58 protein-coding genes and 1 pseudogene (1 of these 59 cut by a window edge) are annotated in these 54,907 nt (G+C 65.0%); 25 read left to right on the top strand and 34 right to left on the bottom strand.

Annotated features, from left to right (window positions below; all coding sequences use genetic code 11):
- On the bottom strand, positions 1-286 hold the beginning of the coding sequence (locus L0B83_RS16110; protein WP_234759566.1) for a Gfo/Idh/MocA family protein. The gene continues 881 nt to the left of window position 1, outside the view; only the first 286 of its 1,167 coding nucleotides appear in the window; it begins with the start codon at positions 284-286; its stop codon lies beyond the left edge, outside the window.
- 244 nt (positions 287-530) lie between these two features.
- On the opposite strand from L0B83_RS16110, the gene L0B83_RS16105 reads away from it, so the two are divergent.
- The 3 genes and pseudogenes from L0B83_RS16105 to L0B83_RS16095 all read left to right on the top strand — a co-directional run.
- Complete coding sequence (locus L0B83_RS16105) at positions 531-1,691, top strand: ROK family transcriptional regulator (RefSeq protein ID WP_234759565.1); 1,161 nt, start codon at positions 531-533, stop codon at positions 1,689-1,691.
- A gap of 289 nt (positions 1,692-1,980) precedes the next feature.
- Positions 1,981-2,880 (top strand): AraC family transcriptional regulator, encoded by a 900-nt coding sequence (locus L0B83_RS16100; RefSeq protein ID WP_234759564.1) that lies wholly within the window; start codon positions 1,981-1,983, stop codon positions 2,878-2,880.
- Positions 2,881-2,893: 13 nt separating this feature from the next.
- Positions 2,894-3,187, top strand: a pseudogene (locus L0B83_RS16095) (substrate-binding domain-containing protein); the annotation flags it as partial.
- 6 nt (positions 3,188-3,193) lie between these two features.
- Here the strand turns inward: L0B83_RS16095 and L0B83_RS16090 are convergent.
- From L0B83_RS16090 to phnD, 12 genes are all read right to left on the bottom strand, one after another.
- The gene (locus L0B83_RS16090) at positions 3,194-4,195 is read right to left on the bottom strand and encodes a hypothetical protein (protein ID WP_234759563.1); all 1,002 of its coding nucleotides are present in this window, start codon (positions 4,193-4,195) and stop codon (positions 3,194-3,196) included.
- Positions 4,196-4,343: 148 nt separating this feature from the next.
- Positions 4,344-4,928 carry a hypothetical protein gene (locus L0B83_RS16085; protein ID WP_234759562.1) on the bottom strand — a complete coding sequence of 195 codons (585 nt, stop codon included), beginning with the start codon at positions 4,926-4,928 and terminating at the stop codon, positions 4,344-4,346.
- A gap of 14 nt (positions 4,929-4,942) precedes the next feature.
- A complete protein-coding gene (locus L0B83_RS16080; RefSeq protein WP_234759561.1) occupies positions 4,943-6,091 on the bottom strand; it encodes a zinc-dependent alcohol dehydrogenase in 1,149 nt (382 codons plus the stop codon).
- Positions 6,092-6,118: 27 nt separating this feature from the next.
- Positions 6,119-7,267 carry a glutathione-independent formaldehyde dehydrogenase gene (locus L0B83_RS16075; protein ID WP_234759560.1) on the bottom strand — a complete coding sequence of 383 codons (1,149 nt, stop codon included), beginning with the start codon at positions 7,265-7,267 and terminating at the stop codon, positions 6,119-6,121.
- 267 nt (positions 7,268-7,534) lie between these two features.
- Entirely contained in the window at positions 7,535-8,287 is a 753-nt protein-coding gene (locus tag L0B83_RS16070) for an HAD family hydrolase (protein ID WP_234759559.1), read from the bottom strand.
- Between the two features lie 75 nt (positions 8,288-8,362).
- Positions 8,363-9,727, bottom strand: a complete 1,365-nt coding sequence (locus L0B83_RS16065; RefSeq protein WP_234759558.1) for an MBL fold metallo-hydrolase — start codon at positions 9,725-9,727, stop codon at positions 8,363-8,365.
- 40 nt (positions 9,728-9,767) lie between these two features.
- A complete protein-coding gene (locus tag L0B83_RS16060; RefSeq protein ID WP_234759557.1) occupies positions 9,768-10,700 on the bottom strand; it encodes a carbohydrate ABC transporter permease in 933 nt (310 codons plus the stop codon).
- Between the two features lie 29 nt (positions 10,701-10,729).
- Positions 10,730-12,052, bottom strand: a complete 1,323-nt coding sequence (locus tag L0B83_RS16055; RefSeq protein WP_234759556.1) for an ABC transporter substrate-binding protein — start codon at positions 12,050-12,052, stop codon at positions 10,730-10,732.
- Positions 12,053-12,097: 45 nt separating this feature from the next.
- Positions 12,098-13,024, bottom strand: a complete 927-nt coding sequence (locus L0B83_RS16050) for a carbohydrate ABC transporter permease (protein ID WP_234759555.1) — start codon at positions 13,022-13,024, stop codon at positions 12,098-12,100.
- 139 nt (positions 13,025-13,163) lie between these two features.
- A complete protein-coding gene (gene phnE / locus L0B83_RS16045; protein WP_234759554.1) occupies positions 13,164-14,789 on the bottom strand; it encodes a phosphonate ABC transporter, permease protein PhnE in 1,626 nt (541 codons plus the stop codon).
- Positions 14,786-15,604, bottom strand: coding sequence for a phosphonate ABC transporter ATP-binding protein (gene phnC, locus L0B83_RS16040; protein ID WP_234759553.1), 819 nt, complete (start codon positions 15,602-15,604; stop codon positions 14,786-14,788). Before phnC ends, phnE begins: the two co-directional genes overlap by 4 nt.
- Before the next feature lie 3 nt (positions 15,605-15,607).
- Positions 15,608-16,558, bottom strand: coding sequence for a phosphate/phosphite/phosphonate ABC transporter substrate-binding protein (gene phnD / locus L0B83_RS16035; protein WP_234759552.1), 951 nt, complete (start codon positions 16,556-16,558; stop codon positions 15,608-15,610).
- Between the two features lie 246 nt (positions 16,559-16,804).
- Between phnD and L0B83_RS16030 the strand changes: the two genes are divergently transcribed.
- The 8 genes from L0B83_RS16030 to L0B83_RS15995 all read left to right on the top strand — a co-directional run bounded on the left by L0B83_RS16030 (position 16,805) and on the right by L0B83_RS15995 (position 22,143).
- Positions 16,805-17,308, top strand: a complete 504-nt coding sequence (locus L0B83_RS16030; protein WP_234759551.1) for a hypothetical protein — start codon at positions 16,805-16,807, stop codon at positions 17,306-17,308.
- Positions 17,309-17,599, top strand: coding sequence for a monovalent cation/H+ antiporter complex subunit F (locus L0B83_RS16025; RefSeq protein WP_234759550.1), 291 nt, complete (start codon positions 17,309-17,311; stop codon positions 17,597-17,599).
- A complete protein-coding gene (locus L0B83_RS16020; protein ID WP_234759549.1) occupies positions 17,596-17,901 on the top strand; it encodes a monovalent cation/H(+) antiporter subunit G in 306 nt (101 codons plus the stop codon). The genes L0B83_RS16025 and L0B83_RS16020 overlap by 4 nt, the downstream gene beginning before the upstream one ends.
- Positions 17,898-18,188, top strand: a complete 291-nt coding sequence (locus L0B83_RS16015) for a Na(+)/H(+) antiporter subunit B (RefSeq protein ID WP_234759548.1) — start codon at positions 17,898-17,900, stop codon at positions 18,186-18,188. The genes L0B83_RS16020 and L0B83_RS16015 overlap by 4 nt, the downstream gene beginning before the upstream one ends.
- Positions 18,185-18,973 (top strand): MnhB domain-containing protein, encoded by a 789-nt coding sequence (locus L0B83_RS16010; protein ID WP_234759547.1) that lies wholly within the window; start codon positions 18,185-18,187, stop codon positions 18,971-18,973. The genes L0B83_RS16015 and L0B83_RS16010 overlap by 4 nt, the downstream gene beginning before the upstream one ends.
- Positions 18,970-19,317: a sodium:proton antiporter gene (locus tag L0B83_RS16005; RefSeq protein ID WP_234759546.1), complete on the top strand. Its 348-nt coding sequence runs from the start codon at positions 18,970-18,972 to the stop codon at positions 19,315-19,317. Before L0B83_RS16010 ends, L0B83_RS16005 begins: the two co-directional genes overlap by 4 nt.
- A gap of 4 nt (positions 19,318-19,321) precedes the next feature.
- Positions 19,322-21,148 (top strand): complex I subunit 5 family protein, encoded by a 1,827-nt coding sequence (locus L0B83_RS16000; protein ID WP_234759545.1) that lies wholly within the window; start codon positions 19,322-19,324, stop codon positions 21,146-21,148.
- 65 nt (positions 21,149-21,213) lie between these two features.
- Entirely contained in the window at positions 21,214-22,143 is a 930-nt protein-coding gene (locus L0B83_RS15995; protein WP_234759544.1) for a 5'-3' exonuclease, read from the top strand.
- On the opposite strand, the gene L0B83_RS15990 is transcribed toward L0B83_RS15995, so the two are convergent.
- The gene (locus L0B83_RS15990; protein WP_234759543.1) at positions 22,088-23,182 is read right to left on the bottom strand and encodes a hypothetical protein; all 1,095 of its coding nucleotides are present in this window, start codon (positions 23,180-23,182) and stop codon (positions 22,088-22,090) included. The genes L0B83_RS15995 and L0B83_RS15990 overlap by 56 nt on opposite strands.
- Positions 23,183-23,378: 196 nt before the next feature.
- On the opposite strand from L0B83_RS15990, the gene L0B83_RS15985 reads away from it, so the two are divergent.
- Positions 23,379-23,786, top strand: coding sequence for a hypothetical protein (locus L0B83_RS15985; RefSeq protein WP_234759542.1), 408 nt, complete (start codon positions 23,379-23,381; stop codon positions 23,784-23,786).
- Here L0B83_RS15985 and L0B83_RS15980 read toward each other — a convergent pair.
- The 3 genes from L0B83_RS15980 to L0B83_RS15970 form a co-directional block, all read right to left on the bottom strand.
- Positions 23,783-24,103, bottom strand: coding sequence for a hypothetical protein (locus tag L0B83_RS15980; protein ID WP_234759541.1), 321 nt, complete (start codon positions 24,101-24,103; stop codon positions 23,783-23,785). The two genes, L0B83_RS15985 and L0B83_RS15980, sit on opposite strands and share 4 nt — an antisense overlap.
- A 198-nt stretch (positions 24,104-24,301) precedes the next feature.
- Positions 24,302-25,330 carry a DUF6454 family protein gene (locus L0B83_RS15975; RefSeq protein ID WP_234759540.1) on the bottom strand — a complete coding sequence of 343 codons (1,029 nt, stop codon included), beginning with the start codon at positions 25,328-25,330 and terminating at the stop codon, positions 24,302-24,304.
- 159 nt (positions 25,331-25,489) lie between these two features.
- A complete protein-coding gene (locus L0B83_RS15970; RefSeq protein ID WP_234759539.1) occupies positions 25,490-26,608 on the bottom strand; it encodes an alanine racemase in 1,119 nt (372 codons plus the stop codon).
- Positions 26,609-26,757: 149 nt separating this feature from the next.
- Here L0B83_RS15970 and L0B83_RS15965 point away from each other — a divergent pair, with 149 nt between their 5' ends.
- Complete coding sequence (locus L0B83_RS15965) at positions 26,758-27,246, top strand: GyrI-like domain-containing protein (protein WP_234759538.1); 489 nt, start codon at positions 26,758-26,760, stop codon at positions 27,244-27,246.
- Here L0B83_RS15965 and L0B83_RS15960 read toward each other — a convergent pair.
- Positions 27,236-27,931 (bottom strand): maleylpyruvate isomerase family mycothiol-dependent enzyme, encoded by a 696-nt coding sequence (locus L0B83_RS15960; RefSeq protein ID WP_234759537.1) that lies wholly within the window; start codon positions 27,929-27,931, stop codon positions 27,236-27,238. The two genes, L0B83_RS15965 and L0B83_RS15960, sit on opposite strands and share 11 nt — an antisense overlap.
- 84 nt (positions 27,932-28,015) lie before the next feature.
- Between L0B83_RS15960 and L0B83_RS15955 the strand changes: the two genes are divergently transcribed.
- Positions 28,016-28,498 carry a MarR family winged helix-turn-helix transcriptional regulator gene (locus L0B83_RS15955; protein WP_234759536.1) on the top strand — a complete coding sequence of 161 codons (483 nt, stop codon included), beginning with the start codon at positions 28,016-28,018 and terminating at the stop codon, positions 28,496-28,498.
- Positions 28,499-28,531: 33 nt separating this feature from the next.
- On the opposite strand, the gene L0B83_RS15950 is transcribed toward L0B83_RS15955, so the two are convergent.
- Positions 28,532-29,914: a glycosyltransferase 87 family protein gene (locus L0B83_RS15950; protein ID WP_234759535.1), complete on the bottom strand. Its 1,383-nt coding sequence runs from the start codon at positions 29,912-29,914 to the stop codon at positions 28,532-28,534.
- A gap of 112 nt (positions 29,915-30,026) precedes the next feature.
- Between L0B83_RS15950 and L0B83_RS15945 the strand changes: the two genes are divergently transcribed.
- Positions 30,027-31,244 carry a molybdopterin-dependent oxidoreductase gene (locus tag L0B83_RS15945; protein WP_234759534.1) on the top strand — a complete coding sequence of 406 codons (1,218 nt, stop codon included), beginning with the start codon at positions 30,027-30,029 and terminating at the stop codon, positions 31,242-31,244.
- Positions 31,244-31,786, top strand: coding sequence for a hypothetical protein (locus L0B83_RS15940; protein WP_234759533.1), 543 nt, complete (start codon positions 31,244-31,246; stop codon positions 31,784-31,786). The genes L0B83_RS15945 and L0B83_RS15940 overlap by 1 nt, the downstream gene beginning before the upstream one ends.
- Here L0B83_RS15940 and L0B83_RS15935 read toward each other — a convergent pair.
- From L0B83_RS15935 to L0B83_RS15910, 6 genes are all read right to left on the bottom strand, one after another.
- Complete coding sequence (locus tag L0B83_RS15935) at positions 31,737-32,531, bottom strand: methyltransferase domain-containing protein (RefSeq protein WP_234759532.1); 795 nt, start codon at positions 32,529-32,531, stop codon at positions 31,737-31,739. The two genes, L0B83_RS15940 and L0B83_RS15935, sit on opposite strands and share 50 nt — an antisense overlap.
- Positions 32,528-33,238, bottom strand: coding sequence for a TIGR04282 family arsenosugar biosynthesis glycosyltransferase (locus L0B83_RS15930; RefSeq protein WP_234759531.1), 711 nt, complete (start codon positions 33,236-33,238; stop codon positions 32,528-32,530). The genes L0B83_RS15935 and L0B83_RS15930 overlap by 4 nt, the downstream gene beginning before the upstream one ends.
- Entirely contained in the window at positions 33,235-33,996 is a 762-nt protein-coding gene (locus L0B83_RS15925; protein ID WP_308194007.1) for a glycosyltransferase family 2 protein, read from the bottom strand. The genes L0B83_RS15930 and L0B83_RS15925 overlap by 4 nt, the downstream gene beginning before the upstream one ends.
- A gap of 78 nt (positions 33,997-34,074) precedes the next feature.
- A complete protein-coding gene (locus tag L0B83_RS15920) occupies positions 34,075-35,139 on the bottom strand; it encodes an NAD-dependent epimerase/dehydratase family protein (RefSeq protein WP_234759530.1) in 1,065 nt (354 codons plus the stop codon).
- A complete protein-coding gene (locus tag L0B83_RS15915; protein WP_234759529.1) occupies positions 35,136-36,089 on the bottom strand; it encodes an MTAP family purine nucleoside phosphorylase in 954 nt (317 codons plus the stop codon). Before L0B83_RS15915 ends, L0B83_RS15920 begins: the two co-directional genes overlap by 4 nt.
- A gap of 68 nt (positions 36,090-36,157) precedes the next feature.
- Positions 36,158-37,264 carry a DNA polymerase IV gene (locus L0B83_RS15910; RefSeq protein WP_443627144.1) on the bottom strand — a complete coding sequence of 369 codons (1,107 nt, stop codon included), beginning with the start codon at positions 37,262-37,264 and terminating at the stop codon, positions 36,158-36,160.
- Between the two features lie 180 nt (positions 37,265-37,444).
- On the opposite strand from L0B83_RS15910, the gene L0B83_RS15905 reads away from it, so the two are divergent.
- Positions 37,445-38,080, top strand: a complete 636-nt coding sequence (locus L0B83_RS15905) for a dihydrofolate reductase family protein (protein ID WP_234759528.1) — start codon at positions 37,445-37,447, stop codon at positions 38,078-38,080.
- 40 nt (positions 38,081-38,120) lie between these two features.
- Here the strand turns inward: L0B83_RS15905 and L0B83_RS15900 are convergent, their stop codons facing one another.
- Positions 38,121-38,393 (bottom strand): hypothetical protein, encoded by a 273-nt coding sequence (locus L0B83_RS15900; protein ID WP_234759527.1) that lies wholly within the window; start codon positions 38,391-38,393, stop codon positions 38,121-38,123.
- A gap of 608 nt (positions 38,394-39,001) precedes the next feature.
- Between L0B83_RS15900 and L0B83_RS15895 the strand changes: the two genes are divergently transcribed.
- Together L0B83_RS15895 and L0B83_RS15890 are read left to right on the top strand one after the other, a co-directional pair.
- The gene (locus tag L0B83_RS15895; protein ID WP_234759526.1) at positions 39,002-39,328 is read left to right on the top strand and encodes a thioredoxin family protein; all 327 of its coding nucleotides are present in this window, start codon (positions 39,002-39,004) and stop codon (positions 39,326-39,328) included.
- A 66-nt stretch (positions 39,329-39,394) separates the two neighbouring features.
- Positions 39,395-39,784 (top strand): heavy metal-responsive transcriptional regulator, encoded by a 390-nt coding sequence (locus tag L0B83_RS15890; protein ID WP_234759573.1) that lies wholly within the window; start codon positions 39,395-39,397, stop codon positions 39,782-39,784.
- Between the two features lie 22 nt (positions 39,785-39,806).
- Here the strand turns inward: L0B83_RS15890 and L0B83_RS15885 are convergent, their stop codons facing one another.
- On the bottom strand, positions 39,807-40,391 hold the full coding sequence (locus tag L0B83_RS15885) for an HhH-GPD-type base excision DNA repair protein (RefSeq protein ID WP_234759525.1): 585 nt from the start codon (positions 40,389-40,391) through the stop codon (positions 39,807-39,809).
- 187 nt (positions 40,392-40,578) lie between these two features.
- Between L0B83_RS15885 and L0B83_RS15880 the strand changes: the two genes are divergently transcribed.
- Positions 40,579-41,451 carry an NAD-dependent epimerase/dehydratase family protein gene (locus L0B83_RS15880; RefSeq protein ID WP_234759524.1) on the top strand — a complete coding sequence of 291 codons (873 nt, stop codon included), beginning with the start codon at positions 40,579-40,581 and terminating at the stop codon, positions 41,449-41,451.
- 8 nt (positions 41,452-41,459) lie between these two features.
- Positions 41,460-42,491 (top strand): aldo/keto reductase, encoded by a 1,032-nt coding sequence (locus L0B83_RS15875; RefSeq protein ID WP_234759572.1) that lies wholly within the window; start codon positions 41,460-41,462, stop codon positions 42,489-42,491.
- Between the two features lie 281 nt (positions 42,492-42,772).
- Here the strand turns inward: L0B83_RS15875 and L0B83_RS15870 are convergent, their stop codons facing one another.
- Complete coding sequence (locus tag L0B83_RS15870) at positions 42,773-43,654, bottom strand: transglycosylase domain-containing protein (protein ID WP_234759523.1); 882 nt, start codon at positions 43,652-43,654, stop codon at positions 42,773-42,775.
- A gap of 297 nt (positions 43,655-43,951) precedes the next feature.
- Between L0B83_RS15870 and L0B83_RS15865 the strand changes: the two genes are divergently transcribed.
- Together L0B83_RS15865 and L0B83_RS15860 are read left to right on the top strand one after the other, a co-directional pair.
- On the top strand, positions 43,952-44,851 hold the full coding sequence (locus tag L0B83_RS15865; protein WP_234759522.1) for a diacylglycerol/lipid kinase family protein: 900 nt from the start codon (positions 43,952-43,954) through the stop codon (positions 44,849-44,851).
- 124 nt (positions 44,852-44,975) lie between these two features.
- Positions 44,976-46,091, top strand: coding sequence for an AI-2E family transporter (locus L0B83_RS15860; RefSeq protein ID WP_234759521.1), 1,116 nt, complete (start codon positions 44,976-44,978; stop codon positions 46,089-46,091).
- Between the two features lie 46 nt (positions 46,092-46,137).
- On the opposite strand, the gene L0B83_RS15855 is transcribed toward L0B83_RS15860, so the two are convergent.
- Entirely contained in the window at positions 46,138-46,722 is a 585-nt protein-coding gene (locus L0B83_RS15855; RefSeq protein WP_234759520.1) for a histidine phosphatase family protein, read from the bottom strand.
- Between the two features lie 160 nt (positions 46,723-46,882).
- Between L0B83_RS15855 and L0B83_RS15850 the strand changes: the two genes are divergently transcribed.
- The gene (locus tag L0B83_RS15850) at positions 46,883-48,541 is read left to right on the top strand and encodes a phosphodiester glycosidase family protein (RefSeq protein ID WP_234759519.1); all 1,659 of its coding nucleotides are present in this window, start codon (positions 46,883-46,885) and stop codon (positions 48,539-48,541) included.
- A 26-nt stretch (positions 48,542-48,567) separates the two neighbouring features.
- Here L0B83_RS15850 and L0B83_RS15845 read toward each other — a convergent pair whose 3' ends face one another.
- The 5 genes from L0B83_RS15845 to L0B83_RS15825 all read right to left on the bottom strand — a co-directional run bounded on the left by L0B83_RS15845 (position 48,568) and on the right by L0B83_RS15825 (position 53,112).
- Complete coding sequence (locus L0B83_RS15845; RefSeq protein ID WP_234759518.1) at positions 48,568-49,539, bottom strand: magnesium transporter CorA family protein; 972 nt, start codon at positions 49,537-49,539, stop codon at positions 48,568-48,570.
- Between the two features lie 53 nt (positions 49,540-49,592).
- Positions 49,593-51,185, bottom strand: a complete 1,593-nt coding sequence (locus tag L0B83_RS15840) for an AMP-binding protein (protein ID WP_234759517.1) — start codon at positions 51,183-51,185, stop codon at positions 49,593-49,595.
- An 18-nt stretch (positions 51,186-51,203) separates the two neighbouring features.
- Complete coding sequence (locus tag L0B83_RS15835) at positions 51,204-51,560, bottom strand: YegP family protein (protein ID WP_234759516.1); 357 nt, start codon at positions 51,558-51,560, stop codon at positions 51,204-51,206.
- A 195-nt stretch (positions 51,561-51,755) separates the two neighbouring features.
- Positions 51,756-52,619 carry an HNH endonuclease gene (locus tag L0B83_RS15830; RefSeq protein ID WP_234759515.1) on the bottom strand — a complete coding sequence of 288 codons (864 nt, stop codon included), beginning with the start codon at positions 52,617-52,619 and terminating at the stop codon, positions 51,756-51,758.
- Between the two features lie 28 nt (positions 52,620-52,647).
- Positions 52,648-53,112, bottom strand: coding sequence for a GatB/YqeY domain-containing protein (locus tag L0B83_RS15825; RefSeq protein WP_234759514.1), 465 nt, complete (start codon positions 53,110-53,112; stop codon positions 52,648-52,650).
- A gap of 129 nt (positions 53,113-53,241) precedes the next feature.
- On the opposite strand from L0B83_RS15825, the gene L0B83_RS15820 reads away from it, so the two are divergent.
- Positions 53,242-54,907 (top strand): ATP-dependent Clp protease ATP-binding subunit (locus L0B83_RS15820; RefSeq protein WP_234759513.1); only part of this gene is annotated, 1,666 nt, incomplete at its 3' end.

Below are 54,907 nucleotides of genomic sequence, written 5' to 3'. Positions count from 1 at the left end.
CGTTCAGGGCTGCCTCCGCGAGCGCGGCGTGGGTGACGTTGGGAGTGCACACATGGATGACGTCGATCGTGTCGTCCTCGACGAGGTCCTGGACGGAGGCGTAAGCCTGCGTGACGCCCAGGCGATCCTTGGCGCGGGCGGCGCTGGCATGGCTCGAGGAAGCGATGCCAGCGAGGTCCGCCCCCGCGGCCCGGGCGGCTTTGCTGTGCACGTCAGCCATGAACCCGGCACCGACGAAGCCAGCCCGTATCCGGGAAGGTGCTGTCGTGGTTTTGTCGTTTTCCATGCCGCCACAGTGACACGCACCACGCGGCTTTTGTCAGTGAGCAAGCAAAAGTCTGCACCTTTTGACGCTCTTGGCGATGGAGCGCACGCCGAAGTTGCACCTTTTGATGCTTTGGGCGTGGACGGGTGGACGGGACCGAATATGCCCCTCAACACTGAGTGGAGGCAAGGTGCCCTCGGGCCTGTGAGCGCGGCGTATTGGTGCCCAGCTCCAGCCACCTTTTAGACCCTCGAAATGGAGAGATATGGACAACGGCGGCCCCGGCGAGCTTTTGCGCATTCTGCGGGACGGGCGTCCGCGAACCAGGGCCGAGCTGGGTGCGATAACGGGGTTGGGGAGGGCCGCTATCAGTTCCCGCCTCGAGGCGCTCCTGGAGCTCGGACTGGTCGTACCGGTGTCGGATGCGGCATCGACAGGAGGGCGCCCCTCGGCGCGGCTGGCCTTCAACCCGGGTTCGCGGCTGGCCGCTGCCGCCGACATCGGTGCAACCCACGCAACCGTGGCCCTCACCGACCTGTCGGGCAAGATTCTTTTCGAAACCACTGACCGGTTAGAGATTTCGTGCGGACCGGAAGCTGTTCTGGACTGGCTGGCGATGACGCTGCAGGGTCTTTTGAAAACGGCGAAGCGTCCGGCAGCGGACATCGTCGCGGCCGGCATCGGGCTTCCCGGTCCGGTCGAACACTCCACGGGAAAGCCGACCAGCCCGCCGATCATGCCGGGATGGGACGGATTCGATGTACCCGGATACGTTCAGCAGACCTTTGACGTTCCCGTACTGGTCGACAACGACGTCAACATCATGGCCCTCGGCGAGCGGGCTACTCGCTGGCCCAACGAGGACAACATGATGTTCCTTAAAGTTGCCACCGGCATAGGCTCCGGGATTATCAGTGGGGGAATATTGCAACGGGGCGCGGCAGGGGTCGCAGGAGATGTCGGCCATATTGCCATTTCCAAGGCGGCAGGGATCCAATGCCGCTGCGGCAAGGACGCCTGCCTCGAAGCCATCGCAGGCGCACCCGCCGTCGCCGCCCATCTCCGCGAAAACGGACTCGAAGCGGTCACCGCGAACGATGTCGTCTCACTCGTCCGTTCGGGCGATCGGGCTGCCATTCAAGCCGTACGGCAGGCCGGCCGCGACATCGGAGAGATGCTCAACATGTGTGTGAGCCTCATCAACCCCTCCTTGATTGTCGTCGGTGGATCCCTTGCACAATCCGGAGAAGATTTGATTGCCGGCATCCGTGAAACCGTCTATTCCCGCTCAACCCCCTTGGCGACCCAGCACTTGACTATCACCCGATCCGAAACCGGCCCGGAAGCCGGAGTGGTCGGGGCCGGCATCCTGGCCATCGAACATGTCCTCGCCCCGCAGCGGGTCAACGATCTCGCCGTGGCATGACAGAAGCCATCAACGTACCAATTAGAGATGCACACGACTAAAATAGGCCTACCAGCTGCGGCTTTTCTGGCCCGCCTTGCGTGCCACAGCGACCGCTGCCCCAAGACGCCGGGGCCCCGCCCTTGGACCGCCATGAAGGTCCACGCTGGCGAAAAAGGAGGATGTTATGCCTCAATCTGCCGGTGAGAACAGCGGCCAGCTGCGACGATACACTGTGCCGGAAGGCCTCACTCCCGAACAAAGGTTCGAACACTGGCGAACCTGGTACAGCAGTGCTGTCGAAGCTCCGATGCGGTTGGAAAAGTCGAAAGATGCGGCGCCGGTGCTTTTCGCTCCTTCGGCCCTCAGCCTCGCCGGTCCAGGCTTCAGCCTCATAGAAATATACAACGCCCCCGCAGTGGGCTCGTGGGCGCCCAATCCCGACACCCACGACCTGCGGCTGGTCTATTTCCGCAAAGCGCCCGCCCTGACCCTCGCACTCAACGGCGTACCAGAGCCAATACCGCCGGGCTCAGTCAGGTTCATCGATACCTCGGTCGGCGGCAGTTTCGATGCGCCGGAGGGTTTTCATGCCGTACAGATCAACGTTGACCGCAGCAGTCTGGAGGTGAGCGAGGGCGCGTTGCGCTCCCTGCTTCGCCTGCCTGACCTCGCAAAGCACCCCATTGTCGGCACGTTCGTGATCCCTGCGCTGTTGAGTTGGAAGCGGCCAGGCATCGACCGGGAGGCGTCGGGAACTGCAGACATCCTCCGATCCGTGATGGCGAACCTTGTGGGTTCCCTGCTCGAAACGCCGGTCAGCGACGAGGCGCAGAAACCAGCTCTAAGCCGGGCCGTGAAGAAATACCTTGAAGCCAGCTTTAGCGATCCCGATCTGGACGTTGCAATGGTCGCCGAAAGGTTCAATCTCTCCCGTCGCTCCCTGTTCTACTTCTTCGAGAATGAGGAACTGCACCTCGGTGAGCGTATACGCGCGTTGAGGACTCGAAGAGCGCTGGAGCTCCTCCTTCAGGCCGACGCACAAAAAATGACCTACTCAGAAATCGCGACATCAAGCGGATTCAGCAACGTCCAGAACATGCGCCGTGCAGTGAAAGAGTTTACCGGGATGAACGTGAGGGAGATCCACCGATCCGAGACCGTAGTTCGTGTTGCAATGCAACAGCTGCGGGAGTCATTGAGCCCCTAGCATCCGACCGAACCGGGGGGAGGCCGCTCTCCGTGCTGCAGGGCTCACTCCTGGGCTTTGCCTCGAGGGGGACTGGAGCCCCCGCTGGGCCTACGAAACTGGCCTCCAACTCGTCCATGACGGCAAGGTTCCCCAAGCAATTTTCGCAGCCAGCGACCACACAGCCCTCGGGCTCATTCGGGCATTCGCTGAAAACGGCGTCCGCGTGCCGGACGACGTCAGCATCGTCGGCTTCGACGATAGAGAAGGTTCAGACTACTTCCTGCCGCCGCTGACCACGGTGCGCCAGGACTTCACCGCATTGGCAACCAGCCTAGGGTTTCTTGCCTGCGAGGCGATTGCGGCGCTCCTCCTCCCGTTTGGAGTACGCGGCCGCGCGGATTGCTTCCTCCGATTCCAGTCCCGTGCCAAGGGCGCCTCCGACGGTCGCGGCGGACGCGACGAACCAGGACAGGACGAACAAGTCGCCATAGCCGAGCTTCGAGTGGAGATAGTTGCCCATTACGGCCGGGTCGAGGATGAACAGCGCCCAGGCCAGGTTGACCACATAGAGCGCCAAGTAGCAGATGATGATGCCGATTGTCAGCGTGATCAGTGTTGAGGTGTTGTAGAGGCGGGATCTTTTCCTGGCGTCCACGGAACCGTCGTCGGGCCGGTCCCACAGTCCGCCGTCGACCACGAGCCACCCAACAACCAGGGCAATCGAGGCGATCGTTGCGACCACAAGGCGCCACGGCGACAGCGAACTGGCGAGCAACCAAACCGTTGAGTTAATGGTTGCCACCGCCCCTGTTGCCAACGCTGCCACCAGTGCTGACTTGAGCCCGGGCACCAGGAGCCACGGACGGTTGGCAAGCACCATGCCGACAAGCAACCGCCCGCGGCTGGTGAAGCGCGGCATCTGCTGGCTATGGTCCGCCTCCGTATCCGATGCCATGCCGCGGATCAGCGCGCGTACTGCACGCCGGGCCCGAGCACGCATGCCGAACCCGCCGAGCGCCGGCAGTGACAGCATGGCTGTGGACTGCCGCCGGTCGGCCTCGGCGAGCAAGTAGCGGCCCTCATCCCCGTCACGAAACGGAAGTTCGGTCAGCCCAATAACCATTTCCCATTCGTGCCGTCGAGCATGTTCGTGAAGCCGGGCCATGGCAGTGTCGACGTCCTCGCAATCCACCGTGAAGGGTTCGCTCACCACCTCGATGTCCCAGCCCCTGCTATCCCGGCCGTCCTGCGGACCAAGGTCAGTCAGGAGGCGCGCGATTTCCGTAGGCGAGGCGGGGTCCGCCAGTAACCCGACCCGGATCGGTTCAGTCACAGGGGGCTGCCGCAAAGGGCAGGCATGAATTTGTTTTGCACGTTTTCCTCCTTGGGCTTCGGCGCGCGGCGCGGGTCTAAAGCCGCGGGTGGGTGTCACCGGTACGCACATTGCCGGTGACACCCTGCGCCCCCGTGGCAGGTTGTTGTCAGGCGCTACGCTGCTTCCGCAGTGCCTTGAATGCAGCTCCAATCCCTATGGCGGCCAGAATCCAAGGGCCTCCGACGATAATCGGATCGATCCATTGGTGGTTCACGTCCGCGCGTTTTTGCCCGTACCGTGAGCTGAGGCCGTGCCGGCGGAACTCACTGGCCACCCCGGTCTCGGTGAACGGGTTGTCGGGGTGGAGAGTCGCAAAGGACTTCAGATGGTGCTCCCAGGCGTCCACCCTGTCGGCTGCGACCAGCAACAGCCAGTGCGCCGCCCGGCCCTCACTGTACTTGTAGGCATATCTCCGGATGGCACCCGAGACCCCGGCCGGAGGGGTGGAGGTCCCGAAAACCGGGGGCAGGACGGCGTGCTCGATGGATCGTTCCCGGGGCCATTTCTCCGGTTGGCGTTCCGGAAAGTCCCAATGCGCGCCTGTTTCGATCCCGGGTTGCTCCCGGGGGTAGGAGGGCCGGTCGGCCGGGTCGAGGTCAGCGCCCCATCCCGGGATCTGTGCCCGCAGGTCATCCGCGGACTTCTTTGGTGTGCGTTTGCCGGCGATATATGGCGTGGCTGTCTCAGTCATGATGCGCGTTCCCTTCAGGACTGGCCGGCAACAACCAGCGGCTTGATGATATTGTCCAGTTTTGCGGAGAAGATGTGGTATCCCTCCGCGATGTGTTCCAGCGGAATGCGGTGGGTGACGATGTCGCTGGGTTTCAGGTAGCCGTTACGGATGTGCTCGAACAGGCGCGGCCACTGCCGCTTGACCGGGCATTGGTTCATCCGCATGGTCAGGCCTTTGTTCATCGCGTCGCCAAACTTCACGGCGCTGAAGATGGGTCCGTACGCCCCGACGACGGATACCGTGCCGCCCTTGCGAACGGAATCGATGGCCCAGTTGAGGGCGATGGGGGAGCCGCCCTGCAATTTGAGCTTCGAAGCGGTGACGTGCTGGAGGAAGTTGCCGTCAGCCTCGGCGCCGACGGCGTCAATGACGACGTCGGCGCCCAGATAGTCGGTTTCCTTCTTCAGCTGCACAACGATGTCTTTGTAGTCCGTGAAGTTGAACGTCTCGGCGTGAGCGAAGGACCGCGCCTTCTCCAGCCGGTACTCCAGATGGTCGATCACGATCACCCGTCCGGCCCCCATCAGCCATGCGGACTTGGCTGCGAACAAACCCACCGGGCCGGCGCCGAACACCACCACGGTGTCGCCTTCAACGATATCCCCGAGCTGGGCGCCGAAGTACCCGGTGGGGCAGGCGTCGGTGAGCAGCACCGCGTCCTCCTCGTCCATCCAGTCCGGAATCTTTGACGGCCCCACGTCCGCAAAGGGAACCCGCACGAATTCCGCCTGCCCGCCGTCGTACCCTCCGCACGTGTGGGAGTAGCCGTAGATGCCGCCCACCGCCGTCGCATTGGGGTTGACGTTGTGGCAGTTGGAGTACAGGCCGCGGGCGCAGAAATAACAGGAGCCGCAGTAGACGTTGAACGGCACCATCACCCGGTCGCCGACCGCCAGATTCTGCACTGATGAGCCCACGTCGTGCACGGTCCCCACGAACTCGTGACCGAATGTCATTCCCACGCGGGTATCCGGCATCATGCCGTGGTAAAGGTGCAGGTCGGAGCCGCAAATGGCCCCTCTGCTCACCCTTACGATCGCGTCGTTCGGGTGCTCGATCTTCGGAATGTCTTTCTCTTCGACCCGTACCTTGTACGGGCCGCGGTAAACCATCGCTCGCATCAGCGCTACGTCCTCTCCGGAACTCTCTCAGACCCCGGCCGGGTGGAGGACGACTTTGGTCCAGCCGTCTTCGCGGCTGTCGAAGTTCCTGTAGCCCTCAGGGGCCTCGTCCAGCGGCAGCTCGTGGCTGACGATGAAAGAGGGACTGGCCTTTCCGCCGGCGATGAGGTCGCGCAGGGCCCGGTTGTACTTCTTGACGGGACACTGGCCGGAGCCCATGGTCTGCCCTTTGAACCAGTAGTTTCCGTAGTCGAAGGCCACTTGGCCCTCCTTGGCGAGCTTGTCGGGAGCGCCGGGGTCTTGAGGCAGGAACACGCCTACCACGCCCAGGCCGCCGACGAAGCGCACGGAGTCCACCAGCCGGTTCAGGGTGATGTTGGGTTGTTCGTTTCCGCCGGGATCGTGCGCCTGGTAGCCCACGCATTCGCAGCCCCGGTCCGCGCCGAAGCCCATGGTCTGGTCCTTGACGAATTCGACAGGATCCACTTCCGAATCGTTGACAGGAATGGCGCCGATTTGTTCGGCCAGCTTCAGCCGGTCATTTTGGCGATCGACGACCATGACTTTGCCGGCGCCTTTGATGATCGCCGAGTAGGCCGCCATGAGCCCCACGGGGCCTGCACCGTAAATCACGACAGAGTCGCCCGGGTACACCCCGGCCAGTTCAGTGGCATGCCACCCCGTGGGGAAAATGTCCGCGACCATGACGTAGTCGAGTTCTTTCTCCGCCGCATCCTCGCCAAGGCGCAGGCAGTTGAAGTCCCCGTACGGCACGCGCAGGTATTCGGCTTGTCCACCTTGGTATGGCCCCATGTCCGCGAAGCCGTAGGCGGCTCCGGCGAGCTTGGGTTCAGGCTGCATCGTCAAGCAGTAGTTGGTGAAGCCACGTTCGCAGTTTTTGCAGAATCCGCAGGCGACGTTGAACGGCAGTACCACTCGATCGCCCACTTTGACCTTGCTCACGGCAGGGCCTGTCTCCACCACCTCACCCAGGTTTTCATGTCCGAAGGAGCGGCCGGGTTCAAAGCTGGTGCGGCCTTCGTACATGTGGAGGTCGGAACCGCAAATGTTCGTTGAGGTGATGCGCACCAACACATCTGCGGGGTGCTCAATTTTGGCGTCGGGGATCTCCTCAACGCTGACGTCGTTCGGTCCTTTGTAAACTACTGCCTTCATTGTTCGCTCTCTTCCTATGTCCACCCTGTGGCCAGGCGCATGCATGGTCCAGGGCGCACGTCACCCAAGTAGGTGGGCGTGAGCCGCTAGGGCATGGGATACGTTTGGGACCTCTGAATTCCAACTAAGGCCCGAGAATTTGAAGTGGCCGGCCGGGAAGCCCGGCCGCACTCCTTTGCGAAATCGGTAGCTACCGTCCGTTAATGCTAAGCAAGCTTAGTAAGTATGTCGAGGGGTAGCGGACCGAAACAATTTCGGCGGGTTCTGCTAGGCCGGGCTAGTGCGACCGCTTTCCTGAAATCTGTCCGGGTTCTCCACCCAGGCCTGGATCGCTGGATAGAGGGACGGGAAGTCGGGGCCGCGAAGAGTGGACGGGCCGCTCGGGTGCTTGTGGCGATCGATGTACGCCGTGGCGCAGCCGGCTTCATGGGGGAGCCGCAGGTCGTTTTCCCAAATGTCGCCGACGCTGAGCACGCGACGGGGTGCGCGGTTTCGGAGCATTTGGGGGAGCAGCCCACTGAAACCGGAGGGTTTGCCGGCGTCCGCCCTGACCGCATCGATATGGCCGCCGAGCCCGAGGGCATGGAGGCTTTCGTTCACGCCGGACGCGGGAGCGTTGGTCACGACCACCCGGAGTGCACGGCCTGCGAGGCCGTGGAGGAATTCGGCGAGGCGGGGTGGGGCTGATATTGCCACCTCGCCCGCGTCCAGGCGCTGGCGGCTTTCGGTAAAGGCGGCATTCAGCTGATCGGCCTGGAGGTGGGGCCCGAAGAGGCCCGCGACGGCGGCGTAACCGTCAGGGTAACGCCGTTCGTCCGTGTCGTTGTTGAGGAAGCGGTCCAAGGCCTTGAGCAAGGTCCTGCTGGTCGGTGCCGGGAGCCTGCGGCCGGCGGCTTCGGCGTAGGCGTGTACGGGTCCGTCCCCGAGGCAAATGGTGCCATCGAAGTCCAGAACCAGCAGCGGCAACGGTGAGTCAAAGACGGTGGCATCGCTGGCCACAGCCGGCGGGAGGGTATTCATGGGAGACTTTCGATCATTGGAGTGACGCGCCGCCGGAGCTCCGGCCGCTTGGCCGGAGCTCCTTCGCTGAGGACTTTAAGGGAGCTTGCGGCCGTCAAGGGTGTAGGAGGCCCCGTATTCGGGCAGGAGCCTGGGAACGTCCACTTGGAGGGCTTCGGGCCTGAATCCGTGGATGGGAACGACGACGCCTGGGTGGATGTCCGCGACCATCTTGTGGAGCGCTTCACCGGTGGCATGGCCCGTGGAGCCGATGCTGACAAAGGTGATGTCAAGCAGGTCGAGCCATTCCAGGTAGGTGTGCCAGTTGGCCATGAACGGGCCCAAGGGCTCGCCTTGGGCGTGGATGAACGGTACGAACGTTCCTAGCCCCCGATGCGGCGAGGCGAGGGGGAGGTCCAAGAGGCTGGGTACGTCTGAGACGTCGGGCTGGACCAAGTACGACGACGGGTGGGCACGGACGGCGTCCAGGCTTACGGTCCGGATTGATCCCCGTCCGCTCGCTTCGGCACGCACCACCGCTTCCGTATGGCCGCTGGTCTGCGGGCGGGAATGGTCCCACGTGAAGACGCCCTCGACCCCGTAGTGGTGCAACAGTGCGGCGGACTGCCCGGGCCAGACCAGGACCCGGCCGTGTGCGCTTGCATGGGCGATGAGGCGCTTGGCGCGGTCCACATCACGGACGTACATGCTTACCAGGGCCAGCCCGGGCGCGCGCGTCATGGCTTCTGCGGCCAGATCGAGTATGTCTGCTTCGCTTCGGGGTTCCTGGACGATGGCGTCGGCCGGCATATCGAAGGAGAGCAAGGTTGTTTCGGTGACCAGCATGTCCACCCCCGCGACCCGGTCCACGAAGCCCCGGCTGCGCATCGCGCCGTCGCGGTGGAAGTTCAAATCCCCGGTGTACGCGAGCGTTCCATCAGGTGTCGTGACCAGGAATCCGCATGCCCCGGGGATGTCGTGGTCAACGGGAACCGCTTCGACGGTGATGTCCCCGATGGCGACCGTCCCTGTGATGGGCGTCAAGTCCGGCTGGTTGCCGGGCCCTGCGGTCCCGGAGACGGCAATGGCCGCCTCGAGCAGTACCGTGTCGGGGTGCGCGTACACGGGGATGTCGGGCCTGAGGAAGCCGAGGGCGCCGTCGTGGTCCAGATGGGCATGGGAGAGGAACACGGCGGTCTGTCGGTTGTCGGGTCGGCCCAGGTCTGCGCCAGGGTGCAGCTGGGCAGGGTCATAGACACCGGGAATGGCGGGGGCATACCCGACGGCGAGGCGATCGCGCAGTTCGAACCCGGGGCGTTCCCGCACCGGGGCCCGGAACAAGTCTTGCTCGGACGGGATGTCCAAGCCCATGTCCAGGAGCACGCGCGCGGTGGGCGTGGAGACCATGATCTTGGACGATCCGATCACTCCGATCCCGCCAAAGAATTCAATTGTTGTCATGCCTGGCCCCGTTCGTGGGTGTTGATCGTGTTGTGGTTCGTCAGCCACGGACACTGCCCTGTGTGCCGTAGACGCCGGTGACGAAATATTTTTGCAGGAACAGGAAGAGCGCGATGATGGGCAGCGTGGTAAAGGAGACCGCCGCGCAGAGTCCTGTCCAATCTGTTCCCTCGGTGCCGTAGAAGGCCTGAAGCCCTACTTCTATGGGCCGGACAGCGTCGGATTTGGTCATGATGTAGGGCCAGACGAATGCGTTCCAGGAACCCATGAAGGAGTTCAGCGCCACCAGGACGAGGCTGGGCGCGGCAAGCGGCGCGGCCACCGAGAACAGCATCCGGAACGGGCCGGCACCATCCATTTCGGCTGCTTCAAAAAGTTCCTTGGGCAGTGTGAGGAAAAACTGCCGGAGCAGGAAGATCCCGAAGACCGATGCGCCCCAGGGGACGATCTGAATCAGGTAGGTGTCGTACCATCCCAGCTTCTGGGCAATGATGAAATTGGGTATGAGCAACACGGTTTGGGGCACCATCATGGCGCTCATGACCAGCAGGAAGAGGACCCCCTTGCCGCGGAACCGCATGAGGGCGAACGCGAATCCCGCCAGGAGCGAGGTGATCAGGACCAACAAGACCACGCTGCCTGCGATCAGGACCGTGTTTCCGAAGTACGTCAGCCAGGGGCTCTTGCCCCAAGCCTTGGCGTAGTTGGAAAAGTCCCAGGCCGGCCAGAGCTTGGGCGGGAAGGTGAAGACGTCCGCGTCCGAGGCGACGCTCGTGATCAGCATCCACAGGATGGGGATCAGAAACAGGAGTCCGACGGCGACGGCGGCAGCTGGCTGCAGCAGCCGCCCCACCCGCCCGTGGGGGTTACCTGGGGTGCGCCATGTCCGCCCCCCGGCGATCCGCAGCGGCCGGGTGAGCCGGCCGCTGCGGATCGCCTGGGCATTCGTTTGAGTTCCCGTGGTGGGGCTCATGGTGGATGTTCTTGTTTCCACAGCTGTTACTAGGAACCCTTCATGGCCTTCATGGCGGAGTCCTGGGCGGCGGCCAGGGCATCCCGGGAACTGGTCGACCCGTTGACGGCGGCCTGGATGGCCTGGGCCAGCGCGCCGGAGGCCTTGTTGACCCAGGACTTCGGCGGCAGGGGAGTGGCGGAGTCAAGCTGGTTGGTGGCGTCGGTCACGAAGGGGGTCTTGGCAGCGTAGTCCTTGAACGCCGGCTGGGCCATGGCGTCCTTACTGACGGGCAGGTAGCCGGTCGTGGCCGACCAGTACGCCATTTCCTCGGGGGAAGTCAGGAATTGCATGTATTTCCAGGCTGCAGCCTTTTCGGCGTCCGAGCTCTTGGAGAAGAGCGCGATGTTGGTGCCGGCGAGCTGGTTGGCCGGACCTTTGGGGCCTGAGGGCAGCGCCGCGACGCCGAGTTTGAATTTGTCGCCCACAGCCTTCAGGTTGAACGGGTAGCTGGCCACGCTGGAAACATCGAACGCGCCGGTGCCGCCGCCCAGTGCGGCCTGGCCGGGGTAGTTGGTCCCCAGCGCCAGGGAGCCTTCCTTCTTCATCCGGACAAGATAGTCCATTGCCTTGACCGCGCCGTCCTTGGTGAACTGCGGCGTCCCGTCGGCCGCGAAGACGGGATCGCCCATCGATTCGGCCAGAATCTCAAAGAATGCCGTGCCGCCGGCCGGTCCCGAGGAACTGCCCGGGTCGATCGACAGGGCAACCGTGTTGCCTGTCGACGCTGCCTTCGCGGTTGCGGCGAACTCGTCCCAGGTCTTGGGCGCCGCCGGCACCATGGTGGGGTTGAAGTACTGGACCACGACGGACTTGTTGAAGGGCCACATCCAGGTTTTGCCGTCGGCGAGTTTCATGTCCTTCTTGATGCCGGTGAAGAAGCTCTGATACTGATCGCTCTTGGCCGCGTAGTCATCCAAGGGGACGATTACTTGGCTTGCCGCGAATTCATCGGCCCAGCTTCCGTACACCTGCGCGATCGTGGGGGGTGTCCCCGCCGCGGTCTGGGCATTGATCTTCGTCTGCAGGGTCCCGTAATCGGGCTGGTCCTGCAACTGGACCTTGATGTTGGGGTTCTTGTCCATGAAGTCTTTGGTCATCTTGGCCAGTGCGGTCTTCTGTGCGCCTGACGACATCGCCTCCATGAAGGTGATGGTCGCGGGTGCTCCGGTGTCTGCGGGGACTGTGCTGCCGGACCCGGCATTCGTGCCGGCACCGCAGGCGGTGAGGGTGAGCCCCGCGGCAAGCAATGCCGATGTTGCAAATATCAAGCGCTTGCCGTGCATGTGCGCAGGGTTGGTGTTCGGTGTCACTTTGTTCTCCTATAAGTGGTAAAGAAGGGGTTTTGCCGGAATGCCTTAGGCGTTCCGTCCAAGGGAGCGAGTGGTCCGCAGCTGCAGGATTGAGAGCGCTACGGTGATGCCGAAGAGGACTACGGCCAGCGCGGCGGCGTAGCCGGTTTTTCTGAAGACGAATGCTTGCTGGTAGAGCTGGAAGCCCAGAGTTGCCGTGTCGAACCCGGGGCCTCCGCCGGTCATCATGAAGAACTGTGTGAAAGCCTGCAGTGAAGCCACCGACGAGACCACGATGACGAAGATGACAACGGGACGAAGCTGCGGGAAGGTGACGTTCCAAAATTCCTGCCAGGCGTTGCATCCGTCCAGGCGGGCTGCCTCGGCCAGTTCTGTCGAAATGGTGGTCAGGCCGCCGAGGAAGATCACTGTGGTGAACCCGATTTCGTGCCACAGCGAGTAGATGATCACCGCCGGCATGGCGAAGCGGGAATTGCCGAGCCAGTCGATGTTCGGGATCCCGAACCAACTCATGACCAGGTTGGCTAGGCCGAAACGCGGATTGAAAATCCAGACCCAAACAATCGAGGTGGCCACCAACGGGGTTACGTGAGCCAGGAAGACGGCGGTGCGGGCGGCAACGTTGATCCTGCCTGCCTTGCGCAACAGCATGGCCAGCGCCAGCGAGATCGCCGTCCCGCCCACCACCATGGCAACCACAAAATAGCCCGAGGTCAGCAAAGTTGCGGCAAACGGCGGATCCTGTGAGCCGTCCACCAGCATCTGGTAATTGGCCACGCCCACGAACTTGTTCTGATCGGGGTTCAGCCAGTTCCACTTGAACGTGCTGACGATAAACGTGAAAACGGTCGGCCCGATGGTGAAGACCAGAAAGATCAGGATGGCCGGGAGGATCAAAAGATACGCCACCGGTGACCGCAGACCGGACCTGCCCCGGGATGCCGCGGGCCTGCCCTGAACGATCGACTTCAAGGTAACTCCCAACTTCAAGTTGGCCTTTACGGCCCTTGGTGGGTCACCAAGATTCCTACGTTCCGGTCACAACGTGACGCAACGGGAACCGGATGGTGAACCGTCATGAAACAAAAAACGGACGTTGCCCGCGCCGGTGCTACTTGGCGAGCAGTTTGCGGAGGAACACAGCGAGTCCCTCAATGCTGAGCACGACGCCGATGACCAGCAGCGTGAAGGTGGCCACGACGTTGTACTTGCTCAGCTGGGCGGCGTTGAACATCGCCTGCCCCACGCCCCCGGCACCAACCACCGCAAGGACGGTCGCCGCGCGGACATTGCTGTCCAAGGCATAGAAAATGTGTCCGATGAACGCCGGCGAAGCCTGGGGCAAGGTTGATGAGAAGTACACCTGCGGCCGGGAAGCTCCCACCGCTTTGAGCGCCCGCTCGGGACCGGGGTCCACTTCCTCGATCGAGTCGGCCAGAAGCTTGCCGAGCAGGCCCACCGTGCCGATGCCCAGGGCGAGTGCCGCAGCACTGCCGCCAAGACCTGTCACGAGGATCAGCACAATGGCGAGAATAAGCTCCGGGATGCCGCGGATCGTCAACAGGAAGAGCCGGGCGCCTGTGCGGGCGGAACTATTGAGGGCCACGTTCCGCGCGGCAAGGGAACCCACGATGCTGGAGAACACCACGCCGATCAGCGTGCCGGCGAGCGCGATGGCCACGGTGTCCCACAGCATGGCGAGGGCCTGGGACCAGGTGTATTCGCCGGTCGTGAGGGGGAGGAGGTTGGAAAGGCGGCCGGGCAGGACAGCCCACACGTTAAGGAAGTCACCCCACGCGGGCTGGGCTATGAATGCCGAGGCGGCAATGACTGCGAGTGCGGTCCAGCCCAGCACGGCTCCGCGGGCACGTACCCACCTGGTGGGGGTCTCCGGCGTCGTGTGCCCGCCGCCCAGGATCATCCGGCGGATGGCGACCGAGATGATCTCCATGGCAACACAAAGCAAAAGCAGGATCAGGGCAACCGCCATTGCCCGCTTGTAATCGAGCCGCTGGATGCTCGCGGACAGCTCGTAGCCAAGCCCGGGCATGCCGACGTACCCGAGGATCGCCGACGCCCTGAGGTTGATGTCGTTCCGGTGCAGGATCGTAGCGATCCAACTGGGAGCCACCTGCGGGAGGATGCCGGAGGCGAACTCCTGCATTTTTGTCCCGCCGGCGGCACGGATGGCAATGCGCGGGCCCTCGTCGATCTGCTCGATCGCGTCGGCGAAGAGTTTGCCGACCATGCCGACTGAATGCAGCCCGATGGCAAGGATGCCCGGAAGCGAGCCGAGGCTGAACATCGTGGCCAGGATGATGATGAGGATGAGTTCGGGAAAGGCGCGTGCCAACACCGTGATGGCACGTCCGATCCATTGCAGGGTTGGGTGCGGGCTGGTGTTCCGTGCCGCCCAGTACGCCACAGGCACCGAGATGATGGCCGCGACCACGGTTCCGCAGATGACAATCGCAAGCGTCAGGACCGTGAGCCAGAGCAGTTCCCCGGGTTCGGAGAAGTCCAGGGGGACCATCCGCGCAAAGAAGCGCTGTGCAGAGGTGATGCTCTTCTGGAAGCCGACGCTCGAAAAATCCAAAGTAGTGAACGCCAACAGTGCGGCAAGCACAAAGGCGCCCAGCACGCCGGCGATCGTCAGCGAGGCCGCGCGGCGGCTGCCCGCTCCGTCCCGGGCCCGCGATGTCTTCGGCTGGGCCGGGGGAGCGGCAAGGGCTGTCACGACGCCGCCCGCCCGGCCGCCGCCGTCGTCGTGTCCTGCGCTACCAGCTCGGCCGGCACATCGGGCGCCACCGCCCGGTAAATCCGCATGACCGAATCTTTGTCAATGCCCGCGGTAGGTGTGTCCAGGACTACCTTGCCGCCGCGCAGGCCCACCAAGCGGTCACCCCAGGACATCGCAAGCTCCACTTGGTGGAGGCAGCAGAGGACCGTGAGGCCCCGCTCGCGGCCGATCTCGCGGATGAGGTCCATGACCTGCTGCGAGGACTCGGGATCAAGGGACGCAACGGGCTCGTCGGCGAGAAGGATCTCGGGGGACTGCATGAGCGCCCGCGCGATCGCGACGCGCTGCTGCTGGCCGCCTGACAAGGTGTCGGCCCGCTGGTGCTCGCGGCCGCCAAGGCCAACGCGATCGAGGTGGCCGAGCGCCGTCGTACGGAGTTCCTTGGGGTACATCCACGTTCCCATGCGCGGTCCCTTGAGGCGTGCAAGGGAACCGGTGAGCACGTTTTCGAGCACCGAAAGGGAGCCGACGAGTTCGAACTGCTGGAAAACGACGCCAATGCGGGAGCGCAGGCTGCGTAGCCGTTTGCCGCGGAGGGCAGCGACGTCTTCGCCGAGGACGCGGACGTTGCCTGCGGTAGGGACGTCGAGCTGGTTGATGTGGCGCAGGAGGGTTGACTTGCCGGATCCCGACAAGCCGAGGAGGACGACGATCTCGCCCTCCTCGACCGTGAGGCTCACACCGTCGAGGGCGCGGGTTCCGCCGTATTGCTTGACAAGTCCGTCGATTTCGACGGCGTGAGCGTTGGGCATGGCTCAGACGCCTTCGCAGGTTTTGACGTCGGGAAGAGTCTTGCAGAGGTCGCGCAGGTTGTTGTAGTAGGCGTCGTCGACGGGCTTGTAGCCTTCGGCGAAGAACTTCTCAAATGCCGGCGACGTGGTGATGCCGGCGGTCTTGAGGTCTGCGATGGTCACCTTGGACATCTTGTCCTTCAGCTGGGACTTGAGGTCGGCCGGGAGGGTGTCGGCGACTGCGAAGGGCGGGCCGGGAACGAAGGCCTTGTCAACGATTTTGAGATCTTCCGGTTTGAACAGGCCGGCGGCCGGTCCGGTGGTGGTGACGGTGATTTCCTGCGCGAAGCCCGCATCGCATTCCTTGCCCTGCGCGGTCTTCTGTGCCGAGACGTCATGCTTGCCCGCGAACACGGGCGTGTAGTCGCCCTTCTTGATGCCGGCCTTGTTGAGGAGGTACTGCGGGAACAGGTATCCGGACGTCGAGTTTTCGTTGACGAAGCAGACCTTTTTGCCCTTGAAACCGGCAATGTCCTTGATCCCCGACGCGGCCGGGACGATGGCGGTTGAGTAGTAACCGGGCTCGTGGGTGCTGGCGTCGACGGTAGCGCCCACCGGCGTGAAATGCGCACCCTTGGCCTTTGCCTGGAGGTAGGTGAAGGCCGAGAACGAAACCACGTCCACCTGGCCGGCGACGCTGGCCTCGATCAGCGCAGCGTAGTTCGAGGATTCCTTGACCTCAACCTTTTTGCCCGTGACCTTGGCAACGTAATCGGCAACGGGCTGCCAAGTAGAGGTCGCGGCGCTCTCATCCGGAACCATGCCGATGATGAGGGTGTTGGAGTCCTTGGCGAAGGTGCCGGAGCTGGTGGCCGACGTGTTGCCCGCAGGGGTGGAGCATGCGCTGAGGGCGAGGATCGCGGTCAGCGCAATAGCCGAGGCCTTGGCGGCGCGGCTCGCAGAGACGAGTGACATGGGGTGCCTTCCGGTGATGAGTGATGAGTAACAGGCAAACTCTCGGCCGCGGTCTGGAAGTTTTCGTGCTGAATTCGGGTGGGAAACGTTAACAGAAAGCGAACTCTTACAAACGCGCCTCCCGGCTTGCGGTTGAGCACTCTCCTCGATGGGTTCCCACCCGCAGATGGCCGGGCTACTATCGACCTCGTCACAGTCGTGTGCCCGAGGTCATGCGGCGGCAGCCCGACCAACCGGAGGTACCTGATGGCGAATCCGTCGCAACGGCGCGGGGTCGCCGGGGCTCTCCTGGAGCTGTTTCTCTGGTGGATCGCGGGAACCCTCTCCTGGCTGGTCACCGTGCCTACCGTGACGGTAGCGGAGACCGTGGCGGCGGCGTCGACGGCGCTACTCGGCGCGGTCCTTGCCCGAATGGCCCGGCGCGCCATGGATTTCCAGGCCGCACCGAGGGGCATTTGGCTGCGCTGGGCAGCCCTTGTACCCGCCGCGGCCGTGGCCGACACCGTTCGCCTTGCACGCTGGCTCGCCGGCCCGCGGCACGAATCCTTGAGCGCGCACAGGATGCCGGGAACGCCAAGCCCCCAGGCCACCGGATGGAGGGCGGGCGCCATGATCGCGATGTCGGCAACCCCTGGATCCGTGGTCTACTCCTCGGATCCGGACGGAGACCGGATCCGTGTCCACGTCCTCGCACAAGGCTGGCCGGATCTCGACAGGCAGGTTTCCCCGGGCGCAGGACGGGGGTCCTGAATGGATGCCGTCAGCTTGTGGTCAGCCGCGACCTTGGCGTTGCTGCTCCTCGGGGTCGTTCCCAGCCTCTTCCTGGTTGCCCGCGGGAGCAACGTCCAGCGTTTGGTGGGACTCCAGCTGCTCACAGGCTGCAGCATCATGGTCCTGATCGGCCTGTCAATCATCGTCGCCCAGTCTTCATATCTGATCGTCCCCCTTGTGCTCGCCGTGCTCGCCTCGAGCGGGACCCTCGTCTACACCAAGCTCCTGAAACCGGGTATCGATGAGCAAGCAGTCACGGAGGACGAATGACCGCCCTGATCTTCGAAGCGATCTTCGCCGGACTGGGAGTGCTGGCAGCGGCTTTCGGCTGCGTCGGAGCCGCATTGGCGCGTGAACCCCTCGCCAGGCTGCATTTCCTGGCACCCGTGACGACCCTCGGAGTACCGCTTTTCTCCGTCGCAGCCGTAATTTACTTTGGCTTCTCCTTGGGAAGCGCCACCATCATCTTCATCGCACTGGTTGTCGCCTTCGGCGGTCCCGCAGTCACGGTGGCGGTTGGGCGGGCGCTCGCTGACGAGCGGGGACTGGACGTCGGAAGGGCGCCCGAATGAACGACGGCGTGCTGAACAACCTCGTGATTGCCGTGAGCCTCACACTCGTGCTCTTCGGAGCCGCAGCCGTGGTGCTGACCCGTGGTCCTTCAAAGCAAGCCGTGGTCCTCTCCTGTTATGGACTGCTGCTCACCATCATGTTCGTCGTCCTCCAAGCACCCGACGTGGCGCTCAGCCAAGTGGCCATCGGAACGGCCGTGGTCCCTCTGATCGTGGTCCTCTCGATTCGGAAGATCTCGGTCATCCGCGCCGAACACCGCGCAATGGACGAAGAGGAGAAAAAATGACGCGGCGGATCCGCCTGGTCGTCCTCGGCGTCGGCATCGCCGTCGTAGCCGTCATGATGTCGCTCGCTTTCACGGGAATGCAACACTTCGGCGGAGACGTCCACGCATACCGCGACTCGGCCGTCGGGGCCACCTTCGCCCATGGCACCGCCAACGCCGTTTCAAGCGTCAACTTCGATGTGCGGGGCTTCGACACTTTCGGGGAAGAGACGATCCTGTTTTGCGCCGTCGTCGGCGTCGCTGCATTGCTGAGGCCGGTCCACCGCGAACGACGGCGTGAGGTCAGCGACGAGGGCCACGTACTCGAATCGACGAACCTCCTGGTCTACATCCTTTTTCCGCTGACGATCGTCCTCGCCGGCAACGTCATAGCGCACGGAGCCGTCACCCCGGGCGGTGGCTTCCAAGGCGGGGTGGTCCTCTCCACGGGCATCCACCTGCTCTACGTCGGCGGCCGCTACAGCCTCCTGCGCAAGCTGCGTCCCCTTGCATGGTTCCATCAAGGCGAGGCGCTCGGCGTCGTCTTGTTCGGTGCCCTGGGAATAGCCGGTGCGGCGCTAGGTTCGGCGCTCTTCGCCAACGTCATCCCGCAAGGCCAGCTCAGCGACTTCATCTCAGCCGGAACGGTACCGTTCTTCAACGTCGCAGTGGGAATGACAGTATGCAGTAGCGTCGTCGTCCTCTTGGCCAGCTTCCTTGAGCAGGCACTCGCAATCCGTGCCGAACCAGGAAGCCAACCCGGGCGCAAGCCGGGCACCAGTGACGAGGAAGGGGCGGCATCGTGAGCTATTACGCTTACTTCGTTGCGGCTGCCATCATGCTTCTCGGCGTGGCAGGAATCGCCACCAGCCGCAATCTGGTCCACGCGGTGGTATGTCTGTCGGTTGCCCAGTCGGGCACCTACGTGCTGCTGATCGCCGTCGGCTTTCAGTACGGCGGCGTGGCGCCGATCTTCGGCGGCCAGGTCGACAGGACCACGGCGGTCGTCGACCCTGTGGTCCAGGCACTGGCGCTGACGGACGTTGTGGTGTCGGCCGCGGTGACCTCCATGCTGCTCGCCCTTGTTATCCAGATCGCCAAGCGGCACCAGGCGATCGATCCTGACCGCCTCGGCCGGTTGGAGGGCTGAGGCCGTGGTCACCGGGACGGTTGCCGCTTCGCTCATGCCCACCGCCGTCATCGTCCTCATCTTGGTCTCCTGTGTGCTGATGGCCCTGGGATCATACCTTCCCCGACGTTTTGCCGACGTCGTCTCGCTAGCTTCCGCTGTGGCGGCGGCGACGCTTGAGGTGCTCATGTTGGTGCCCGCCGGGAGCGAGCGCCTGGTCTATTGGATGGGCGCCTGGCAGCCCCAGGGCGGGCGCGCCGTCGGAATTGCGCTGGTGGGCGACCAGATCGGCATCGGGATCGCCCTCCTCGCGGCGGCGCTGATGGTCGCCTCCCTTGTTTTCTCGTGGCGCTACTTCGAATCGGACACCGTCCATTACCACGGGCTGATGGTGCTGTTCCTGGCGGGCATGACAGGGTTCGCGTTCGCGGGAGATGTCTTCACCATGTTCGTCTTCTTTGAGCTTATGGGCGTGGCCGCGTACGCGCTGACAGGGCTCAAGGCTGAAGACCCGTCCGCGGTCCACGGTGCGATCAACTTCGGCATCGTGAACTCGCTGGCCGCCTACTTTTCGCTCATGGGTGTCGGCCTCCTGTACGCGCGAACGGGAAGCCTGAACCTCGCGGCCATCTCCGAGGAGCTTCTTGGTGATCGGAGCCCGCTGATCGCGATCGGGTTCATCCTGCTGTGCGCGGGGTTCCTCGTCAAAGCCGCGATTGTCCCGTTCCATTTTTGGCTCGACGACGCCCACGCCGTCGCACCCTCGCCCGTGTGTGTGCTGTTCTCGGGGGTGATGGTCGAATTGGGCCTCTACGGCGTGGCGCGGGTGTACTGGGCAGGCTTCAGCGGCTCCCAGATCGGATCCTCGGTCCAGGTCCTTTTCATCGTTCTTGGGCTAGTGACCGCTGTGGTCGGCAGCATCATGTGTTTCCTCCAGCGTCACGTCAAGAGGCTGCTCGCGTACTCCACGATTGCCCATATGGGCGTCTTCCTGGCTGTTCTAGGTACTGCTTCCGCGGACGCATTGGGAGGGGTTGCCGTCTACGTCCTTGGCCACGCCGCGGTCAAAGGCTCCTTGTTCCTGCTGAGCGGCGTCATGCTGAACCGGTACGGCAGCGTCGACGAGTACACCTTGCGCGGCCGAGGCAAGGATTCCCGGGTGCTTGGAATCTCGTTCCTGGTTGCCGGGGCCGCGCTCGCGGGTGCGCCGCCTTTCGCTGTCGGACTGGGCAAGGGCATCGCCGAGCATGTCTCGTCGGCCGCAGGGCAGCTGTGGTTGCCGGTGCTGATGATCGGAGTGTCGGCTGTGACGGCCGCAGCAGTGCTCCGTGTCGGCGGCCGCGTCTTCCTGGGGCTTGGCGGACGCCCTGCCGGGATCGAGGCCGAAGGGATGAGCGGTGACGAGGAACGCATCGAAGTCCCCATCGGTCAGCGCAACCTCCCGATATCGATGGGGGCGCCGGCTTTGGGACTGCTGGCTTGCGCCCTTGCCCTGGGATTCCTCCCTTCGATCGGCGCTACCGCCGAGGAGTCCGCTGCACGGCTCATGGACCGTGCCGGCTATGTTTTTTCGGTACTCAAAGGCCCCGCCCCGTATATGCCGCATGCCGCCACGGGCGCCGCGTGGGAGCCGGCGAGCGTTGTGCTTGGACTGCTCACGACGGCGATTGCCGCAGGGATCGCGGCCGCCGCCCTCCGTGGCCAGCGTCTGCCTTCTGCGCTGGGCCGCCCCTCGCAGGCGGTCCAGCTCTCGTTGCGCGCCTTGCGGCGGCTGCATTCCGGGCGCGTCGGCGACTACGTCGTCTGGCTGCTTGTAGGCCTCGCCGCTGGGTGGGCGCTCGTGGCCGCCTGAGGCGCGCGGGCAGTGCAAGGTTCCAGCCTCTGCCGTTTTCGGCTTGATGGATGTAAGGATCGGGTATGCCTCACCGCTTGATGCTCCTTGATACGGCCTCGCTCTACTTTCGTGCCTTCTTCGGTGTCCCCGATTCGATCCGCCGTGCCGATGGCACCCCGGTAAACGCCGTCCGCGGCCTGCTCGACATGATCGCGCGCCTCACCTCCGACTTGGGGGCGACGCACGTGGTGGCGTGCTGGGACGACGACTGGCGGCCGAAGTGGCGTGTGGATCTCATCCCGACATACAAGTCGCATCGGGTGGCGGAGTCGGTCGAGGGCGCGCCCGACGTCGAAGTGGTGCCGGAGGCGCTTCAGGTACAGGTTCCCATGATCCGGCGGGTCCTCGGGATCGCGGGCATCGCCGTCGTCGGGGCCGCTGCGCATGAGGCCGACGACGTGATCGGCACCTACGCCAGCCAGTCCGAGCTTCCGGTCGACGTCGTGACAGGGGACCGGGATCTATTCCAAGTGGTCGATGATGCCCGCCAGGTGCGCGTCATTTATACGGCGAGGGGCATGAAGAACCTTGAGGTGGTGACCGATGCCGTCGTCGTGGGCAAGTACCGGGTGCTGCCCGGGCAGTACGCCGATTTCGCCACGCTGCGCGGTGACGCCTCCGACGGGCTGCCGGGGGTGGCCGGCATAGGTGAAAAGACTGCGGCGTCCTTGCTCGCAACGTACGGCACGCTCGACGCGTTGTTGGCTGCCGCGCGGGATCCGGACAGCATGCTGTCCGCCCAGGTGAGGGCGAAACTCGCCGCTTCCGCCGATTATCTCGCGGCTGCGCCCGCCGTCGTGAACGTTGTGCGCGACCTCGCCCTTCCCACGCTCGAGGAGGCGGGAGCGAAGCTGCGCCCCGTCGTCGGAGACTCGCGCATCGAACTTGAGCGTCTCGCTAAGGATTGGAATCTCGGCGGCTCGGTGAAGCGATTGCTTGATGCCCTCCCTTGAGGGTGAGCGCTGCGAGTGCGAGCATTTCGAGCCCGGTCCAGGCGAGCGTGCCGCCCCAGATTTCAGGGGAGAAGCTCAGGGCTCCGTCGTGGAGCGCCACGCCGGCGAAGTACGGGGCCCAGAATAAGACGGGGGAGAGGCTCATCGCGGTTATGAGCCGTGCGTGGCGGTCCGGGGCGGGCCGTACTATGGCCCACAGCGCTCCGACGAGGACGGCCCCGGCGACTGCCGCCGGAATGAGCCAGGGATCGCGCAATGCGACCATGATCTGCAGGGCCACGGAGGGCAGCAGCGCCATGGCCGCCGGCACCGCGGCATGAAGACGCCACCGCAGCGACAGCAACAACACAGGCGCGAAAAGCACCGCCGTTGAGACAAAGAACGATCCCAACGAGACGATGATGGACGACGACGTCGGCACGGTCACTGCGGCCCGGCCGCCGGCGGCGGAGGTGTATGTCTGGATGAGCCCGTGGCGGGCGAAGACCGCGAATTCCTGCAGGATGAATGCCGCAACCATGCCGGCGAGCATGGCGCTCACGACGGCGGGTATCAGCCGCGGCCAGGACCGCCCGGGCGAGAGCCACGCCGAGGAGAACGGCGCGCCGAGGATGAGGAAGCCGCCTGTGGCCAAGCCCAGATGGGACGGGCTAAACAGCGCCTTGACGCCCTGCTCGATGCCGAACACCGAATGCCAGGCGAAGTCCGCCATCCCTGAGATGAGGAACAGGATGACCCCGGCCGCCGCGGCCCCGTAGCCGGCGGGTATCGCTGTGGTCCACCGTGTGCCCGGAGTGTGGCGGCGCCACGTCAGGGCGGCGATCCAGAGGGCGCAGGCCGCGAAGCCTGAATAGAGGATCGCGTGCCACGGGGTGAGGAACGTTTCGAGGTCGGGGAGGTTGTTGTGCGCCCAGCCGTCGACATAGGTTCCGGTGAGGAGCCAAACCCCGGCCGCGAGGGTGATGGTGTCTTCGACGGCAGTAGTGGGGCGATGGGCTGACTTCGGCATCGCAAAAGCGTGGGCAGCTGTGGCGTCCATAGCTCCACAGTAGGTCCCGCCGCCCTTCACGGCGAGAGGTGAACCGAGGGAAAGTTCCCCGGAAAAACCTTCCATTCAGGCGCGGAACGGCGGCACTATGAATGAAGCAGAACCCGTCTAACGATGGAAGGGAGAGGGCAGGATGGAGCCGAGATCCCGACCACATCCGAGATTCCCTGGATGGGAAGTTGGGCCCGTGGCGGTCGGACTGGGCTTGCTCGCCCACCTGGTCTCAGGGGGCGTGTCTCCGGGAGTTCCGGTGCTGATTGCCTTGACCGCACTCCTGAGCATGTGCGCTTCGCTGCTCGCCCGGATCAACCTGCCGGCTTGGCTGTTGCTGGTTCTTTGCGGCGTAGCCCAGCAGGTTCTGCATCTGGCATTCGAGCGGCTTTCCGGCACCTTCCCGATTGTCGCGCCTGCCCAACATCAGCACACGGCGACCGGTTTGCCGCCTGGGCAGCTGACCGCGACCCCCTTGGCGGCGTCGGGGCACTCACCGGACCTGATGCTGGACACGCACGTTGCGGCAGCCTTGTTGACAGCGCTCATCGTCGCCCGGACGGACATGTCGCTCGCCAGGGTATGGGCCCTGCTGCACCGCTAGGATGCGTCGCTGATCCCGGCCAGGAACCAGCGGGTGGAGCGCAGTTTCCGCTGTACATGGAAAGTGCGCAGTGCGGAGCCGGAGTTGAGGCGGGCCTGCAGCCGCCAATGCTCGACCGGTGCGGGGTCTTCGTGTCCGGTGGCGGCCGCGTCGCCGCGATCCTGCCAGCCTTCGTGGCCCAACCAGTGCACGGCGTCGGCGTCGGGATCCACGGCCCATATGGCGCCGTCATACCGGACGGCCAACGGGGTGCCGCCGGGGCTGAAGCGAACAGCGATCTCGTCAAGCGTGTGAATGGCCTCGGCAGTGAGCGTCATTGATGTGTTCTTTCCCGGGTTGTTCGGCGCGCCGTCGTCATGCGGTCTACGTGAGGGTTAGATCGGTTTTGTCCGCACTCTCTTAATCGCTTGGCACCCCGGAAAAGGTACGCCCGCAACAAAATAATCAGGCCATGGATGTGACAATGCCGGGGCCCCGGCGCGGGCCCCGGCACGTCCGGGTGTCGCCTGGTTGCGCTACTTGGCGGGCGTGACGGTGGCCTCGTAGGTGAGGATTTCGGTGCCGTTGCCTTCGTCGCCGTTGTCTGGAGCGACCTTCAAGGTGAGGTGGTTTCCCTCGGCGGTCATCTTAAACGGGTTGCGGGTGGCCACGTGCCCTGCCGTGGACCAGTGCTGGAACGGCACGTCGCGGATCACGCTGTGGGACTTGAGGCTCATCATCGCCATGCCGCCAAGTTCATAGGTGGCTCCGGTGCCGCCGGCCGCCGGGGTCTGCGGCAGGTTCGTGACGCCGCCGCAGAGCATCTGCGAGTTCGGGACGTACTGGCAGTCCTGGTAATCGATGAAATAGTTGGGGTTCTCCCACGTGGAGAGTTGCTTGCCCTGGAGGTCCCACTCCGCGAAACGGCGCGATCCCCAGGTATTGCCGACCAAGTGGCCCGTTTGCTTGTCCATCACGATGCCGCCGAAGTGGTCTTTGACCTCGAACTGCTTGTGGACGTCGAGTGTGTTCGCATCCACGCGGTAGATGATGGCGCTGCTGTTCGGCCGGTACTCGGCCACGGGGATCCAGACGTTGGTGCCGTCGAAGTCGATCCCGCCCGGGTGGTACATGTCGCCTTCGCCGAGAACGATGTCCTTTTGCAGGTTGCCGGCCTTGTCCATGACGAAAAGGTGGCCGATTCCCTTTCCAGGGGTACGGTCGAATCCGTTTTGCGGAGTCGGGTACTTCTTGGTCGGCTCGATGATCTGGACGGAGGAGAGAAAGATGTGGTCCTGGCTGTAGGCGATTCCCTCGGTGTGGAAGGTGGGGAAGTTCAGCTTCAGCTTGGAGGTCTGCTGCCAGTTAGTGTTCCGGTCAACACCGTTGAAGTCGTCGGCCAGGTCCGTGTTCGCTTCGCGGTGGCTGCCGGAGCCGGCGTTGTTGCCTTGTTCCTGGTCATTGTTGTCGGCGGCCTGGGCGACAGCGGTTCCGCCGATCGCGGACGCTGCCAAGATGACGGCGAGGGCGGCGGTGAGGATGCCTCGGTTGCGGTTCTTACGCATGGTGGAGCCTCTCAAAGGGTTGGGGGCCTTACAAGAGCTGTCAAAGTTACTTGGCGGTAATGAACGTCCGCCGGCGGGGTGATGAACGCCAGGTTGCGGCAGAGTGCACCTGCTCCTTTGGTCGCCGACCTTGCGGACGCCGGGCGTTGGAAGGGCTTTCTAGAATGCCGGCCGCCATGTCTCGACGGCGTCGTCGCCGACTGCAACGATCTCGCGCCAGCGGTCGAACACGGAGCATGGGTGGGAGATGCCCAGGTCAACGACATCGCCGACGCCGAGGCCTTCCGCCTGGTCCACGATGGCGTGGTGGTCGAAGAGGCGGGTCAGGACGGCGCTCTCGCCGGCCGAGAGGAGGGCCCCGTGACGGTACCGGGAGACGATGACCGGCAGGCCGGCGTCGTACGCCAATTCCCGCTTGCCCGCGTTCAGGACAACGCGCCCTGGCTCGGGGGCCGAGATAACGAGCGCCCGGACCACGACGGCGGCGGTGAGGCCGTGGACCGGCGAGACGTTTTGGTAGGTGCCGTGGTCGTGAACGACGTAGCAGCCTGAACGGAGCACGTTGACGGAGGTGCTGCGCGGCAGGAACGCCGCTGCGCGGTCTTGGAATGCCGAGCCGCCGTTGCTGAAGACGGGCAGGTCCACCTCGAAAACGGGGTGCAGTTCGTCGAAGATGTCCCGGGCCAGGCGGCAGTGCGAATCGATCCCGGCCAGGTTTTGATCCGTCCGGGTGTTCGGTGCCACGCCCTCATAAGCGCTGACACCGGCCAGCAGAAGGCCGCGGGCGGAACGGATCGCTGCAGCCAGGGGCTCGGCTTCGGCCTCGCTCCGGATCCCGGTGCGGCCGCCGGGGGTTCCGACGTCGATCAGTACGTTCAGCAGCCGGGGCGAGACTTCGAACACCTCGGCCATGGCCTGCACGCCCGCCGCCGAATCGGCCAGGCAGTAGATTTCCAGCTCCGGAGAGGCTGCCAGCCGGGCACGCAGCTCCTCCAGGTGGCCATGGAACAGCACCTCGTTCGCAATGATGATCCGGGCGGCACCCCACTCGATGGCCTGAACGGCCTGCCCGGTCGTGGCGACGGTGACGCCCCAGGAGCCGGGCAACTGGCGGCGGACAATCTCTGCCGTCATGGTGGTCTTGATGTGCGGGGCAAGCACCATGCCGTGCTCGCGTGTCCACGCCTCTTTGATGCCGATATTGCGCTCGACGGCGGCAACGTCCAGGAGCATCTGAGGCAAAGTGGACACAGGGAGGGCGGGGTCAAAGTGTGGCATGCCTTGCGGTTCTTTCGCGACGTTCTGGAAGCTGGATACCCGGAGATCCTATCCGGGTTCACTAACCAGAGGACCACGAAGAGGGTGCCGCGAATGTCAGGTAGTGGCCACTCGGGCGGTCGCAGGTCGGAGTGGGTATGGTCTTTCTCGTGTCAGTCCGTGTCAACGTCCAGACAGTTCGCCCGCGTGTGCTGGCGGCCGTCCGGCGCGAGGTGGCGCCGGACGAAGTCGGCTCGGCCTGGGGACCCGCGATCGGGCAGGTCTGGGACTTCATCCGCGGCCAGCCGGGACTCTGGACAGGGGGCCACAACATCTTCGTCTACCATCACCCGGACAAGCCCGGCGCGCCGGTTCTGTGTGACTTTGGAGTCGAAGTCACGCGGACCTTTGATGCGACGGGCGAGGTCTACGCGACCTACACGCCTGGAGGCGAGGCTGCCGTGGCGGTCCACCATGGTCCGTACCACCGGATGAACGAGGCATACAAAGCCATTGACGAATGGATGGCCGCGAATCATCGGGATTCCGCAGGGCACTCCTGGGAGATCTACGGGGATCCGACGCCTGATCCGGCCGATACTGAAACGATGATCGTGCACCTGTTGTCCCCGGAACGCGCCGCGGCGGTCAGGGGGTGAGGGGACCTTGCAGAAGGCGGCCGGCCAGGGCTTTGTCGCCGTCGATGAAAGCTGTCTCCGCGAGGTTCGCGCGGCCCCAGAGTCCCAGGTACATGACGTCGGGCGGGGCGGTGATGGAGGCTTCCGGTCCCCGTTGCCCAAGTTTCCAGCTCCGGGCTCCGGGCACGTGGAAGGTCACTGCTCCCTCCGGCTCAGGCGTCCGCCCCAGCAGGAATTGTCGCGGAGCGAGCATGGCCAGGATTTCGTCGATCCCGTCGAGCAGGAAGTCGTCCGCGAAGTAAGGGTCTTCCACTCCTGATGCTTGACAGGCGTCGATGAGGTGGACGGCGTGCTCATGTGCCTGGCGGCGGCGCCAGAACCCGGCTTTGCGCGGAGGCGGGCCGAAGTTCCAGCACGGCTCTTCGGGATCGAGCGCCGACATGGCCGCGAGGAAGGGGCCCGCGCCGTCGAGGAACCACGTTTCGGCCCCCGTGGCAGGCGGTGCGGCTTGCTCGACGAACTTGCCCGAGCGGACTATGCCCGCCGCCCAACGCTCGATTGACCCCAGATGCCCGAGGAGATCCGCCAGGGTCCAGTCGGGACACGCAGGGACGGGGCGCGCCAAAATATCCCCAGGCTGGCGTGCGAGCACGCAGAGGCGCTCTAGGCTGCTTGCCAACTCAGGGAGATAGCGGTCCGACGACATAAGCCGAGCATAATATGCCAGGTCGCTTCCCTGAATTCAGCGGCACAGCCCCCATTTAGGAAGCAAGCTTACTATTGTGGGAGTATGCCGGACATCAATGACTGGACGACTCCGCGGCTGCTTTCGACTGCCGCGCGGCTGGTTGAGCATGCCTGGAACGAAGAGCTTGCCGTCCTGGGCCTGACCCACGCGGGGTTCATCGCGCTGGAAGTCCTCGAGGCAGAAGGGCCCATGGTGCAGGCCCGGCTTTCCGCCAGGGTCCAGGTGCGCGCGCAGACCATGGGGCAGACACTTTCGAGGCTGGAGGCCCACGGGCACATCACCCGCGAACGCAGTCAGGCGGACGGGCGCTCGCAGCGGGTGGCGGTTTCGGAGCCGGGCAAGGCGGCCCTTGCCCAGGCCCGGGCGCTTCGCCGGAACCTGACCCCGGGGGCAGGAATCGACGTGGAGCGGCTGCGTGAGAAGCTGGTGGCCGTCATCCGCAGGCTCGGGCCTGCTCGATGGGGGGATGAAGCGACCGGCAGCGCGTCAACGGCACCAAACAAGGAGCTGACCGGGCAGGGCTAGTACGCCGGTGGGGGCTGGCGGATGCCCCGCACCTCAAGCAGGCGAGGGCCTGAGCCGCCGTCGTCTCAGGACCGTGGCAACCGTAATGAGTACGACGACGGCGCCGAGGCCCAGGCGCGCCGTCGGCTGGCCGTAGGGTTCGGCGCCGGTGAAATACATGAGGGCCAGCACCGGAGCGATGGCGGTGAACTCGTAGCGACGGCTCAACACCACGAATGGAAGCAGCAGCAGTGCGTACCAGGGGTAGCTGGGCGAGACGATCAGCAGCGTTCCTCCGACCATCAGCACTTGCCCGTCCCACGGCCGGGCGGCATTGGTGGTCCGCCATACATAAAAAGCCAGTCCGAGCAGGAGCGCCAGTGCGGCCGGTCCCGCCCAACTGGCCGGGAGCACCAGCTTCAGGAGGGTGAAGCGCGGGCTCTCCTGTCCGTCGTACCCCTCCGAACGAAGATATTCGGGCAGATAGCCCAGGACGGCCCAACCGCTGGCGAGGACATACGGCACATACGCCAGGGCAAACGTTGCCACGGCGGCGGCGAAGAAACGGAACGGGCGCCGATACAGCAGGGCCGGGGCGCTGATGGCAGGAATCAGCTTCGTGGCCACTGCCGCGCCGAAGGCCGCTCCGGAAGCCAGGGTGCGCCCGCCCGCCAGCAGAAGCGCCGCCGCCAGTGCCAGGGCGGTGCCCAACGCATCCACATGCGCACCGTTGATGGCTTCAAAGGCCACCAGCGGAGACCATGCCCACCATACGGCTTGGTGCGCTGGCCTTCCGGTGCGGCGCAGGAACGCCAGCAATGCCACCGTAATTCCGGTGCTGAGCAGGAGCCCTGCCAGTTGGAAGGCGATGAACCCCACGTCTGAGCCAGGGATCAGCCGCACGGCCAGGAAATAGAGCTCCGCTACCGCAGGGTAGACGGTTGGCACGGCCGGCCTGTTGATTGCCGTGCACAGGGTGCTTCCGCCGGGAATGTTGGAAGTGGTCTCTGTGCCGGTCGGGAAGGGGTTGGCATGGCAGGTGCCGTCCGGCCCGGCGTCCTGGAAAAGCCAGGCCGGCCGCAGGGTCCGCAGCGCCTCGTCGGCCGGGACGTGGGCGTAAGGCGAAATCCCGGCTTTCTGGACAATGCCGTCCCACGCATAGCGTGCGGAGTCGTTGCTAGTGGCCGGCGGTGCCACGATGGCCGCCGCTCCCACCAAGAGGGAGCCGAGGAGCACGACGGCAGCCGCGTACCGTGCCGGGATCCGGCGCGCCACAAGCGCGGCCGGGAGGAAGACAAGCCAAGCTGCCAGCGTGCCAAGGGGGGACACCCATTCGGCGGTCGGATCGGTGGTGACGGTCCACCAGACCACGGCGGCGAGCAGAGCCGCCAAAGCCAGCGCTACCGCGGCGGCCCCGGTATTGGTTGGTTCGCTCACCCTTTGATCCTGCACCACTTGCAGGGCGGTGGGCCATCGATCGATGGGACCGTTTGTCTTTCGTAAGGTCTGGACCGGGACGACGGGCGGGTGTTGGTGGTGTGATCAGGGTATGGACAGATTGACCTCTTTCCTCCAGCAGCGGATGGAAGCGGTGAATGGACGGTTCTCCTCGCCTTTGCGTAGCAGGCGGCTGACGGTGGTGCTGGGCCGTTGGCTCGGCCTTGCTTTCACGGTGTGCTTCTTGACCGGGCTGTTCAGCCACCTTCTGCAGGATCCGCCGGGCTGGATGCTTTTTCTCACCCGTCCCGTGTGGCTGTACGTGGCAACGCAGGGCATCCATGTCACCACGGGGATCGCTTCCATTCCGCTCCTGGTAGCCAAACTCTGGTCGGTGTATCCCGAACTCTTGCGCTGGCCGCCGCTCAAATCCGTGGTGCACGGCCTGGAACGGGCCTCGATCGCGCTCTTTGTGGCATCTTCGCTGGTGGAAGTCACCATCGGCTTGCTCAACACCTTCCAGTGGTACCCCTGGCCGTTTTCGTTCAGGGATGTGCACTATTGGCTCGCCTGGGTCATCATCGGATCCTTGGCGCTTCACATCGCCGTCAAGATGCCCCTCATCCTGGCCCATTGGAGCCGTCGATCGGACGAGGCCGCTATAGCCGCGGACACGGACGGGGGAGTGCCGGACAGCGCAACGGTTCCGGCGCCCACGAAGGCCGGAAGAGGGCACAATTGGAGCCGCAGGGGGTTTCTGGCGGCAATCACCGCCGGCACCGGCGTCGTCGTCTTGACCACGGCGGGCCAGTCCTTCGCCTGGTTGTCGGGCCTGAACGTTTTCGCGCCGCGCCGAATGGATACCGGCCCGCAGGCCGTCCCCATCAACAGGACCGCCGCCCAAGCCGGCGTGGCGGACGCTGCGCTCGCCTCCGAGTGGGTGCTGACCGTTTCCTCGGGAACCGTGCAGAAGACGTTCACTCTGCCACAGCTCGCGGCCCTTCCGCAGTACAGTTACGGACTGCCCATCGCCTGCGTGGAAGGCTGGAGCCAAGGAGCCCAATGGCGCGGTGTCCGGATCAGGGACCTGATGGCAACAGTGGGCGCACCGGCTGATGCCGAGTTGCAGATTTCCAGCATGGAGAAAGGCGGAGTCTACGGGCGCTCCTTCATGCCCGCGGCGTACAGCCAGGACGAGCAGACATTGCTGGCACTGGAACTCAACGGCAAACCCCTGGACCTGGACCACGGTTATCCGGCACGGATCATCGCCCCCGGCCGTCCCGGAGTCCTGCAGACCAAATGGGTCCACAAAGTGGAGGTGATCTGATGCGCTTGCACTGGGTGGGCCCGTCGGGTTCCGGTCAACGCAAGACTGTCTGGTGGGTGCGTGCAACCTTGGGCGCACTGGGACTGGCGGCCCTCGGCTATGCCCTCTTCGGGTTCCTGGCCAATGTGCCGCCTGTGCAGCTGATCGGTGTGGTGGCCTGGCTTGCCGTGGCCTTGTTGGTGCACGACGGCGTGTTGGTTCCGTTGACAACGTTGGCCGGCGGCGGGTTGTCGAGATTGACGTACGGGCTTGGCCCTGGTCTGCAGGGGGTCGTGCGCGGGGCCCTTTTGGTGGGAGCCTTGGTGACGCTGGTGGCGGCCCCGCTGATTCGCGCCCAGCAAGTCCTCGAGCCAAGCGGGCCGGGCAGCGGCGCCAACGGCACGGTATTGCAGGGCGATTATGCGCTGGCCCTGGGGGTTTTCTGGCTGGTCCTCGTGGCGGCCGCGGCGGTTGTTGTTGCCGCCGTCGGACTGTTCGGCCGCCGTTCCAAGGTCAGCGCCGTTCCAAAGTCAGAAAGACCCGGCCCTGAACGGTCCGGGTAGCCACGGCATCCAGCCCAGCCCGCTCGGCGTGGAAGGCGAGCGCCTTCGCACCGGCCCGGGCCCACGGAAAGGCCGCGCTGGCACGTCCGTCTGAATCCTCCAGTACCGCCGAATAGGCCACATCGAGGAGATCCGCGGGTTCGGCCTCCGCCAACACTTGGCCTTCCGGTGCCAGCAATGAGGCAACCCGTTCCAAGAGCACCCGGATGTTTCCGCCGATGCCGATGTTGCCATCCAGCAACAAGGCTGAACCCCAGCCCCGCTCGTGCGGGACGGAGTCGAAGATGGAGCCAAGGATGGCCGCACCGCCACGTTCGGCGACCAGTTTCACCGCGGCCGGGCTTGAATCGATCCCCATCGACGCCAGTCCCAGTTCGCGCGCGGCCGCCAGCATCCGGCCCGGGCCACAACCCACGTCGAGAACGGGACCACGGAGGGTGCGAAGCAGTTCCCGTTCGCCTGCTGTGGCGGGCCCGGACCAGCCGATCGTGTTGAAGTGGACCGGCCCGATGGACTCCTGCAACTCCGATTCGGGGCGTAATGTCAGGCGCCCCAGGCCGCGGGACAGGTTACGGGCGTAGGGCTCGGAGCCGCCCTGTCCAAAATAGCCCTGTCCAAAAAAGCCGCCCTGTCGAAAAGAGCCCTGTCCAAAACGGCCCCGTCGAAACAGGGCACCCGTGCGGGCGCCCGCAACAAGAACATCTGACCGGGGGTGGGGACCCATGGGGACTGCCTCGATGCTCATCGCACCGAACTCCGTGCAGTGGGCGCGGCCGGGGAGGGCACCAGCCCGGGTGGCATCCCCGCCTCCGGCACTCCCGCGCTCAGGCGCTCCACTGCGAGGGCAAACCGGGTTCCGCTGCATTCCCGCGCCGCGGCCATCGCATCGGCAAAGTAGTCCACATCGCTCAGCACCGGCAAAAGCCCCACGTCCAGGCCGGCGCCGGCCAGCCGGGCCAGTTGCTGCGCTCCGGTCTGAGGGGTGGACATGCCCACCCCTCGGAGCAGGCCGCCGTCGGGCCGGTACAGGCCCAACGCCCAGAAACCGCCGTCCGACGCCGGGCCGAACCACGCCCCGCGGCGCGGCACTGATCCGGGGCTCGCCCAGTCCGACAGCAGCGGGGCCAGGTGCTCCCGGCATAGCTGGGGCGTGTCCATGCCCAGAATCAGCAAGGGTCCTGCAGTGAGCGAACAGATTGCCGCCAGCCGCTCGTCCAGGCCACCGGCCCCTTGGTCGGATACCTCAAAACCGGACGCGTCCGCGGGACGCGGCGTGCCGTCGAACACGAGCAATCGCCTGCGCGCGGGAAGGGACCGCACGGTTTCCAGCGTCTGGCTCAGGCAGGTCTGGGCCAAAGCAGCTGCCTGCCCGGGGGTGAGCGGGGGATTGAGACGCGTCTTGACCCTGCCGGGGCGGCATTCCTTGGCAATGACGGCAATGGTGAGGTTCACGGCGTCGCTCCTTGGGCATCGGCTGGCGGCCGCTCGGCTTCCGGCCCGCTCTTCGCCACCGGAAGCCGGCTGGACCCGGCTGCCAGCTGGGTTCCCATGTCGATGAGTGCCGTGACGGTTCCGCGGATGGTCCCCGTGACCTTGGACTTCCCTAGGCGCGGAGCATAGTCCACCGGGACCTCCGTGATGCGCCAACCGTCCCGGTGCGCTTTGAGGAACATTTCCAGCGGGTAGCCGCTGCGTCGGTCCCTGAGGTCCAGGCCGAGGAGTGCGCCGCGCCGGGCCACGCGGAGTGGGCCGAGGTCAGTGACAGGGACACCCGTCAGCCTGCGCAACCGCCGGCTGAGGGCCAGGTTCGCCAGACGGGCGTGGAGCGGCCACGCTCCGCGGGCAGGACGCCGGGCACCCAACACCAGATCGGCATGGCCAGCACGCACGAGCTCAATCATCGGCGCCAGCTGGGCGGGGTCCAATGAACCGTCGCAATCGCAGAAGGCCACGAACTCCGCGCTGGCCGCGAGCAGTCCGGCATGGGCTGCCGCGCCAAACCCGCGCCTAGGTTCGTTGACGACACGGGCCCCCAGACTGGCGGCCAGGGCGCCGGAGCCGTCGGTTGATCCGTTGTCCACGACGATCGCGCGGTATCCGGGCGGCAAAGCTCCCAGTACCTTGGGAAGGGCCGAACGTTCGTTGAGGCACGGCAGCACCACATCCACGAGTGCGGCGGGCGGACGGTCGTCGCTTTGTTGTTTCTCCACCCTTTGACCGTAGGATCCACAGGTCCGGCGCGACAGGCGGAATTCCTTACGGAACCGGGACGTTTGCCCTCCGGCCGCCTAGCCCTGATCGCCGCGTAGCGGTGCGGCGGCGAACTCCCGCATTCCGTCCGCAAAACCATGGCTGGGCACCCAACCCAGCTCGTCCCGGGCCCGTGCCGAGCTGGCGGTGATGTGTCTGACATCGCCTAGGCGGAACTCTCCGGTGACCACAGGGTCGGGCCCCCCGCACGCAGAACTTAGGATCGCCGCCATCTGTCCCACGGTGTGGACCTCCGAAGCGCCGATGTTGTACGCCCTGAGGCTGCCTGATGCGATCCGGCCGCCCAGCACCGCGTCAATGGCCAACAAATTCGCGTCGGCGACGTCCGCGACGTGGACGAAACTGCGGCGTTGGCCCCCGTCCTCGAACACCCGGACTGCCTCTCCCCGGGCCAGGGCGGAGCGGAACAGGCTGGCCACGCCCGCATAGGGGGTGTTCTTGGGCATCCGCGGGCCGTAGACGTTGTGATACCGGAGGGCGACGGCGGTGCCCCGGGTTGAGCGCGCCCACGCCGCAGCGAGGTTCTCCTGGGCCACTTTGGAGGCGGCATAAACGTTGCGCGGATCCATGGGCGCGCCTTCGCCGACCAGCGCGGGCAGCAGCAACTCGCCGGTGGCAGGATCCCGGGGGTCGAAGATTCCGCGTTCCAGGTCCTCGACCCGACGAGGACCGGGGCGCACCGGGGCGCCGGCCGAGTTGGTGTAGGCGCCCTCACCGTAGACCACCATGGAGGAAGCGAGGACCAGCTTGTCGACCCCTGTAGCTGCCATGCCTGCGAGAAGCACGGCTGTCGCCAGATCATTGTTGCGGACGTAGTCAGGCGCGTCGAAGAAGTCCACACCGAGGCCCACTTTGGCGCTCTGGTGGACGACGACGTCGACTCCCGCGAGCGCTTCCGCCACGGCGGCCGGGTCTGCGACGTCGCCCGCCAGGATGGGCACGCCCGGAATTTCCGGCGGGCGATGAGGGTGCACCGCCGGATCCAGTGAATCCAGGATCCGGACCTCCCAGCCCCGTGCCACGGCGGCTTCGACGACATGGCTGCCTATGAAGCCGGCCCCGCCGGTGACCAGAATCCTCACGGTCCTGTCCGTTCCGTGGCGGGACGGACAGCACCGGACGCGCCCATCACGGTCGACACCGCTGCCGCCGGCATGAGCGCCATCCGCCACTGCCCGTCGTCGTCCCCCGGCTCAGCGCGGGCCAGCCCCGCGGACGCTGTCCGCACCGCGTCGGCCAACACCGCGAGGATCCGGGGCTGCGCCGCCGCCAGGCGGCCCAGCACCAGTTCGGCGGTCACGGGCTCGGAGCCGTCGTGCCCGGTGTCGGCGTCGGTGACGAACGCCAGTGCGGCGAAGTGCATGTTCAACTCCGCTGCCAGCATCGGTTCCGGGTACTGGGTCATGCTGATCAGGTGCGCCCCGGCTTGAACCAGGGCCGCCGACTCGGCCTTGGTGGAGAACCTCGGACCATTGATGACTGCCACCGTGCCCGCCCCGCTGAAGGCTTCGCCACGGCGTTCCAAGGCCGCGACAAGTGCCGCCCGCAACGGGGTGCTGAAGGGCTCGGGGGCCGGCAGGTGCTGAACCCCCGTGGGCAGCGAACCGTCGTAGAAGGTGTCGGCCCGTCCCCAGGTCCTGTCCAGCAGCTGATCCGGCACGGCAAAAGTACCGGTTCCGTGGCTGGAAACCAGTCCGCCCACAGCCGCGGAGGAAATAACGGCTTCTACTCCCAGGCTCTTCAGGGCCCACAGGTTGGCGCGGTAGTTGATCTGCTGCGGGGCAACATTGTGCCCGCGTCCGTGCCGGCTCAGGAAGGCGACCACGGCGCTTTCCCCTGCGGCGCCTTCGCCGTCGGAGGCGTCCGGTTCGGTGAGCCGGGCGATCGTGACGATACTGGAGGGCGGCCCGAACGGCGTCGGGATGTCCAGCGTGTCGAGCACCACGGCGCCGGGCAGCTTGTAAAGCCCGGTGCCTCCTATGATCGCAATCCGTGCGCGATGTTCTGCTTGGTGTTCCGGGAGCACTGACATGACCCCATCATCCCAATGCCGGCCCGTGCCGTCCCGGATGGAATCCTTACGTGTCCGGAACGACGCCGTCACCAGCCGCCGCGCGTGGGCGTATGTCCCTTCCGGGCGTCGTCGGGCATGGCCATCTCGGCCCGCAGGCCCAGGAGCCGGATCGGACGGCCTGCCTCGATTCCGGCGGCGAGGTCCAGGGCCTTGGCAAGGATTTCGTTCGGGTCAAAGGTCTCCGGAATCTTCCTCCCCTGGGTCGTGGTCAGGAACGGCGCGTACCGGACCTTCAAAGTCAGGCCGACGACGGGCCTGCCTTCGGCCGCAACATCCTCAAGGACACGCGCCGCCAGCTCCCTCACCGCATCCTCCACCTCGAGCGGATCACTCAGGTCGTGCTGGAAGGTGGTCTCCCGGCTATGTCCGCGGGCAACCCACGGCGTTTCGTCCACAACGCTCGCGCCGTCGCCGCGTCCGAGCTGCGCGTACCACGGACCCATCTTGGGGCCGAACTCCGGGACCAAGTCCCGGGGATCGGACGCCGCAAGTTCGGCCACCGTGTTGATGCCGAGCTTGGCCAGCCGGCCCGATACCCTGGGGCCGACGCCCCACAGTTCCTTGGTAGGGCGGCCGCCCATGACGTCGAGCCAGTTCGCGGCGGTGAGGCGGAAGACACCGGCGGGCTTGCCGAACCCGGTGGCGACCTTGGCGCGGACCAAGGTGTCGCCGATGCCCACACTGCAATGCAGCCGCGTTCGTTCCAGGACAGCGGCCTGTACCAGCCGGGCGTAGGCTTCAGGGTCATCCGTCTGGACGCCTACGAAGGCTTCATCCCAACCCAGCACCTGCACCGTGGCGCCGGGCCGGGAGCGGAGGGTATCCATGACCGTTTCGGACGCCGCCAAGTAGGCCTCATGATCGACGGGCAGTATGACGGCGTCCGGCACTTTCCGGGCCGCAACGCGCAGGGGCATGCCGGAACCCACGCCGTAGGCCCTGGCCTCGTAGGACGCAGTGGACACGACAGCCCGTTCCGTGGGGTCTCCTCGACCGCCGACAATGATCGGCTTGCCCGCAAGCTCCGGCCGGCGGAGCACTTCGACCGCTGCGATGAACTGGTCGAGATCAACATGCAGCACCCACGGGATTCCGCCCGCGCCGCGGCTTGAGTCCACCCCGATGGTTCCCACACGCCCATTTTTCGGCGAGCGTTGCGGGAAGGCAAGAGGCCGTGCGAAAGCTGGGGATTCGCCGGATGCGGCTCGCCGTTGTGTCAATTCCTGCCCGGGGCTAGCATTGCGGCCACGGGATCCCGGCTGCCCTTGCCCGAGGGCCGGGGACCGACGTCGATCAAACTCGAGGAGAAGGTCATGGGCGAGACACCTGCGGACGGGCCATCAGCGGACCTCATGGTCGATCTGATCATTTCCCTGGACGGGTATGCCTCGGCGCGCGGATGGCCTGGCTGGTGGGGCCTGGAGGGGCCGGAATACTTGGCTTGGCTTCAGCAGGAGGGCAAGAAGGGCTACACCCTCCTTCTCGGGGCCAACACCTACCGTCTGATGTCCCGGATGTCGGAGGAGGCCGAGGCCCAAGGCTCGGGATTCTCCGAAGATGAGGGGGCTGCGCTGACGGGCCTGGCTGCAGTACCCAAGGTGGTCTTCTCGTCCACGCTGCAGGCGCCCCTGTCGTGGCCGAACTCGGAGCTCGTCACCGGGGACGCGGTCCATGCCGTGGCCGGGATGAAGCGGACCAGGACCGGGACCTTGAGCACTCTCGGGAGCCTGAGCTTGTGCCGGTCGTTGCTGACGGCGGGACTTGTGGACAGGTTCCGGTTGGTCGTTTTCCCGGTGATCACGGGAAGGACTGGACAGGAGCGGATTTACGACGGCTATCCGGACGTCGCACTCGAGATGGTGGAAAGCAAGACCTTCGATGGCCGGCTCCAGCTGCTCGAGTATGTCCCCACCGTGCTCAAGGGCGTCCCAGGCGCCGGTCCGTTGTGAGCAGGGAAATGGAGTATGTCAATCCGGAAGGGTGCCACACTCAACTTTCGACGTCGTCCACGTCCGGCGGGTGCGGCGCCGCATGCCTGGCCCGGGCTGCCGGCTCAATGGAGTCAACGGCATAGGGTTTGGCAGCCGAACGCCGCAGCGGGCGACGCAAGCGCACTTGGTAAGCACCACTCCGGAATTTGACGCGCGGATCCATCTGGATCACCAGGAGGGGCTCCTGGCGGGAGGCGTCCACCCGGAGGAGCACTCCGTGCCGAAGTCCATCGACGAGCAGCGGGGTGGCCCGCTCAACGGCGGTCTGCATGAGTAGATGCTGGTATTTCGGGCCCGCAGCCAAGAACAGGACTCCATGGGAGAAACCGACCACCCGGAGAGGGATAACGGTTTCACCCTGTCGCGTAGGCCCGGGTTCTTTGTCGTGTTCCTTTGGGCGGGAACCAGTCGCTGATTTCAGGTATCGATCGCATTCAGGGCACCTGGTGCGCATTCCCACGTCGGCCAAACGGGTTACCAGAAGCCCCCTGGGGGCGCTGTTCCACTTGTCGGCGACGACCTGGCACCACGCGGGGTGGTACTCCTCGCCGTTCTTCATCACGTAGACCTGGTCTGCGCCGAGGAGGGGTTTACCCTCGCGACGGGCGGCCGGTTCGACAGGTTTGAGGACGCCAAGGCCTTTGGCGTCCGCGCGGACAGCGTTGCCGCTCTTGAGGTACGTGCGGAGCCATGGAGTGGGCGGTCTTTTTGGGGTAGGAATTTCGGGGCCTTCCTGTGCGGGGACTGTACCTTCCCTCGGTTCCCCCGGTACTAGCTTGATGGCTTTTCACGGAAGTCGCCAGTCCGGCCGGGCTACCCGCCACCAGAGGATTCGGCCCTTTGACTTTTCCCTTAGGGGAAGGTGCGAAGGTGAAAAGCATGGCAAACAACAAGGAAGTCACTGACGCGTCCTTCGACGCCGAGGTGCTGAAGTCAGCCAAACCCGTCGTCGTGGCATTCTGGGCGAATTGGTCCGGACCCTGGGCCAGGCTCAATCCGGTCCTGGAACAGCTCGCGGCCGACCATGCCGACAAAATCGACGTCGTAAAAGTCAATGTCGATGAGAATCCGGAAACCGCCGCTGCCTTCGGGATCAGCTCCGTTCCGTCGGTGTACCTGTTCAAGGACGGCGAGCCAAGAATCTCGGTGATCGGCGCCGGGGCGAAGCGGTACTTCGAGACGGAATTCGCCGAATATTTGCGCTAGGCCCTGCTTCATCCCCTCAGCGCCTTGCCCTACAGTGGGAGGGTCAATGGGGAGACGGGGTACATGGTGCGAATCGGTGAAGCCGCCCAGGCGGCGGGTATGACGAGTAAGGCCTTGAGGTTCTACGAAGCGCATGGGTTGCTGCCGGCCCCAAAGCGGACTGCCAACGGATACCGGGATTACACGAGCGAAACGATCAGCAGGCTCGACTTCATTCGCCGCGGCCGCGCCGCAGGACTCGCCTTGGCACAAATCAAGGAGATCCTGCTTCTTCGGGATGCGGGCCAGGCGCCTTGCACCCAGGTGCGCGACCTTCTGGCCAACCAGTTGGCAGACCTCGACGCGCAGATCGCCGAACTCGTCGCCTTGCGGGCCACCGTCGCCGACTACCATGCCGTAGTGGCTGTTGCGGACCCGGCAGCTTGCGACGCCGCCCGGATCTGCAGCTACATCTGACTCCCGCCCCGCCGCGCTGTTCTCAGCTCCCGGACGCCTTCGCTGCTTTGATGGCGGCCTTGGCGGCTTGTTTGTTGGCGCGCACTTTTCCCAGTGATTCCGGATCCACGATGTCGGCAACAGAAAGGAACGCGTTCTCCTGGCCGTAGGCGCCCGCGGCCTCACGCCAACCGGGTGCCTGGAGTCCGCGCTGCTTGCCGAGCAGTGCCAGGAAGATCTTGGCCTTTTGCTCCCCAAAGCCGGGCAGGTTTTTCAACCTGCGGAGCACTTCCTGGCCGTCGGGGTCATCCCGGGTCCAGATCGCCGTTGCGTCTCCGTCCCAATCGCGCTGGACAACTGCGGCCAGGTCCTGGACGCGGCTCGCCATCGAGCCGGGGAAACGGTGGACGGACGGACGTTCCTTGAACACCTCGACGAAGCCGGCCGGGTCGTACTCGGCGATTGCGGCAGGAGACATGGTTCCGATGCGGGTGCGGATCTTTTCGGGCCCGGCAAAGGCAGACTCCATGGTGACCTGCTGGTCCAGCAACATGCCGATGAGAAGCGCGAAGGCGTTGTCGCTGAGCAAGTGGTCGGCGGCCGGGTCGCCGGTAATGTGCAGTTCCATGCGCCCATCCTCCCACTTGCGTTGCCGAAAAGGTCGGTCAAGCGGCAAACCCCGCGGGTGCAGCACCGTGGATCTCAGTGCGTGGCAGCGGGTGTCTGGCATTCCTAGGACCAGGAGGGCCACCCGCCGGCGCCGGTTTTGGCCTAGTGTCGGTCGGAGAGCGCAGAGCTGAATCGAGGGAGTAACGATGAGAATCGCAGTGACGGGTGGAACCGGAAAACTGGGCCGGCACGTGGTCCGCCGGTTGAACGCGGACGGGCATCAGGTGTTGAACCTGGACCGCGCGGGCGAAAGGAGCCCGGGTCTCGCGATCGTCGACCTGCGCGACTATGGCCAGGTCCTGGATGTGTTCCTGGGGCTGGACGACCGGCACAGTGGCTTCGACGCCGTCGTGCATCTCGGGGCGATCCCGGCACCTGGCATCGTCCCGGACGTTGCGACGTTCCATAACAACATGCTTTCGACGTACAACGTGTTCCAGGCGGCCCGACGGGCCGGCATCAAGATGGTTGTCTACGCCTCAAGCGAGACGGTGCTGGGTCTGCCGTTCGACGTCGACCCGCCCTACATCCCGGTGGATGAGGAATACCGTGCGCGGCCGGAAAGCACCTATTCCCTCGTAAAGCATCTCGAGGAACAGATGGCCATCGAGCTGACGCGCTGGGACCCTGAGCTCAGCATCGTGGGGCTTCGGTTCTCCAATGTCATGGATCCGGAAGACTACGAACGGTTTCCATCCTTCGACTCCGACGCCCGGCTGCGCAAGTGGAACCTGTGGGGTTACATCGACGGCCGGGACGGTGCGCAGGCGGTGGCGCGGGCACTTGAAAACGGCAAGCCCGGATTCGAAGCATTTATCATCGCGAACGCGGACACCGTCATGAGCCGCTCCAGCGCCAGCCTTGCTGCGGAGGTCTTCCCCGACGTGAAGATCACGAAGGAACTGGGAGAGCACGAGACCATGCTCTCCATCGACAAGGCCAAGCGATTGCTGGGCTTCGAGCCCGAACACACGTGGCGCACCTACCATTCGAACCGAACCACCCCCGTCGAGGATTGAGGAACATGATGCAATACAGGACTTTGGGCAACAGCGGCGCGGTTGTTTCGAACTACGCGCTCGGAACCATGACATTCGGGGCCGAGGCCACCGAGGAAACGTCCCGCGCCATCCTGGACAGCTACGTCGAGGCCGGCGGCAACTTCATTGACACCGCCGACGTTTACAGCGCCGGCGTATCGGAGGAGATCGTCGGTGGCTGGCTGGCCGACCGGCCCGAGGCGCGGGACCGGGTTGTGCTCGCCACCAAGGGCCGCTTCCCCATGGGGACGGCGCCGAACGACGTCGGCACGTCGCGCCGCCACCTCACCCGGGCCTTGGACGATTCGCTGCGTCGCTTGGGCGTTGAACAGATCGACCTGTACCAAATGCACGCCTGGGACCCGATCACACCCTTGGAGGAGACGCTGCGTTTCCTGCACGACTCGGTGAGCAACGGCAAGATCGCCTATTACGGCTTTTCCAACTTCCTGGGTTGGCAGCTGACCAAAGCCGTCCACGTGGCCAAAGCCTTTGGCTGGAGCGCGCCGGTGACGTTGCAGCCCCAATACAGTCTGCTGGTCCGTGAAATCGAATCGGAAATCGTTCCGGCTTCCCTGGACGCCGGCATCGGGTTGTTGCCGTGGTCTCCCTTGGGCGGCGGCTGGCTCTCCGGAAAGTACAAGCGGGATGTCCCGCCGACCGGTGCCACACGCCTGGGCGAAAACCCGGAACGCGGCATGGAAGCGTGGAAGGCCCGCAACGATAACCCCCGCACGTGGGACGTCATCGGGACAGTGGAAAAAATCGCCGCGGATCATGGCGTCAGTGCTTCCCAAGTTGCGCTGGCATGGTTGGCTGACCGGCCTGCCGTGACCTCTGTGATCCTCGGCGCCCGCACCACGGAGCAGTTGGCGGACAACCTGGCCGCGGCGGACCTGGAGCTCAGCCCGGCGGAAACGGACCGGCTCACGGAAGCAAGCCAACCGCAGCTCGGCGTCTATCCATATGGTCCGATGGCACAGAACCAGCGCAGCCGGAAGATCGAGGGCGGCCGCTAACGCCGGGCACCGGATTCGGCGCTGCACGCCCGAAGTCGATTGCCGGTGGCGCGGGACAGGCGTTGAATGTGCCACTGCGGGAGCGGCCGCAGACGGCTTCACTGTCGATGTCCTCTACGGAGACGCCGAGGGCTCGCAGCGCGTCGTGTCCCGTTTTTTCATCACGCCGGGACCTCCGGGCGCTGGGCACGACGACGGCTGGCTGCTGATGGTCTCGCGCCACTGGAACCTGGACTTGCCTGCGCCGCGCGAATGACCCGGGTTCGACGCCGGCCGGTAACCTAGCGGGTCTCGCTCTGGATCCTGTCCTTCACGCTCTGGGGCATCGTTGAACAGGCGTCGCTGTCGGAGCGCTGGTCCGCATGATTGTCGGCAGTATCTGTGATGCCGACCGTCCCGACGGCTCCCTGCCATCCGCCCAGCCCGACGAGCTGCCGGGGGACCCAAACGTTCGCGGCGCCGTTCACCAGGTTCCACACGGCGGGGTCGACGCCGGCGCCGAGGAAGATCCCGCCGTGAGGGTCCCGCCTGACCAGATCAGGCAGCGGAAGGACGCCCATCAGCTGGGCCGACTGATAATCGGACAGGTTCCAGGGTGGTGTTCCGAAGTAGTACCAACTGGCGGCGCAGACCCCGTAGAGGTGGGGGCCGAACTGGGCATAGTTCAGGTAGAGCTCCAAGGTGCGCTGAGGGCTCAGCGTGTAGCTGAACTGGGTAGCCAGGACAGCTTCAATTCCCTTGCGGACGGCGTTTTGGTCGTCCCAAAGGAAGATGTTCTTGACCAGCTGCTGGGGGATGGTGGAGCCGCTCGGGTCCGGCTTTCCTTCGAAGTAGGCCTGAGCCCTGGCCTGGAGGTCGCCGACGTCGAAGGCTCCGCTGCGCGTGCCGAGCTGTTCGTCCTCATGGGCGATAGTCGCAGCCAGTAAGTGCCGGCTCATGTGGTTGATCGAGACGAACTGGTAGACGTTGGGCTCACCGGCTTCCAGCATGTAGGCGGTGCGTGGCGGGGTGACGCCCATGCTGAACATGAAGGCGACGATTTGGACCAGGACGAGCGGGGCGATCAGCGCCAGGAGGAGCTTGCGGCGCCACCTGCGTTTGGATCGCTTGGCTTTCTTTCCGGCCGGCGGAACCGGCGGCTCGGCCCGGCCCGGCTCGGTCACATATCTCTTCCCCCGGTCTTGCGGCGCTCCGTCCGGCTCCGCGGGGACAGGCACCGGATAGCTGACGACCCGCGGCGCGCGCCGAGGGAATATCGGTCGTGTTGGAGTGTCCATCGGTCTGCCTTCGCTTCTCGTCCCGCGCGGTTGCCCCGGGAAAGGGGTAGAGGATGGCACGAAAGTCTACCGGGCCTTGCTGGTTGCTCTGTCCAGGCCACCGGCCCGGGCCCCGGTCGTTCCGGTGCGGCCGAAGATTGTCAGTACACTTACCGAAGTCATCATGAGCGAATCGGAGCAGCAATGACTTCTGCACGGACCTTTGAAACGATCGTCATCATCTTCAATCCCAACAGCACCGGGGATGCACCCAGGCTGGCCAAGGGACTCCACGACGAGCTGCAGGATGGTCTCGGCTACCCGGCCGAGATCAGGCTCCAACCGACCGCCCGCGCCGGCCATGCCGTCGAGCTGGCACGGGACGCCGTGAGCGGTGGCGGGGATGTTTTGGTGGTTTCCGTAAGTGGTGACGGCGGATACAACGAGGTTGTCAACGGCGTCATGCAGGGAGGCAACCCCAACGCGGTGTGCGCGGTGCTGGGAGCGGGCAATGCCAACGATCACCGGCGGAGCACACGCACCCAGCCGCTTGGGGAAGCGATTGCCGAGGGCCGGGTGCGGCGCATCGACCTGCTGCGTGTACACACCGGAAACGGATCGAATGCACCTGGAGAGTACGCGCACTCGTATGTCGGCTTCGGGCTGACGCCCATCGTGGCTATTGACCTGGAAAAGGGCAGCAAAGGTGCGCTGAAGGAACTGGTCTCCGTGATGCGGACTTTCTCGAAGTTCAAGCCCTTCGAAATACGCCAAGCCGACGGCAAGCGCCGCCGCTTCGACAGCCTCGTCCTGGCCAACATCCCGGAGATGGCCAAATATGCGACCCTCAGCGACGCGGACGACAAGCCCGCAGACGGCAAATTCGAAGTGGTCCTCGTTCCCCACAGCCCAAAGTGGCGGATCCTCTTGACGGCGATGCGGGCAGTTACCAGAGGGCTGGGGGACCAGCCCTCTGTGCGCAGCTACTCCTTCACTACCCTCAAACCCCTGAGCTACCAGATCGACGGTGAAGTGAAATCAGTTGATGCCGATACCGTGGTCCGGATTGAGTGTGCACCGGGGGCCCTGTCCACCCTGGGCTAGGAAGGCGTGGCACCTTGCCTGCCATAGGGCATGCTGATTGACTCAGGGGACGTCGCAGCAGGATCTGATGCATCCGCGCAGCGCGACGCCCCGGACTGGGGGACGGCCACCACGAAGGAATCCAATGACTGAAAGCAACAATTCGCCGAACAAGCCCGCGATGTCAGCGATGTGGTCCGACGGCCTTGGCCGGGCAGGGATCCGCTCCGGCCAGATCCTCTTGGTCATCACCCTAGCCTCGTTGATCCTGTGGGCCTTGACCCGCGTTCCGCTCGTCATGATCCCCGTCTCAATCGCGCTCATCCTCGCCGCTGCGATTTCGCCCCTTGTCCGTTGGCTGACTGTCCACCGCTGGCCCCGGGCGCTCGCCGTCGCAGCGTCTTTCGTGGGAATCCTCGCAGTCTTCGGCGGAGTCATCACGGGAATCGTTTTTCTTATCAGGGCGCAATCCAAAGAGCTGGTCGTGAAATTCACTTCCGGCATCGAGCAATTGCACGAATTCCTGAACAACGGACCGTTCAGGGTCAGCGACGAGCAGCTCCGGTCCGTGGCCGGTTCCATCGAACACTTCTTCACGAGCAGCAGCTTCGGCGCGGAGGCGCTGACCGGCGCCCGTACAGTGGGTGAGATCTTGGCCGGCCTGGTTCTGATGGTGGTGATCTTGTTCTTCTTCCTCAAAGACGGCGAGAAGATCAGGACTTTCCTCTTCGGTTTCCTTCCGGCGGCTCACCGCGGAAAGGCCCACCTCGCGGCGGAGCGCAGTGCCGCGGTGCTGGGTGGCTATGTCCGGGGGACTGCCCTGATCGCAGCGGTAAACGGTGCGATCATCGGGACCAGCCTGGCGTTCCTCGGTGTCCCGCTAGCGCTGCCGCTGGGCGTGTTCGTGTTCATCGGCGGGTTCATTCCCATCATCGGTTCCACCGCGGCAGGTACCCTCGCCGTGGGTGTCGCGCTGATCTCGAACGGTCCCGTGACAGCACTCATCGTCACTGCTGTCCTCGTGGCCTCCAACCAGCTTGAGCACCACCTTCTCCAGCCCTTTTTGATGGGTAAGGTCCTGAGCATCCACGGTCTGGCAATTTTGCTGGCCTTGGCCATCGGTACGATGCTCGCCGGGATAATCGGTGCGTTGCTGGCTGTACCCACGGCCGCTGTTGCCTGGACGGCCTTCAAGACATGGACCGGGCGCGGCGACACGGCGTCCGCGGTTGGCGAGCCCGCCGGTGGAACCGTCGCTTGAACTGTGCCTAACGAGGCCTAACCAACACGAGGCCTAAACGGCCTGCTCAGCTCGGAACGGCATCCATGACGCGTTCACCATTGAGGAATTCGAGCTGCCAGCCGTCCACGGGATGATGGCTGGCAAGGTTGAGTACGGCGTTGTCGATGCTTGGCAGGGCGCGGCCGATTGCGCGGCTTAGGCTCACGCGGAGGAGCGTTCCGTGGGCAACAACCAGGACGCGGCGGCCGCTGAACTCCTCAGCGAGCGCTTCCAGCGCGGCCAGGCCCCGGGAGGCTGCCTCGTCCTCGCTTTCCGCGCCGCGGAAACCACCGGGAACGCGGAGCGCTTCCAATTCAGGCCCGGCCTGCAGGCCCTCGGCAGGTCCAAAGCTGCGCTCAGTGAGCTCCGGCACCAGCCTCTCCACGTTGAGTCCCAGCCCTGCGGCGATCAGCCCCGCGGTCTCCGCGGCCCGGCTCAGCGGCGACGAAACGACGACGTCCCACTCGTAGGCGGACAGGACGCCGACGGCGTCGCGCGCCTGGCCGCGGCCGACGTCGTTCAGCGGAATGTCGGTGGATCCTTGCAGCCGGCGAGCGGCATTCCAGTCTGTCTGTCCGTGCCGGACAAGGGCGAAGGTAGTGAGGGGCATGCCCTCCATTCTGCCTTGAACCGATCCCGGGGGAAGCCACTGCCCATGCCTCGGACCGCGGCCATCGTGTAAGTGAACGCGGCATGAAGGTTCGGTCAACAAGCGTCGCGCAGCCGGAAAACCGGCCTGGGGCACCGCCCGGCCCTAATACCGTGGAGGCATGAAAGCCTCCCTTAAACACCGCGGTGCCCTCACCGGCGGAATCGTTCTCACCGTCTTTTCAGCGATCCTGAGCCCGGTGGGTCCCACCCATGCCGACCCTGCCAAGACCCACGACGACGGCACGGACCAGGCAGCCCACCTCAACCTTGGCGCCGCTGACCTCCCTGAGAACCGCACCGTGACAACCCTCGCCCCCGGGGTCACGTTGACCAAGATCAGCAGGGGCGGTGCCGACTCCTCGCTCTTCTGGACGGCCGAAGTGGCGATTCCCTCTGATTCGCCGGATCCGGACGCCCCGAAGTCGGCGCTCTCCGGCCAGGCAACTGCCCAGCGCACAGCCGACAAGCTCAAGGCCGCCGGCGTCGATGCCCGCGTCGAACACGTCCAGTCGCCGCAGCTTGCCGACGCAGGAGGCGATCTGGGCTTCCGGGTCCGCGCCGGCCACTTTGCCGCGCAGGCCGACGGCGCCTCCGTCGTCGCGAAGATCAAGACCGCGGGTTTTGCCTCCTCGGTCATCTATACGGGTTGGGACGGCGACTCCGATACCATCGCCAAGACGCGCGGACCGTGGAACCTGGATGTTGTCACCATCGACCCCGGCAAGTACGAAGGCCAGCTCGCCGCGTCATTCGGCCCCGACCTGGAGAAGCGGGAGACCACCAGCCAGCTGGCATCGGCCGCCCACGCCATCGCCGCCGTGAACGCAGGGTTCTTCGTCTTCGACCCCAAAGCCGGGGCTGAGGGTGACCCCGCCGGCGTCGGGGTGTATGGAGGCAAGGTACTCAGCGAACCCGTGGCCGACCGTCCTGCCTTCGTCATTGACGGAAAGAAGAACGCCAGCAGCATCGAACGGCTGACCTGGTCAGGGAAAATCGGCTCGTCAGCAGGAGAAGCCCCCTTGGACGGCATCGACCGGGTCCCCGGCCTGATCCGGAACTGCGGAGGCGCCAACGACCTGCCCACCTCGGGCCCGCTCCAGGACGTCACGTGCACGAACGCCAATGAGCTCGTCACCTTCACTCCGGAGTTCGGGCCGGCCACGCCTGCCGGCCCGGGCCTTGAAGTCATGGTGGATAGCCATGACACCGTTACTTCCGTCGCCGAGTCCCGTGGCGCCGCCGTTCCCGCCGGCGGACACACCATTCAGGCGACAGGTAAGGACGTCGCCCGGCTTCGCGCCCTTGCTCCCGTTGGCGCGAAACTGAAGATCGACGCCGGGCTGCTCGGCCAGGACGGCAAGCCCCTGCACACCAACAAGGCGACGAGCGTGGTCAACGGCGGGCCGTTGTTGGTCAAGGACGGCAGCGAGGACGTCACCGCCCGGCATGACGGCATGGTGCACCCCAACGACGGGAACAGCTTCTACTACGGCTGGGTCCACAAGCGGAACCCCCGTACCTTCGCCGGAACCGATGCCCAAGGCAGGACCATGCTGGTCACGGCGGACGGACGCTCGACTGCCTCGCTGGGGCTGAGCCTGAAGGAAGAGGCCGACGTCGCCGTGTCCCTCGGCATGGTTCAGGCCATGAACCTCGACGGCGGCGGCTCAACAACGGCCGTTGCTGACGGAAAGGTCCAGAACACTCCATCGGGAGGTGCAGAACGCGCCGTAGGAGACGCCCTCCTGGTGCTTCCGGGCCGCAAGGACGATCAGTAGGAGGATAGGCCTTCCGGGGGAACCAGCTAGATCCAGTCCCGCTTCTTGAACGCGAGGTACAAGAAGATCGAACCGCCGGCCATGAGTGCGCAGGACAACCAAAGGCCGTAATCGTTCTGGAAGCCGAAGAAGGGCACGTTCTGCCCGAAGAAGCCGGTTACGGCTGTGGGGACGGCGATGATCGCAGCCCAGCTGGTGACCTTCTTCATGACCAGGTTCATCTGGTTCCCCTGGATGCTGATGTGGGTCTCCAGGATGGTGGTGACCAAGTCACGAAGGGATTCAGTCCATTCCGTGGCACGCAGAACATGGTCGTAGACGTCCTGGAGGAAGGGCTGCATCGCGGCGCTGCAGCCCACCAGGTCGTCCCTCCGGAGGAGGGTGTTGAGCACTTCACGCATGGGCAGGACCACGCGGCGGAGCCGTACGAGGTTCTTGCGGAGTTCGAAGGTCTTGCGCTGGAGATCATGGTCGGGGGAGTGGTCGTCAAAAAGCGATTCTTCGATCGCATCGATGTAGCCATCGAGTTCCTGGACGGCGTCGAAATGCCCGTCGACGATCATGTCCAGGAGCCCCCAGAAGAGGAAGGGCACCCCGTGTTGGGCGAGGTCGGTTTCCGCGTCCCAGTGCGCCGTCAGCTTGTCCGTATCGAACTCCGGCCCGTGCACGGTCACCAAGGCGTTGTGGGTCACGAATGCCGAGATTTCTGCGACGGCCAGTTCCCCGGTGCCCGGCTGCAGCACCGCTTGGTAGGCCGAAAGGAACAGATGGTTCGGGTACCGGTCCAGTTTGGGCCGTTGAAAGTCGTGGACGGCGTCTTCGACGGCGAGGCGATGAAGCCCGTACACCGTTTCGACGCCGAGCAGGTCATCCGCCGTCGGGTCCGTGTAGTCGATCCACAGCACCGCGTCGTCCTGGCGGGCCAGGGCTTCGATCTCGTGGGCCTGGACGTCGTCGCGTTCGAGTTTGCCTTCGCGGTATAGCCGTATGAACACCATTTGGCCCATGCTACTGGACGCGGGTCCGTGCTTCCCGGACGGCGGAGTACGGATCAGGCCCTCGCGCGGAGCTCCCGCCGGAGGATCTTGCCCGACGCCGACTTGGGAATCACATCGACGAACTCGACCGAGCGCACGCGCTTGAAGGGCGCCACCCGTTCGGCAACGAACTCCGTGACGTCTGCGTCCTTGAGCTCAGCCCCCGCCTGCGGGACGACGAACGCCTTCGGTGCCTCTTCGCCGTCGTCCGTATGGATGCCGATGACCGCGGCGTCGGCGATCAGGGGGTGGGAGAGCAGGAGCGCCTCGAGCTCTGCGGGCGCGATCTGGTAGCCCTTGTACTTGATGAGCTCTTTGAGCCGGTCGACGATGGTCACGACGCCGTCTGCCGTGACGGTCGCGATGTCGCCGGTGCGGAGGAAGCCATCCGGATCAATCGTCGCGGCCGTTGCGTCGGGCCTGTTCAAGTAGCCGAGCATGACTTGCGGACCGCGGACGAGGAGCTGGCCCGGGGCACTTTGTCCGACGGCCGGAATCTCGATTTCTTCGTCCGTGGCCGGGTCGAGGAGCTTGCATTCGGTGTTGGGGACGGTGTAACCCACCGAGTCGAGGGGGACACGCTCGGCTCCGTCACGCGGGATGGCGTGGGATACGGGACTCAGTTCGGTCATTCCATAGCCTTGGAGCATGGCGCACCCGAGCCTGTTCGCGACCGCGTGCCCCAACTCGCCGTCGAGCGGCGCTGCTCCCGAAAGAACTGCGCGGACGGACGAAAGATCGTATTGGTCCACCAGCGGATGCTTCGCCAATGCGACCGCGATCGGCGGAGCGATGAAGAGGTAGGTGCAGCGGTGGTCCTGGGTGATGCGGAGGAACTCCGCGAGGTCGAACTTCGGCATCGTGACAAGCCTGGCCCGCTCGCCGAGGGCCAGGTTGAGCAGCACAGTGAGGCCGTAGATGTGGAAGAAAGGCAGGACAGCGAGCAGCACGTCGTCGGGAGTCACCCGGAAAAAGGCACTGGACTGTGCCACGTTCGCCACGAGGTTGTGCTGGCTCAACAGGACGCCCTTCGGCGTGCCGCTGGTGCCCGAGGAGTAGGGCACGACGGCGGCGGCGTGCGGATCGACGCTCAGCGTCGGCGCGGGCAGGCCGGCTTCAATAATGTCAGCGAGCGAGGGATGCCCTGCGGCCGAAGCGGACTCGTCCCCGCCGATGACCACGAGGCGCTCCGCCGGGATCCCCGCGGCCAGGGCCGCGGCCTCCGCACGCTCCAGGAACGGCGAAAAGGTGAAGAGCCAGGAAGCGCCGGCGTCCCTGAGCTGGGCGCCGGCTTCATCAGCGGTGTACAGCGCGTTGACTGTGGTGACGGCGGCGCCAGCCCGGAGGATGCCGTGGAACACGACGGCGAAAGCCGGAACGTTGGGACAGAAAAGGCCCGCGGTGGTCCCCGGACCGGCCCCGCGGTCAGAGAGCCAGCCCGCCGTGGCGTCGATCCGGCTGACGAGTTCCCGGTAAGTCATTTCCGCGCCGGTCATGCCGTCCACGAGTGCTGTCCGGTCAAGGTCCTCGCCGCCCAGGCCGCCGAAAAGATACTCATAAATGGTGACTTCGGGGATCTCGACATCCGCGTAGGGACTGGTGAACATTGCGGCTCCTTCAGCGCGTCAGACCGATGCAGGATGGTCGATCAGGGCCGGAGTATGCCAAGGACGCGTCCGCTCGCGTGGGGGAAGGGGGCCGTGGTGCCGTGTCGGGGCGGGAAGCGGCGGCATCGCAACAGGACTGGCCTGCCGCGCAACCGGGACCGAAGTGGTGGTTGCCGGTGCGCGCAACGGGACTTCGGGGCATAAATCCGAGATCAGGCCCATTCCTGCATATTCGCGGACATCACTGATGCCGCACACCGCGGCGCGCTTGTCAGGAAAGGACTTGGAGACAGCCACTACCGTTCCGTCCGGCGCCTTGAGCCTGAATCTGAAGCTCTTGTCCTCGTCGATGTAGAGTTCAAACGTCCCGGTCATGCGCATCCTCCTGAACAGCGGGCGGCGCGTGACGCCCGGTAGGTCTTACCGGGACCCGGGACGCGACGTTGCGCCCCGGCCGTTCCTCCGGCAAGTGGATCTCTGACTCACAGTGCGTGGTGCTCGGCACACGGTGTAGTTAACCAAACTACGGGCAAGAACCGTGGCTGGCTAGTGCAAAGGACGGCCCTTCGGTCACCGTTGCTCGAGGATCCGGTGTGCGGCGTCCTGGGCCGCCAGTGCCCTGTCGTCCACAAGCTGGCCCGGCAAGTGTCCCGCCTCGGCGATGGCCCGCCGCAGTTCCGCCACGGTTCGAGGGACGGCTACGCCCCGGTGCGCCATGGCGTGGCAGTTGGCGCAGAGCGGGACGAGGTCCGCTATCGGGTCCAGCCGGTAGTCACTGCCAAGTTGTGAAACGGGAACCACGTGGTGGACGTGGATGAAGTCTTTGCCGATGTCCCCGTAGCGCACTTCGAAGTTGAAGGTGCACACGGCGCAGGACGTTCCGTGGAAAGCGAGGCAGATGCGGCGGGCTTCAGGACTCTGCTCGTAGCGGTTCGCGTCAATCCGGCTGACCGCCCCTTCCGGGTAGGTCCCCGGAACGGTTGGGCACGCATCGGACGCTGCCGGCCCGTGTCCGCGCCACACCCGTTGGAGAGCACGTTCCGACTCTGACGGGATGGATCTTCCCGAACCGCGGAGGGTATTCCAGGCCACGTCCGGCACTTCGCTGGTGAGGACGCCCGGAGGAATCTGGCCGCCGAGGGGGAGCAGGGCGTCGAAGGCCACGCTCACGTACCGCGCGTTTTCGTTCGGCCGGTTGCGTTGCGGCGCTTCATAACTTTCGGACATGACGACGCCGTGTCCGATCAGCCCGCGCCCGTGGGCGCCTCGGCCTTGCAGGAGAAGCCAGGCGTGGTTGCCTGGCTGGACCTTCCGGTGTTGCCCGATGTCCCAGCGTTCCAGGAATTGACCGGTTTCGGCGACTTGCTCGATCACAGCGTCGTAGTTCCAGTCGTTCCAAAGCCGTGGATTCCATCCGAGGATGATGGCTGCCATGGCTGCTCCTCCTTGGTTGGCCGTGAATCTATGCGAGCCGGGCCCGGACTATTTCGCTGACGGCCTTGCCGTCGAACCGGCCGGAGACTTTCGCGGTGACAGGCTTCATCACGGCTCCCATCTGCTTGATCGTGGGTTCCTGGCCACTGGCCCTTAACGCAGCGATTGCCTCGTCGACGATTTCCTCGACTTCGGCGGGGGTGAGCATTGCTGGCAGGTATGCCTCGATGACCTCTGCTTCGGCGATTTCCGACGCAGCGCGATCGGCTTCACCGGCCTCCGTGTAAATGCGTGCAGTGTCCCTGCGCTTGGCGGCTTCCTTCTGCAGCAAGGCCGTCACCTGGGTGTCGTCCAGTTCGACGGGTGTCTTTCCTGATTTCTCACGCGTCTCGATTTCGCCCAGGACGTTGCGGACCGTCGTGAGCGCGGTTTTGTTGCGGTCCTTCATATGGACCACGACGTCGGCGTGCAGGCGTTGCTTCAGGGTGCTCATGGTCATTCCCGTCTACTTAGTGGTGGTTTTCATTCTTCACGGTTATCCAAAATTCTGCCTCCGGCGATCCCCCAAGAAGGCCGTCCGCGACGTAGCATCAAGGTAGGCGGCTGCCAGGAGTGTGGCGAAATGTTTGAGAGATTTACGGACCGTGCCCGTCGCGTTGTTGTGCTTGCCCAGGAAGAGGCACGCATGCTCAACCATAACTACATCGGTACCGAGCACATCCTCTTGGGACTGATCCAGGAGGGTGAGGGGGTTGCGGCGAAGGCTCTGGAGTCGATGAGCATTTCGCTCGACGGCGTCCGCGAACAGGTGCAGGAGATCATCGGCCAGGGCAGGCAGGCCCCGTCCGGCCACATCCCCTTCACTCCGCGCGCCAAGAAGGTGCTTGAGCTCGCGCTCCGGGAAGCCCTGCAGCTTGGCCACAACTACATCGGTACGGAGCACATCCTGCTCGGCCTCATCCGCGAGGGTGAAGGCGTTGCCGCCCAGGTCCTGGTCAAGCTCGGCGCCGACCTCGGCCGGGTCCGCCAGCAGGTCATCCAGCTGCTCTCCGGCTATGAGGGCAAGGACCCGACTGGAAGGGTCGCAGGACCTAGCCAGGCCGAGGTTGCTCCCGCCGGTTCGGTGGTGCTGGACCAGTTCGGCCGCAACCTGACCCAGGCGGCGCGGGAAAACAAGCTTGATCCCGTGATCGGACGCGAGCTGGAGATGGAACGCGTCATGCAGGTCCTCTCCCGCCGCACCAAGAACAACCCGGTGCTGATCGGCGAGCCCGGCGTCGGCAAGACGGCCGTCGTCGAAGGCCTTGCCCAGGCGATTGTCCGTGGAGACGTGCCGGAGAGCCTGAAGGACAAACAGCTCTATACACTCGATCTGGGCTCCGTAGTGGCGGGTTCCCGTTACCGTGGCGACTTCGAAGAGCGCCTGAAGAAGGTTCTGAAGGAAATCCGGACCCGCGGGGACATCATCCTCTTCATCGACGAAATCCACACGCTCGTGGGTGCCGGGGCCGCAGAGGGTGCCATCGATGCCGCGTCCATCCTCAAGCCTTTGCTGGCGCGTGGTGAACTCCAGACCATCGGGGCCACCACTTTGGATGAGTACCGCAAGCACATTGAGAAGGATGCCGCGCTGGAGCGCCGTTTCCAGCCGATCCAGGTCCCGGAACCGTCGGTGGCCCTCACTGTAGAGATCCTCAAGGGCCTGCGTGACCGTTACGAGGCGCACCACCGGGTGACCATCACCGATGGCGCGCTTGCGGCCGCGGCGAGCCTTTCGGAGCGCTACGTTTCGGACCGGTTCCTGCCGGACAAGGCGATCGACCTGATCGATGAAGCCGGCGCACGCCTTCGCATCCGCCGCATGACCCGTCCGCCGGAGCTCAAGGCGATGGATGCACGCATTGCCGAAGTCAAAATGGAGAAGGAATCGGCCATCGACGCCCAGGACTTCGAAGGCGCCGCTTCGCTGCGCATGCAAGAGCAAAAACTTGTCGCAGAGCGCCGGGAAAGGGAGCTCAGGTGGAAGTCCGGCGGCGCCGGCGGCCACTCCGAGGTCGACGAGGAACTGATTGCCGAGGTTCTCGCGAATTCCACCGGCATTCCGGTCTTCAAGCTCACCGAGGAAGAGTCCAGCCGCCTCCTCAAGATGGAGGAGGAGCTGCACAAGCGCGTTATTGGGCAGAACGAGGCGATCAACTCGGTTTCGCGTGCGATCCGCCGCACGCGTGCTGGCCTGAAGGACCCCAGGCGTCCGGGTGGCTCGTTCATCTTCGCCGGCCCCACCGGCG

It is taken from the genome of Arthrobacter alkaliphilus, assembly GCF_021483235.1.
GTDB classification, from domain to species: Bacteria; Actinomycetota; Actinomycetes; order Actinomycetales; family Micrococcaceae; genus Arthrobacter; species Arthrobacter alkaliphilus.
This window is presented reverse-complemented; position numbering and strand designations above follow the sequence as displayed.

What these genes read in the sequence shown, in the direction of transcription:
- L0B83_RS16105 (WP_234759565.1), top strand. Translation starts at nt 531, where the DNA reads ATGGACAACGGCGGCCCCGGCGAGCTTTTGCGCATTCTGCGGGACGGG.
- L0B83_RS16100 (WP_234759564.1), top strand. Translation starts at nt 1,981, where the DNA reads ATGCGGTTGGAAAAGTCGAAAGATGCGGCGCCGGTGCTTTTCGCTCCT.
- L0B83_RS16085 (WP_234759562.1), bottom strand. Translation starts at nt 4,928, where the DNA reads ATGACTGAGACAGCCACGCCATATATCGCCGGCAAACGCACACCAAAG.
- L0B83_RS16080 (WP_234759561.1), bottom strand. Translation starts at nt 6,091, where the DNA reads ATGCGAGCGATGGTTTACCGCGGCCCGTACAAGGTACGGGTCGAAGAG.
- L0B83_RS16075 (WP_234759560.1), bottom strand. Translation starts at nt 7,267, where the DNA reads ATGAAGGCAGTAGTTTACAAAGGACCGAACGACGTCAGCGTTGAGGAG.
- L0B83_RS16070 (WP_234759559.1), bottom strand. Translation starts at nt 8,287, where the DNA reads ATGAATACCCTCCCGCCGGCTGTGGCCAGCGATGCCACCGTCTTTGAC.
- L0B83_RS16065 (WP_234759558.1), bottom strand. Translation starts at nt 9,727, where the DNA reads ATGACAACAATTGAATTCTTTGGCGGGATCGGAGTGATCGGATCGTCC.
- L0B83_RS16060 (WP_234759557.1), bottom strand. Translation starts at nt 10,700, where the DNA reads ATGAGCCCCACCACGGGAACTCAAACGAATGCCCAGGCGATCCGCAGC.
- phnC (WP_234759553.1), bottom strand. Translation starts at nt 15,604, where the DNA reads ATGCCCAACGCTCACGCCGTCGAAATCGACGGACTTGTCAAGCAATAC.
- phnD (WP_234759552.1), bottom strand. Translation starts at nt 16,558, where the DNA reads ATGTCACTCGTCTCTGCGAGCCGCGCCGCCAAGGCCTCGGCTATTGCG.
- L0B83_RS16030 (WP_234759551.1), top strand. Translation starts at nt 16,805, where the DNA reads ATGGCGAATCCGTCGCAACGGCGCGGGGTCGCCGGGGCTCTCCTGGAG.
- L0B83_RS16025 (WP_234759550.1), top strand. Translation starts at nt 17,309, where the DNA reads ATGGATGCCGTCAGCTTGTGGTCAGCCGCGACCTTGGCGTTGCTGCTC.
- L0B83_RS16020 (WP_234759549.1), top strand. Translation starts at nt 17,596, where the DNA reads ATGACCGCCCTGATCTTCGAAGCGATCTTCGCCGGACTGGGAGTGCTG.
- L0B83_RS16015 (WP_234759548.1), top strand. Translation starts at nt 17,898, where the DNA reads ATGAACGACGGCGTGCTGAACAACCTCGTGATTGCCGTGAGCCTCACA.
- L0B83_RS16010 (WP_234759547.1), top strand. Translation starts at nt 18,185, where the DNA reads ATGACGCGGCGGATCCGCCTGGTCGTCCTCGGCGTCGGCATCGCCGTC.
- L0B83_RS15995 (WP_234759544.1), top strand. Translation starts at nt 21,214, where the DNA reads ATGCCTCACCGCTTGATGCTCCTTGATACGGCCTCGCTCTACTTTCGT.
- L0B83_RS15990 (WP_234759543.1), bottom strand. Translation starts at nt 23,182, where the DNA reads ATGGACGCCACAGCTGCCCACGCTTTTGCGATGCCGAAGTCAGCCCAT.
- L0B83_RS15980 (WP_234759541.1), bottom strand. Translation starts at nt 24,103, where the DNA reads ATGACGCTCACTGCCGAGGCCATTCACACGCTTGACGAGATCGCTGTT.
- L0B83_RS15975 (WP_234759540.1), bottom strand. Translation starts at nt 25,330, where the DNA reads ATGCGTAAGAACCGCAACCGAGGCATCCTCACCGCCGCCCTCGCCGTC.
- L0B83_RS15970 (WP_234759539.1), bottom strand. Translation starts at nt 26,608, where the DNA reads ATGCCACACTTTGACCCCGCCCTCCCTGTGTCCACTTTGCCTCAGATG.
- L0B83_RS15960 (WP_234759537.1), bottom strand. Translation starts at nt 27,931, where the DNA reads ATGTCGTCGGACCGCTATCTCCCTGAGTTGGCAAGCAGCCTAGAGCGC.
- L0B83_RS15955 (WP_234759536.1), top strand. Translation starts at nt 28,016, where the DNA reads ATGCCGGACATCAATGACTGGACGACTCCGCGGCTGCTTTCGACTGCC.
- L0B83_RS15945 (WP_234759534.1), top strand. Translation starts at nt 30,027, where the DNA reads ATGGACAGATTGACCTCTTTCCTCCAGCAGCGGATGGAAGCGGTGAAT.
- L0B83_RS15940 (WP_234759533.1), top strand. Translation starts at nt 31,244, where the DNA reads ATGCGCTTGCACTGGGTGGGCCCGTCGGGTTCCGGTCAACGCAAGACT.
- L0B83_RS15935 (WP_234759532.1), bottom strand. Translation starts at nt 32,531, where the DNA reads ATGAGCATCGAGGCAGTCCCCATGGGTCCCCACCCCCGGTCAGATGTT.
- L0B83_RS15915 (WP_234759529.1), bottom strand. Translation starts at nt 36,089, where the DNA reads ATGTCAGTGCTCCCGGAACACCAAGCAGAACATCGCGCACGGATTGCG.
- L0B83_RS15905 (WP_234759528.1), top strand. Translation starts at nt 37,445, where the DNA reads ATGGGCGAGACACCTGCGGACGGGCCATCAGCGGACCTCATGGTCGAT.
- L0B83_RS15900 (WP_234759527.1), bottom strand. Translation starts at nt 38,393, where the DNA reads ATGCAGACCGCCGTTGAGCGGGCCACCCCGCTGCTCGTCGATGGACTT.
- L0B83_RS15895 (WP_234759526.1), top strand. Translation starts at nt 39,002, where the DNA reads ATGGCAAACAACAAGGAAGTCACTGACGCGTCCTTCGACGCCGAGGTG.
- L0B83_RS15885 (WP_234759525.1), bottom strand. Translation starts at nt 40,391, where the DNA reads ATGGAACTGCACATTACCGGCGACCCGGCCGCCGACCACTTGCTCAGC.
- L0B83_RS15880 (WP_234759524.1), top strand. Translation starts at nt 40,579, where the DNA reads ATGAGAATCGCAGTGACGGGTGGAACCGGAAAACTGGGCCGGCACGTG.
- L0B83_RS15875 (WP_234759572.1), top strand. Translation starts at nt 41,460, where the DNA reads ATGCAATACAGGACTTTGGGCAACAGCGGCGCGGTTGTTTCGAACTAC.
- L0B83_RS15865 (WP_234759522.1), top strand. Translation starts at nt 43,952, where the DNA reads ATGACTTCTGCACGGACCTTTGAAACGATCGTCATCATCTTCAATCCC.
- L0B83_RS15860 (WP_234759521.1), top strand. Translation starts at nt 44,976, where the DNA reads ATGACTGAAAGCAACAATTCGCCGAACAAGCCCGCGATGTCAGCGATG.
- L0B83_RS15855 (WP_234759520.1), bottom strand. Translation starts at nt 46,722, where the DNA reads ATGCCCCTCACTACCTTCGCCCTTGTCCGGCACGGACAGACAGACTGG.
- L0B83_RS15850 (WP_234759519.1), top strand. Translation starts at nt 46,883, where the DNA reads ATGAAAGCCTCCCTTAAACACCGCGGTGCCCTCACCGGCGGAATCGTT.
- L0B83_RS15845 (WP_234759518.1), bottom strand. Translation starts at nt 49,539, where the DNA reads ATGGTGTTCATACGGCTATACCGCGAAGGCAAACTCGAACGCGACGAC.
- L0B83_RS15840 (WP_234759517.1), bottom strand. Translation starts at nt 51,185, where the DNA reads ATGTTCACCAGTCCCTACGCGGATGTCGAGATCCCCGAAGTCACCATT.
- L0B83_RS15835 (WP_234759516.1), bottom strand. Translation starts at nt 51,560, where the DNA reads ATGACCGGGACGTTTGAACTCTACATCGACGAGGACAAGAGCTTCAGA.
- L0B83_RS15830 (WP_234759515.1), bottom strand. Translation starts at nt 52,619, where the DNA reads ATGGCAGCCATCATCCTCGGATGGAATCCACGGCTTTGGAACGACTGG.
- L0B83_RS15825 (WP_234759514.1), bottom strand. Translation starts at nt 53,112, where the DNA reads ATGAGCACCCTGAAGCAACGCCTGCACGCCGACGTCGTGGTCCATATG.